Origin of the sequence: Variovorax sp. PDC80 (genome assembly GCF_900115375.1) — a bacterium.
Taxonomy (GTDB): Bacteria; Pseudomonadota; Gammaproteobacteria; order Burkholderiales; family Burkholderiaceae_C; genus Variovorax.
Genome location: NZ_FOWG01000021.1, coordinates 54,854 through 109,180 on the forward strand (window position 1 = coordinate 54,854; position 54,327 = coordinate 109,180).

A 54,327-nucleotide genomic window follows, 5' to 3' on the forward strand; every position below is an offset into this window, starting at 1 on the left:
CAATGCCGGGGCCGGCGCGAACTCAGGGGGTCACGACGATCTTGCCGAAGGCGCCGCGCGCGAGGTGGTCGAGCGCCTGCGGCAGCGCGTCGAAGCCGTAACTGGCGGCGATCGCGGGGCGCAGGCCGTTGGCGTCGACGGCGCGCACGAGCTCCTCGAGCGCGCGCCGGTGGCCCACGCCGATGCCCTGCACCGTGACGCGGCCGAGCACCAGGCCGTAGAAGGAGGCGTCGAGCGTCGTGCCCTCGAGCATGCCGATGACCGACACCCGCGCACCCTGCGCGCAGGCCTGCAGCGAGCGGTCGAGGTTGGGCCCGCTCGCGAGTTCGAGCACATGCTCGGCGCCGCGCCCGCCGGTCAGGCGCCGCACCTCGGCGGGCCAGTCGCTGTCGCGCGCCAGCACATGGCTGGCGCCGAGGGCGCGCGCGGCCTCGTGCTTGTCGGCGCTGCCCGAGACCACGATGGCCCGCGCCCCATGCAGCCGCGCGATCTGCAGCCCGAACAGCGCCACGCCGCCCGTGCCGTGGATCAGCACCGTCTGGCCCGCGCGCAGCGCGCCGAGCTCGGCCAGCGCGAACCAGGCCGTGAGGCCGGCGCAGGGCAGGGTGCTGGCCTCGGCCAGCGAGAGCGTGGCGGGCGCGGCCACGGCCGCCTCGGCGTCGATGAGCACGTGCGAGGCCAGCATGCCCGGGCCGGGGCCGCCCGCGGGCACGGCATGGGCGGGCCAGTGGTGGTCGATCCAGCCGTTCCAGAAGGTGTTGATCACGCGCTCGCCGGGCGCGAAGCGGCGCACGCCGTCGCCGACGGCCTCGACCGTGCCCGCCATGTCCGAGCCCGGCGTGAACGGCAGCACGAGCGGCATGCCCATGCCGTCCTCGGTCATCAGCAGGTCGCGGTAGTTGAGCGCGACCGCGCCGACGCGCACCAGGATCTGGCCGGGGCCCGGCGCGGGCAGCGCTGCCTGCACCTGTTCGAGATGGGCGCGGCCGTAGGCGGGAAGTTGCCAGCGGCGCAGGGTGGTTTCGGGCATCAAGGCCTCCGCGAAAAGAAGAAGGCCTCATGCTATTGGCGCTAGAAATGCGCCGGTGGTGGATAATTTTCCGATGTTTGTTGCCTGAAATTCGTCAATGAGCCAGCGCCTGCAAGGCATCGAGGAATTCGTCGCCGCGGTCGAGGCCGGCAGCTTCGCGCTCGCCGCGCAGCGCCTGCACGTCACGCGCTCGGCGGTCGCCAAGAGCATCGCGCGGCTCGAGGCGCGGCTGCACACGCGGCTGTTCCTGCGCACCACGCGCAGCCAGAGCCTCACGCAGGAGGGCCATGGCTACTACGAGCGCTGCCGCAACGCGCTGGCCGAGCTCGAGGCCGCCGAGGCGCTGGCCGATGCGGCGCGCAGCACGGCCTCGGGCGTGGTGCGGGTCAGCATGCCGGCCATGCTCGGGCGGCTCAAGATCGGGCCGCTGCTGCTGGCGCTGGCGCGCCGGCATCCGCAGCTCTCGCTCGAACTCGGTTTCAGCGACCGCCTCGTCGACCTCGCGGAGGAGGGGCTCGATCTCGCGATTCGCAGCGGCGATCTCGGCGACAGCACGGCGCTGATCGCGCGGCTCGTGGGCATGCAGTGGATGGTGCTGTGCGCCGCGCCGTCCTACCTGGCCGAGCGCGGCCGTCCCAAAGGCATCGAGGACCTGAAGCCGCCGCACGAGGCGGTGCTCTATGCGCGCGACGGCGCGGCCTCGGCCTGGCGCTTCCATGCCGGCGATCGCGTCGCCGAGGTGCTGCTGCCCGCGCGGCTGCGCTGCGACAGCGCCGAGGTGCTGCTCGAGGCCGCCATCGGCGGCATGGGGCTCGCGCGGCTGCCGGCCTGGCTCGCGGCCGAGGCGCTGGCGGCCGGCACCCTGGTGCGCGTGTTCGACGAGCCACGGCCCTTCGGCTTCGCGCTGCACGTGATCCGCGCGCGCAGCCGCTACCTGCCGCTGAAGACGCGCGTGGTGATCGACTGGCTGGCCGAGCATCTTCCGCCGCTGCTGGCAACCGACTGAACCCTGTCGGCGCCCGCGCGCGCCGACGCTATCCTGACCCCCAGGAGACCCACATGCACTTGCTCGCCTTCACCCGCACATGCGCCGCGCTCGGCGCGGCCGCCGCCCTGCTGGCCTTGGCGCCGCACGCGGCAGCGCAGGGCACGGTCAACGCGCTGTGCAGCACCGACGCCGGCTGGTGCGAGGCCGCGGCCGCCGCCTTCACGCGCGAGACCGGCATCAAGGTGCTGCAGGCCCACAAGGGCACGGGCGAGATCGGCGCCCAGCTGCGCGCCGAGGCCGCCAATCCCAAGACCGACCTCTGGTGGGGCGGCACCGGCGATCCCTTCCTGCAGGCGGCCGAGCAGGGCCTGCTCGAGCCCTACCGCCCGGCCTACATCAACGACCTGCACGACTGGGCCGTGCGCCAGTACGCGCTGTCGCAGAACATGGTCGGCGGCTTCTACACCAGCGCCATGGGCTTCGGCTTCAACACCGAGCTGCTGAAGAAAAAGAAGCTGCCCGAGCCGCAGTGCTGGGCCGACCTCGTGAAGCCCGGCTACAAGGGCGAGATCGAGATCTCGCACCCCGCCACCAGCGGCACGGCCTACACCATCATCGCGGGCCTGGTGCAGCAGATGGGGGAGGACGCGGCCTTCGACTACCTCAAGAAGCTGCACCGCAACGTCACCAGCTACACCCGCAGCGGCCAGGCCCAGGCGCCCAATGTCGCCAAGGGCGAGGTCGCGGTCGGCGTGAGCTTCATCTTCGGCTTCGAGCGCTGGCGCCACGACGGCTTTCCGGTCAAGACCGCCGCGCCCTGCGAGGGCACGGGCTACGAGATCGGCGGCATCGCGCTGGTGAAGGGCGCGCGCAACAAGGAGAACGCGAAGCGCTACTACGACTGGCTCATGAGCCCCGCGGGCCAGTCCATCGGCGCCAAGGCCGGCAGCCTGCAGTCGCCGGCCAACAAGACCTTCAAGCCCGATCCGCGCATTCCCTCGATGGACGGCGTGAAGCTCATCAAGTACGACTTCCAGAAGTACGGCCAGGCGGCCGAGCGCAAGCGCATCATCGACCGCTGGACGAAGGAAGTCGAATCCCTGCCGAGGTAGGCGATTCCCGGCTCCCTTCGCGAAACACCGAGGAACCGGCTTCGCCGGGCCTCAGGTGTTGCCCCCGGAAGGGGGTTGGCGTAGCGACACGAAGTGCGCGAAGCCTGGGGGAGAGCCTATCCACAGGCCTTGTTGTGCGAGGCGTGCATGCCCTTGGCCTTCGCATCGGCCTCGCTCAGGTACTCGCCCTTCTTGGTCTTGCCGTAGTAGCGGTCGCCCGGGCAGTGGTAGACCTTGGTCGTGTCGTTGGCCCACACCATGCCGGGGCCTCCGCCGGGTGCGGCGGCCATCTTCGTGACGTCGGGCGAGCCGGGCGTCTTGGTCGCGGTGCCCGTGCTCGGGGCCACGCCGGTCTTGTCGACGCTGGCCGATTGGGTTTCGACGGCGGGTGCGGCGGCAGCAGCGGCTGCTGGTGCCGCCTTCGCATCGGCGGCCTTGCCGAACCAGGTCTTGATGCCCTTGTGGCCACGGCAGGCGCCGGACTTGGTGTCGGGCGAGGCATAGCTGCCGTCCTTGCATTGCACGGTGGTGCCGGCTGGCGCGTCGGTCGGCACTTGCGCCTGGGCGGCAAAGGCGGCCAGCCCGAGGCAGGCGGCGATCCACAGCATCTTCCTGGGGTTCTTGTTCATGCAAAGCTCCTGAGGTGTTGAAAGGCAGATGCGCAGCTTTGGAGGGCAATCCCAGCGGAAGCTGACTTGCGCGAGATTCAGGGCGGGCCGGCGGCAAAAGTCACCGCCCCTGGCGGGTGCCGGCGGGATTGCGGAGGCGGCCCGTGACGCGTTCGTGCGTGGCACGCCGCGCACGCGCTCAGGGCGTGCTGGCCGTGAACCGGAGCACGCCGGTGTAGCTGCCCGCGCTGCGGCTGGCGCTGTTGGCATAGCCGAAGGTCCAGCTGGCTTTCTGCAGCGTCACGAGGCTCGAGAAGCCCGTGCCCGCGACGAGCGCGGCGCCGCCGATGCCGCTGGCGGGCACCGGCGGTGCGGGCAGGCCGGGGTTGCTCGAGGCGATGGTGATCTCCGACATCGGGATGGTGTGGCTGCCGTTGGACAGCGGCGTGCTCGCCTCGGCGCGGATGGCGATCGGGCCGGCATTGCTGCGCACCTCGACGGGCAGCACGTGGTCCGAGGCCGTGACCGCGAAGACCGGCGCGCCGCCGGGCCAGTCCAGCGGCTGGCGGCTGCCGGCCACGGGCGCGATGCCGGCCGGCGGAATCGACGGCGAGAGCACGAAGCGCACGGTGCCCACGGCATTGCTCTGCGCCGGCCAGGGACTGGCGCCGACGCCGAAGAACAGGAACTTCTGGATCGAGAGGCTGAAGTCCAGCCTGGCCGTCGCGCTGCGCGGCACGTTGAAGCCGGACGCCGAGGTGGCCGTCTCGGCCCGCGCGGCCGCCATGAGCGCGAGGCTGGCCGCCGCGACCGTGCCGCGCAAGGCGAGGCGCGCCGTCACTCGAGCGTCGCCTCCACCTTGAAGCTGCCCTGCGCCCAGTCCAGCGTGCCCTCGACCTTCACCGGATAGGCGGGCTGCGGCGCGGCGCGGCCGTCTTCGGCCTGGGGCATCAGCGCCAGCGTGCGGGTCTGGCCCGGCAGGATCGGCGTGCCCTCGGGCACCAGCGCGAAGGCGCGGCCCTGGCTGTCGACGGCGTCCAGGCTGCCTTCGAGGCGGCCGTGCGCATCGCCGGTGTTGGCCACGGTCACGGCGATGCGGCGCTGGCCGCCGCTGTCGCTGCTGGCGATCCGCTGCAGGTCGAGCCGGGGCTCGGCGCCGTCGAGCGCGAGGTACACGGCCACCGCGATGCGCCCCGTCACCGGCAGGCTCAGGCTGGCGCCGCCGCCCTGGATCAGCGCCTGCTGCGCGGGCTCGCTGCCTTCGATCGCGATCATGAAGCGGCACTCGCCGCGCGGCGAACCCGCCGGCGGCTCGATCTGGAAGCGGTAGGCCCGGCTGCCGCGCGCGGGCAGCTGCACGCTGCGCCGCTCGAGCGCCACCCAGGGCCGGCAGCTGCCGGGCTGCAGGTCGTCGTGGTAGCTGATCTGGCCCTCGGCCGAGTAGTGCCAGTCGATGGTGCGCACCGTCACCTCGGTCGCGACCGGCGCGAGGTTGTGGATCTCCAGCGACTGGCCCAGGCGCGTGCCGCCGCGGCCCGACAGCTCGAAGCGCGAGGGCGAGACCGCGATCTCGAACGGCGCGGCCAGCGCGCCACCGGCGCCGGCCAGCAGCAGGACGAAGGTGGCGGCGCGCCGCGGCAGCGCGCGGGTGGGGGAAGGCGGGGTCATGGCAGGGTCTCGATTTCGAAGATCGATTCGAAGCGCAGCGAAGCCCCCGGCGGCAGCCGCAGTTCGCGCGGATCGAGGCGCAGCGTGAGCTCGAAGCTCTCGGTCATCCAGGCGGTGGCGACGGTGCCGATCCAGACCGGCACGCGGTCGCCCGGTCGGCCGCTGGCACTCGCGAAGGCGCCGTGGCTGCGCCATTGCAGCTGCATGCCCGCGGGGGAGCGCAGGCCGGGGATGGCGGCCGGGATCACGTAGAAGATGCGCGCGCGCCGGCCGATGTAGGGCGCGGTCGCGAGCCGGTAGTCGATGCGTCCGAACGGCAGGTCGAAGCGGATGCCGTCGACCGGTTGCGCGCGGCGGAAGTCGGTGCCGACCTGGGCGCGCGGCGAGCTCGAGTCGTCCAGCCGCGCAACGCCCGCGCCGGCCGGCAGCGCCAGCCACAGCAGCAGCGCGACACACGGGACGGCCGGTGCGGGCACGCGTTTCACTCCATCGACGCCGTGAAGCGCACCGTGCCCCGGTAGTTGCCCGCGGGATAGACGACGTCGTTGTCGTAGCTGAACTGCATCCGCGTCGCGCCGATCGCGTTCGAGCGGTAGGTGTAGCCCAGGCACAGCAGCAGCACCGGGGCCGAGCAGAAGGTCGCGTTGGCATTGAAGCTCGCGATCTGCTGGTTGGCGCTGCCGTCGAAGCGGCCGCTCTGGATGTCGCCCGTGGTGGCGGCGCCGTTGTTGCTGGCGGTCCAGCCGATCTGGCTGAACGGGATGAGGGTGGCGCCGCAGCCGCCCGATTGGCAGGCCAGGCCGGGCGTCGAGTCGACCCGCAGCGTCACCGGCCGCGCCGTGGACGACGAATTCGCGGGCCGGAACGGCGTGACCCACACCTCGATGACCGGCGAGCCCGCCACCGGCGCCGGTGCCAGGCCGACGTTGTCGCCGGCGACGCTGAAGGCCACCGTGTCGACGCCGCTGACCGCGCCCACGCGCACCGAGATGGCATAGACCAGGCCGACGTCCGTCACCGTCATGACGACGGCCTCCGCGGGCAGGACGAGGCCCGCGGCCAGCAGCGCGGCGGCGAGCGGAGCCGGGGCCGGGCGGGGCCGCATCAGATGCCTTGCGCGGTGTAGGTGATGGTGTTGGTGTACGTGTTGGCGCGCCAGCCGGCCGGCGTGCCGCCGAGCGCATAGGTCCAGGTGCCCGTGGCCACCGTGTTGGACGGGAACGCGGTCGAGGCGCAGGCGCCCAGGTTCGCGCCCGGGTGCGGCAACGTGCCCTCGGCGGTCACGGTGAAGTCGGCGTCGGCCGGGCCGCCTGTGGCGTTCCAGGCGCCGAGCGCGCAGTGGATGGTGCCGGTGCCGGCATTGGTCCAGGCGTAGACGGTGAGCGTGTCGGCGCCGGCCGCGGCGGCAACGGTCGCGGCCGGTGCCGCGCCGTTCCAGTCCACGCCGGTGTTGGCGGCGGCGGCCAGGGCCGGCGTGGGAACGGCGGGGATCTCCAGCGCCGAGCTCCATCGCAGCGTGTCGACGGCGGTGTTGGCCGCGCCCACGCGCAGCAGGATGAGCTTGGGCACCGTCACGCTGAGGTTGACCTTGGCCTGGGCCGTGATGGTGCCGGTGCCCGCGCCGTACTGGCTCTCGGCAATGGCCTCGCCACCGGCGGCGAGGCAGAGGGCCGCCACGGAAAGGGCGAGCATGCGGTGGGGGAGGGCGCTGGGGTTCATGAGAGGGCCTCGATGGATGAAGAAAGAAGAGCAGCAGCGGGCAGGAGAAGACCGCAGGGGCGCGCTGCTCATTCGCCCACCTTGGTCAGGGGAATCTCGGCAACGGCCCGGCCGCGCAGCGGAACGCCGAGCGTCACGCCGCCGTCGCCGGCCGCGCCCCAGGGCAGCGGCACGCTGTCGAGCGTCAGGCTCAGCCGGTGGCGGCCGGTCGTCACGAGCGGAAATTCGAAGCGGCCGTCGCGGTCGGTGGTGGTGCGGTAGCGGCCGTCGAGCTGGACCTCCACGTGGGCGGCCCCGTCTTCGTCGGGCTGCCGCGCGCCGTCGCGGTTGGCGTCGAAGAACACCTGCCCGGCCACGCTGCCTGCACCGGCGCCCGCATCGCCGTCGCGCACGCCGGCGGTCTGGAAGGCCGTGCCCGCGCTGCCCTCCCAGCGCAGGTAGACGTAGGCGCTGCGGTCGTTGCTGCGGTAGAGCTGCGGGCCCAGGCTCGTGGTGGGCGCCACGGCGGCGCGCGCCTGGTTGAAGTAAGCCGCGAAGCCGATGCGCCAGCCCCGGGCGAGCGCCTTCTCGGCCGTGAGCGAGCCCGACAGCCCGCGGCTGGTGTGCAGGCCGCCGCTTTGCGAGGTGTAGCGCAGGTTGCCCCCGAGGTGGAAGCCGCTGTCGAGCCAGCACAGGAACTGCACGCCGGCCGTGGGGTAGTTGCGTGGCACGCCGCCGCTGCGGTCGCGCGCATAGCCGAGCGTGGTCGTGAGCTCGGGGCGCAGCGTCTCGCGGCCCGCGCCGATCCAGTCCTGCTCCCACTGCCATTCGTGGCCGGTGGCGGCCTGGTCGCCGAGCACGATCAGCTCGTTGCGCCGCACGGTCAGGCTGAAGCGGCTGCGCAGGCCACCGAAGAAGCGTGCCTGGTGGAAGACGCTGGCGTAGAGGCTGCGCGAGTCGCTGCCGGCGGCGGTGTTCGCGCTGCTGTCGTAGCGCGTGCGCTGCAGGCTCAGGCTGCCGCCGACCGAGGCATGCCGGTCGAACTGGTACAGGAAGCTGCCGTTCGCGCCGCTGCGGCTGGAACCCGCGAACCCGAAGGCGGCGTCGCCCTGCGTGCGCTCGTGCTCGAGTCCGCCGCCCCAGTGCAGGCGGCTGCCGCCGCGGTCCACGCGCCAGTAGGCGCCGCGCGTGCCGTCGGCCACGAGATGGTCGCCGAAGAAGAGATTCGGCCGGGTCGTGTAGGCACCGAATTCGTGGCGGTAGGGCCCCAGGCGTGCGCTCGCCTCGACGAACAGCCCGCGCGAATCGCCGACGGCGACGCCCGGCGTCGGCGAGCGCGTGCGGCTGCCGATCAGCGTGGCGCGGACCTTGAAGTCGCCGTCGCGCTCCACCTCGCGGCCCCAGCCCAGCGCGCCGGCCCAGCTCTCGACATGGCGCGATCCGAGACCCTGGCCCGTGAACGGGTCGAGGGTCCAGGCCGGAAGGTCGCGCGCCCGGTTCAGCTGCGCGGCGACGAAGCCGTTCCCACCCACGCGCTGCGTCAGGCCGAGCCAGCCGAGCGTGCCCTGGCTCTGCTCGAATCCCGGATACGGGCCGCCCCGGAGGCTGCCGCGCATGCCGAAGCCCGCGCGCCAGTCGCTGCCGGCGTCGAACACGCGCAACGAGGCGCCGCGCACCGTGGTGCTGCCGAGCGAGAGCCGGTAATGGCGCGCCAGGCCCTCGGTGAGTTCGCTGTGGATGTCGCCCAGCGCGCTGTCGGCGAAGGTCCGGGGCGTCAGCGGAAAGGCGAGGTTGCGCAGCGTGAGGCGGCCGCTGCCCGCGTCCTCGGCGTAGCCCAGCACGCCGATGCCGCCCTGGGCCTGGCGGTCGCCGTTCCAGCGGCGGCCGTCGGCCTGCAGCAGGAACTCGCCGTGGTTGAGCGTCTCGCGGCGGTACTCGATGCGCTGGCCGAACTCCACCGCGCGCCGCCGCCCGGCGCCGGAACTCGTCGCAGCGCCGAAGCCGATGCGACTCTCGGTCATCCAGGCGCGAAAGCCTTCGGGTTGCGCGGACGGCACGGCGCTGTCGTCGGCGGACGCGGCGCCGGCCTCGTCGGCGCTCATGAACCGGTCCTGGTAGGGCGCCGGCGCGGCTTCGACGAGGGCCTTCAGCCGCGCCTGCTGCGCCTGGGCCCGGTCCATCGGCTGGATGCGGGCTTCGGCGGCCGCGGCGGGTGGCGCGGTCTGCGCCTCCGCGGCGAGGTAGGCCAGCGCCGCCAGGCAGCCGACGCCCGGGCGGCCCCGCGGCGCCACGGCATTCCGGCCGAGCCAGCGGCAGGCCACGGCAACTCCCTCGTCATCCAACAACATCGCCGTCCCTTTGGGCCCCGAGGGCCCCGGTTGAGTTGAGTCACTGCGTGCGCAGCGGAGGCGATGATTGTGGTTTTTGGTAACTTTTGCTGACCAAAAACGAGGGCTTCAGGGGCGTTGCCGAATTTTTCGTAGTAAACCGTGATGGAGTGCTTGAAATCTCGGTAGCGAGCGTTGATTTTTAAAACCGTTTGCCCCAGGTAGAAAAGCTGCGTCCGGCCGAGCCCGGACCGCCGCGCCGCCTTAGAATTTTTTCGATCCGACCTTTCCTTTTCCAATGGCTGATTCCTCCAACACCAAACTCCCGTTCCAGGCCGAAGTCGCGCAACTGCTGCACCTCGTCACGCATGCGCTGTACTCCAACAAGGAAATCTTCCTGCGCGAGCTGATCTCGAATGCATCGGACGCCTGCGACAAGCTGCGCTTCGAGGCCATCGACCGTCCCGAGCTCTACGAAGGCCAGTCCGAGCTCGACGTGCGCATCAGCTTCGACAAGGCCGCGCGCACGATCACCATCACCGACAAGGGCATCGGCCTGTCGCGCCAGGAGGCGATCGACAACCTCGGCACCATCGCCAAGAGCGGCACCAAGGACTTCGTGAGCAAGCTCAGCGGCGACCAGAAGGCCGACGCCCAGCTCATCGGCCAGTTCGGCGTGGGCTTCTACTCGGGCTTCATCGTGGCCGACCGCATCACCGTCGAGTCGCGCCGCGCGGGCCTGCCCGCCGAGCAGGGCGTGCGCTGGGCCAGCGGCGGCGCCGGCGACTTCGAGGTGGCCGACATCACGCGTGCCGAGCGCGGCACCAGCATCACGCTGCACCTGCGCGAAGATGCCGACGAATACCTCAACGCCTGGAAGATCAAGCAGATCGTCGGCAAGTACTCCGACCACATCTCGTTGCCGATCCTCATGGAGAAGGAGGAGTGGAAGGAAGGCGAGAACGACCAGCCCGGCGACATGGTGAAGACCGGCGAATGGGAAACGGTCAACAAGGCCAACGCGCTGTGGAGCCGTCCCAAGAAGGACATCAGCGCCGAGCAGTACGAGGAGTTCTACAAGAGCATCAGCCACGACTTCGAGGCGCCGCTGGCCTGGAGCCACAACCGCGTCGAAGGCAGCACCGAGTACACGCAGCTGCTCTACATCCCCGCCAAGGCGCCGTTCGACCTCTGGAACCGCGAGAAGAGCGCGGGCGTCAAGCTCTACGTGAAGCGCGTCTTCATCATGGACGACGCCGAGGCGCTGATGCCCAGCTACCTGCGCTTCGTCAAGGGCGTGATCGACTCGGCCGACCTGCCGCTCAACGTGAGCCGCGAGCTGCTGCAGGAAAGCCGCGACGTGAAGGCGATCCGCGAAGGCAGCACCAAGCGCGTGCTCGGCATGCTCGAGGACCTGGCCAAGAAGCAGAAGACCGGCCCCGAAAGCGGCGAAGGCCGCATCGACGTGGGCTCGGGCGAATCGGTGCCCACGCCCGAGCCGACCGAGGCCGTGACGGACGTGGTCGACAAGAACGCCCCCACCGCGGCCGAGACCGCCGCCGCGGCGGCCGACGACGCGGGCAAGTACGCCAAGTTCTATGCCGAGTTCGGCGCCGTGCTCAAGGAAGGCCTGGGCGAGGACTTCGGCAACCGCGACCGCATCGCCAAGCTGCTGCGCTACGCCTCGACCACCACCGATGCCGTGAGCGTGAGCTTCGCCGACTACAAGGCGCGCATGAAGGACGGCCAGGACGCGATCTACTACATCACGGCCGACACGCTGGCCGCCGCCAAGAACAGCCCGCAGCTCGAGGTCTTCAAGAAGAAGGGCATCGAGGTGCTGCTGATGACCGACCGCGTCGACGAGTGGGCGCTCAACTACCTCAACGAGTTCGACGGCACGCCGCTGCAGAGCGTGGCCAAGGGCGCGGTCGACCTCGGCAAGCTGCAGGACGAGGACGAGAAGAAGGCCGCCGAGGAGGCCGCCGAATCGTTCAAGCCGCTGCTCGAGAAGCTCAAGGAAGCGCTCAAGGACAAGGCCGAGGACGTGCGCGTGACCACGCGCCTGGTCGACTCGCCGGCCTGCCTCGTGGTGCAGGACGGCGGCATGAGCACGCAGCTCGCGCGCATGCTCAAGCAGGCCGGCCAGCCCGCGCCCGAGCTCAAGCCGGTGCTCGAGGTCAATGCCGAGCACGCGCTGGTCAAGAAGCTCGAGGGCTCGGCCCACTTCGACGACCTCGCGAACATCCTGTTCGACCAGGCGCTGCTCGCCGAGGGCGGCCTGCCGGCCGATCCCGCGGCCTACGTGCGGCGCGTGAACGCGCTCCTGGTGTGAACACGCGGCCGCGCACCCGCATCGCGGCCGCCGGCCTTCCGGTCGGCGTGCTGCTCGCGTTGCTGGTGAGCGGCTGCTCCCACTACCAGATCGGCATTCCGATCGTGCCGGGCCTCTCGCTGGGGCTCGGCGCCACCAAGGACGGCAACTTCTCGGTCGGCCTCAACACCGGCTTCGGCCCGCTCGGCGCGGGCGTGGCGGTCAGCAACAGCGGCGCGGTCGCGGGCTCGGTCGGCATGGGCCTGGGCGTCGGCCCGGTCGGTGCCGGCGTGGGCCAGAGCGTGGTGCTGCACGATCCCAACGCGGGCAAGCCCAATGCGATGCAGCCGGGTCCGGTGACCAGCGTCGGCGCCGGTGTCGGCGGCAGCGCGGGGGGCTTCGGCGTCGCGGCCGATTTGCCGCCCACGGGCGGCGCGCAACCCGCGCCAACACCTGCCGCATTGCCCGTCGCGGCGCCCGCCGCCACGCCGGTGTCGGCCGCGCCGCGCGTCAACAAGGCCCGCGCGCCGGGCGTGCTGGTGCGCAGGAACGATTCCGCGCGCGAGGCCGTGCCGGTCGCCGCCCCGACGCCCGTGCAGGTCACCTACCGCGCGCCCGAGGCCGCGGCGCCCGCACGCGTCGGCATCAACGCGCTCGGCTCGCCGGGCAATCCGATCGCGCCCTGAGCCGATGGCGACGGCACGCGTGGCAACGGTGGCATCGGCGCAGGCGGATCCATCGGCCGCGCCGGCCACCGCCTCGCGCGATCGCCGCGCCTGGCTCGCGGGTGCCGCCGGCCTGGCCGGCGCGCTGCTGCTCGGCGCTCCACCCGCGCGGGCCCAGCGCGAATTTCCCAACCGACCGATCCGCTGGATCGTGCCCTACCCAGCGGGCGGCGGCTCCGACTTCCTCACGCGCATCGTCGGCAACCAGCTCGCGATCGACACCGGCCAGCCCGTGGTGGTCGAGAACCGCACCGGCGGCAACACCTCGCTCGGCGCCGCCGAGGTCCTGCGCGCGCCGGCCGACGGCTACAGCGTGCTGTCGGCCGACAACGGCACGCTGGTGTTCAACCCCGTGCTCTACCGCAACCTCGGCTACAACCCGCAGCGCGACTTCGCGCCGGTCACGCTGATGGGCCGCTTCCCGCTGGTGCTGCTGGTCGGGCCGGCCAGCGGCGTGCGCGACGCGCGCGCCTTCCTCGAGGACGCGCGCGCCTATCCCGGCAAGATCAGCTACGCCTCGGCCGGCACCGGCAGCCCGCACCACCTCGCGATGGAGCTGCTGCAGCGCCAGGCCCGGCTGCGCATGCTGCACGTGCCCTACCGCGGCGCCGCCAACGCGGTGGCCGACGTGGCCGGCGGCCAGCTGCAGGCCATGATGTGCGACCTCGCCGCGTGCCTGGGCTTCATCCGCAGCGGCCGCGTGCGCGCACTCGCGATCGCCGATCGCGTGCGGCTGTCGCAATTGCCCGAGGTGCCGACCTTCGCCGAGCTCGGCATCGACGGCGTCGAGGCGGCCGCGCTGGTGGGCGTGGTGGCGCCGGCACGCACGCCGCCCGAGATCGTGGCGCGGCTGCAGCAGGCGATCGCGAGCGCCATCCACAACCCCGCGGTGCACCGCAAGCTCGCGGCCTATGGCGTCGAACCGGTGGGCGGCACGCCCGCGCAGTTCGCCACGCTGTTGCATCAGGAGTCCGAGCGCTGGGACGGCCTGATCCGCGGGCTCAACCTGACGCTGGACTGAGTGCCGCCTTCCGGCGCCGGCACTTTGCCTGCCGTTCACACACGGCACGCGCTTCACCTCTGCTTTGCATGAACTTTGCGCGCGCTTGGCGCGGGGCTCACCGAACGCTAAGAGTGCACTTCTAGATTGGCGGCTCCCCCTCAGCCACCGGCCGGCGAGGCGGCCCGCAGGGCCTCCGGCACCGACCGCCCATCGCCATGCCAGCACGCCGGTTCCACCAGGTCCTCTTCGTCGACGACTTCTTCCGTTCGCCCGACAACGGGCTGCACTACTTCCCCGCCAACCGGCGCTTCCTGCAGGGCTTCTTCGGCTCGGCGCTGGGCCGGCTCGGCCTGCCGATGCGCGAGATCGCGCCGCGCTCGCATGGCGGCACGATCGACGTGGCGCGCGCGATGGCGCTGCTGGGCCTGCCGGCCACGCCGGCCGGCTGGGCCCGCGCCTGCGTCGCCGACCTCGCGCCGCTGCGCGGGCTTGAGGGCCTGCCGGCCTTCGGCCCGGGCTGCCTGGTGATCGGCTGGGGCCTGACGCCGGCGCTGCAGCACTGCATCGACCGCAGCGGCGCGAGCTACCTCGACATCGAGATCGATCCGCGCCGCTTCACCGAGCACCTGCACTTCTGCGCGCGCACCAACGACGCGCGCATCCGCGCCGCGCTCGAGGCGCGCGCCATCGACGAGGAGCTGTTCTGGAACCACGCGGCCGCCATCCGCGGCTGCTTCGCGCGCCGCGGCGCGGGCGCGCTGTTCGATCCGCGGCTGCGCGTGGGCCTGTTCTTCGGCCAGAGCCTGGTCGACCTCTCGCTGGTGAGCGGCGGGCGCAGCCAGCATCCGTCCGCCGTGATCGGCGCGCTGCGCACGCTGGCGCAGGAGGTCGACCTGCTGGTCGTGAAGCCGCATCCCTACGAGCCCGCGCTGCACGACCTCGCGCCGATCGCGCGCGCCATTCCCAACGTCGCCTGGACGCGCGAGAACACCTACGCGCTGCTGTCGGCCGAGAACCTGCGCTTCGTCGCGGGACTGTCGTCGAGCGTGCTGACCGAGGCGCGCTACTTCCTGCAGCCCGTGCGCGCGCTGATTCGCGCCGACCGCAACGCGCCCGAGTGCCTGCCCGCGGCCTGCTCGCCCTGGCTGCCGGTGGGGCCCGAGCTCGGCGCGCTGGACTTCATGCTCGACGCCTGCCGCGCGCCCGGCGAGGCGGCCGCGGCCGCGCCGGCCGGTGCGGGCGCCTGGCCCGCGGATGCGATCGAGCGGGCCTTCTCCACGCGCTGGGGCCTCGACGACCGCGACCCGGGCCTGCAGGCGCTGCCCGAGCTTGTGCTCGGCCGCGACTACGCCTTTCGCACCGGCAATCCGGCCACGGCCTGGCTGGCCCATGGCTGGTCGGCGCCCGACGACGTCGACACCTGGAGCGAGGGCTCGCTGGCCTGCCTGGTGATCCCGCTGCCGCCCGCGGCCGTGTTCGCGCATCCGCTGCAGGCCCCGGGCCACGCGCCGGCGCAGCGGCTGCGCGTGCGCATCGACTACCGCTGCGAGGCGCAGAGCACGCGCGTGGTCGCGCTGCTCGACGGCGCCATGCTGCCGGGCCAGCGCACCTCGGGTGCGTGGCGGCGCAGCCTGGTGTTCGAGCTCGTGCCCTCGCCGCAGCGCAAGTGCCTGGTGCTGCAGTTCTTCGTGGGCGAGGCGGCCGATGCGGAGGCCGCCGAGGGCGCGGACGAGCCGGTCGTGCGCTCGGGCTTCACCCTGCGCAAGCTGCGCGTGTCGATGAGCCCGGCGGGCACGGGCGATGTCGCGGCGCTGCCGCAGCCCGACGCCACGGCGGCAGCGCCCGAGCGCGCGCTCGACCGGATGCTGCGCGTGGTGCTTCAGTCCAGGCGCGCGGCCGGATAGGCCGCGTCGGCACCGGCCGCGGCCGGTTGCGTCGCGAGGCGCAGCAGCAGCTGGCTCCAGGGCTGCAGCCGTTCGAGCGCCGCCTCGCGGCCCTGCGCGGCCGTGGCCTCGGTGCTCGCGCCGAGCTCGCGCGTCGCGGCCGCCACGTCGCTCGCGAACGCGGCCGCGTCGCCGCGCCACACCACCACGCGATGCCGCAGCCCGAGCTGCGCGGCGCGCTCGGCATTGCTCGCCTGCTCGGGCTGGTCGGTCTGCAGCAGCAGGATCGGCTTGCGGTAGACCTGGGCCACCGACAGCGCCGCCATGCCCGGGGCCGAGACGATGAAGGCGCTGCGCGCCGCGGTGTCGATCCAGTGCGCGTCCTGCGGCTGCCAGCCGGCGCGCCCGGCATAGCCTTCGCCCACGCAATGCGCGCCCAGGCCCGCGGCGGCCAGGCCGTGCTCGAGGCCGTCGGCCAGCGCCGTGTCCTTGAAGTGCGGGTTGAGGTAGACCGCGGCCCGCGGGGCTACGGCCGCAACGTCGTCGTTCGAGGCCACGGCCACCGGCGTCGCGAGCCGGTAGGTGCCGTGGCCATCGTGCGCCGGCGCCTGCTGCGCGAAATCGTGCGCGATGCGCGCGCGGCTGCGCCCGATCTGCCAGGCCACGATGCGGCCGAAGGCGCGCGCCGTCCAGCCCGGCAACCGGCCGCTGAAATTGCCTTCGAGCGCGCGCCGCAGGCTCGCGCCGTACACGTGCACCACCTTGTGCCGCCACGGCGGCAGCGCGCCCATGAACAGCAGCGCGGGATGGAAGGAGTCGTTGACCACCAGGTCGGCCTCGCGCAGCCGGCCGTGCAGCCGCACGATGTCGCGCAGCATGCGGCCGGGCCGGAACACGTAGTGCGCCACGTTGCGGTCGGTCTCGCGCCGCAGCATGTTCTGCCGCGCGTCGAACTGCACCGCGTAGTGGCGCGAGAGCACGGGCGCGTCGATGCCGAAGCCCGCGAGGAAGAGCGCGCCCTCGTCGGAGGTGGTCAGCACCTGCACCTGCGCGCCGGCCGCGCGCAGCGCGTGCGTGAGCAACTGCGATCGCATCAGGTGGCCGCGCGCGTCGGCGGTCGCGAGGTAGAGGATGCGCGGCATGCTCAGCCCGCCCGCGGCACCAGCCGCAGTGCCGCGCCCGCGCACCACATGCCGAGCGCGCCCGTGATGCCGAAGCCGCGCTCGATGGCGCGCACCTCGTCCATCAACTGCGCGAGCCGCGCGCGCTCGTGCGGCGCCACGCAGCGCTGCAGCGTGTGGCTGCACAGCCGCACATGGCGCTGCTCGTCGGCCCACACGCGCGCGAGCAGCGGATGCAGCGCATGCGCGGGCCCGATCAGCGCGCAGTGGCGTTCGAGGATGCGCGAGGCCATCTGCTCGGCCGCGAGGCCGATCGCATAGGCCGGCACCAGGCCGCCGTGCGCGAAGTGCGGTGCATGGCGGCGGATCAGCGCCTGCCAGCGCGCGAGCTTGCGCCGGCTGAACCAGTCGGGCCGCGGCTGCTCGCCATCGACGGCGCCGGCCCGTGCGCGTCCGCCGCGTTCGGCGATGGCCTCGGCGAACAGCCGCGCATGCAATTGCTCGTCGGCCAGGTGCTGGTCGAGCTGGCGCTCGAGCCAGTCGGGCGCGGCGGCGCGCAGTTCGCACTGCAGCGCCTGTTCCGACGATTCCTCGCCCACGAGGTAGAGGCGCAGCAGCAGCGCCTCGCCCGCGCGGCTGGCATGCAGCTGGCGCAGCGCGGCGCGCTTCACGCGGTGCACCAGCGCGGCCTGCAGCGCGGGCCAGCCGTGCAGCAACGGCGGCGCGAGGCTCTCGAAGCCCGGAGCTTCGGCGTCGGCCTCGGCCCGCGCGTACAGCTCAGCGGCCATTCGACCCGGCCTTCGCATCGAGCGCCACGGGCTGCAACTGCTGTTGCTGCCAGCCGAGCACCAGCCCCAGGAAGCTGCCCTGCAGGAAGCCGCGCGCCGTGGCGTCGGCGCCCGCGAACTCGCGCTGCTGCCCGTCGTAGCGCACGAAGCCCTTGCCGCCGGTGGCGCCGATCGTGAGCTTCTCGTTCTTGCGGAAGCCGCGCTGCAGCAGCGGCTGCAGCAGGGCCTGCGATTCGAGTCCGTAGAGGAACAGGTCGCGCTGCACCACCTGGCGCGGAATCCGGCCGCTCAGGGCCTGCAGCTCTAGCGACCAGGTGCCCTCGCGCATCGCCTCGGCCAGCGGCCGGTTGCGCGTCGTGACGAAGCGCGTGCGCGCCACCCACTTGACGGCCTTCGACACGCCGAGCCCGACCGTGATGTCGGCGTCGCGCGCGGCGTTCTCGCGGTTGTCGCGCACCTGCACCAGTTCGTCGGCCAGGCGCGCCGTCAGCGAGGGCTTGGCGAGCGCCTCCACGACCTGCGCGTTGCTGAACAGCACGCGCTCGCCGCCGGCCTCGCCGACCACGAGCTGCCAGGGATCGATGCGGATCTCGGAGAACTCGCCGCGCACCGGCGCATGCGCATGGCTGCTGAACGACCAGTCGTTGCCCGAGCGGCTCAGCAGCGCATGGAAGCTCAGCGGCACGCGCTGGCCGTCGGCCGTGCGGCCCGAGCCCTGCAGCACCACGTCGCCCACGATGCGCTTGCCGTCGTAGCTGCGGCCATTGGCGAAGCGCAGCGTGTGCGTGGCCTCGTCGAGCGTGGCGCGGGTGTCTTCGTCGTCGAGCGCGAGCCGGTTGCAGTTCTCGCTGGTGCCGGCGGCGATGGGGCAGCCGCTGCCCGAGGCGAAGGCGAAGACGCCGCGGCCCGAGAACTCGGCCGAGGCCGCGAGTCCGGGAGTGAGCAGCGCGAGGGCGGCGAGAACGAGCGGGCGTGCCATGGTCGCGGGCCTCAGGGGCGGTGGTAGGAGAGCGCCTGCGCATCGGCCTGCGCGCGGCCCGTGGTGTGCAGGCCGATGCCGCGCGCGAAGGCGCCGAGCATGTCGACGGCCGAGAAGCCCAGGATCAGCAGCACGCCGAGCGCCCAGCGCGCGCCGCGCAGCGGCGGCAGGTCCTGCCGGTTGAGCGCGCGCAGGCTGAAGCCCAGCCGCGTGACGAGCACGCACAGCGGGCCGATCGGGCCGCTCTTCGCGAGCCAGTGCCAGCGCGGCGACACGTAGCTGCGCAGCAGGTGCGGCGTGAGCGAATACGTGTCCTGCCCGCGCATCCAGCGCAGCTTGAGCGCTTCGCGCCGCGTGTCGGGCAGGCGGTGCTCGGTGTGGGCGCGCGCCGCGTAGTGCAGCGGGATGCCGGCCGCGCGCAGCCGCATGCCGAGCACCTGGCAGTGGGCGCGGTACACGCCGTCGAGCGCCTGGTAGCTGTGGGTGTCGAAGACCTCGCGCCGGAACGCCACGTTGTTCGCGTAGAAGTTGCTCGTCGCGCCCGCGTGCTCGTTCGGGAAGTACATGAAGTCGATGGTGGTGAGCGCTGTGCCCACCACGTTGGCCGCGTAGCTGGTGCGGCCCGCCACCACGGCCGGCGCGTCGGCGCGCGCGAAGGGCGCGAGCAGCTCGCGCAGCCAGTCCTCGTCGGGCAGGCAGTCGGCATCGGCGAACACCACCCAGTCGCAGCGCGCCGCGTCGGTGGCCGCGAAGCCGGTGTTCTTGGCGTCGTAGTAGCCGGTGCTGGCGTCGATGCGCACGAAGTCGACGGGCCGCCCGGCCAGGCGTTGCACTTCCTCGCAGGTGGCGGCATCGAGGCCGTCGTGCGTGATGACCACCTGGGCCAGCGTGGACAGCGGCTGCTTCTGACGCGCGAGCAGCGCGATCAGCCGCCGCAGGCTGGCGGCGGCCTGGGCCTGCGCATCGGCACCGCCGCGCAGGTTGTTGGTCTCGAGGACCAGCGCGGTGCGCGCCGCCACTTGATCGGGCATCATCGATTTTTCCTGTCCGGACGTCGTTGGGAAGGCATGCATGCCGCTTTTATCGCACAACCCTCGCGGTTGCCAGTGCCATCGCTCACGGGCGCGGCCCGCCGCGGGGCCGCTGTCTTGAAGCTCGCGGTCTTCGGCGCGGGCTACGTGGGCCTGAGCTTCGCGGCCTGCATGGCCGAGGCCGGGCACGCGGTGCTGTGCGCCGACACCGACGCGCCGCGCATCGCGGGCCTGCGCGCGGGCCGCATGCCGCTGCACGAACCGGGGCTCGGCGCGCTGGTGGCGCAGGAGATGGCGGCCGGCCGGCTGCGCTTCACGGACGATGCCGGCGAGGCCGCGCGGCATGGCGACATCCTCTTCATCGTGGTCAATGCCCCGGCCGATGCGGAGGGCGTGGTCGACCTCGAGGCGGTGTTCGAGGTGGCGCGCGCCGTGGGGCACCACCGCGACCGCGACGGCCTGCTGGTCTGTAAGTCGACCTTGCCGGCGGGCACGGCCGACCGGGTCGAGGCGGTGGTGCGGGACGCGCTGGCGCGGCGCGGTGCCACGCATCGGATCGCGGTGGCGGTGAACCCCGAGTTCCTGCGTGAAGGCTCCGCGGTGCGCGACAGCCGCGCGCCCGACCGCATCGTGGTCGGATCCTCCGATGCCGGCGCGATCGCGCTGCTGGCCGAGCTCTATCGCCCGTTCCTGAGCGATCCCGAGCGCCAGTGGCTGGTGATGGACCGCCGCTCGGCCGAGCTCGCGAAGTACGCCGCCAACGCGATGCTCGCCACCCGCATCAGCTTCATGAACGAGATGGCGCGCGTGGCCGAGCAGGCGGGCGCCGACATCGAGAGCGTGCGCCGCGCGATCGGCGCCGATGCGCGCATCGGTCCGGCCTTCCTGCAGGCCGGCGCGGGCTATGGCGGCTCCTGCCTCGCGAAGGACCTGCGCGCGCTGCGACACATAGGCGAGGGCGCCGCGCTGCGGCTGCTGCCCGCGGTGGCGGCGGTGAACGAGGCGCAGAAGTCGCGGCTCTTCGAACGGGTGGCCGGCCATTTCGGCCCCACGCTCGCGGGGCGCACGCTGGCCGTGTGGGGCCTGGCCTTCAAGCCCGACACCGACGACATGCGCGATGCGCCGAGCCTGGTGCTGATCGAGCGGCTGCTGGCCGCCGGCGCGCGGCTGCGGCTGCACGACCCGGCCGCGATGCCGAATGCGCGTGCGCTGCTCGGCGGACGCGAAGGCATCGCCTGGTGCGATGCGCCCGAGGCCGCGCTCGATGGGGCCGATGCGCTCGTGCTCGTCACCGAATGGGCGGCCTACCGCCGGCCCGATTTCGCGCGCATGGCCGCGCGGCTGTCGGCGCGCGCCGTGTTCGATGGCCGCAATCTCTACGACCCGGCCGAGGTCGAGGCCTCCGGCATCGCCTGCTATGGCATCGGCCGTGGGCGTTCAGTGCGCCGCGGTTGAGGCCGCCTCGTCGTCCGCGCGCGGCAGGAAGGCATCGCCTGGCGTCAGCGGCGCATGCCGGTAGCTCGCGGGCGTGCGGCCCAGCTTCACGGGCGCGCCGATGCCGCGATAGCCACCCTCGAGTTCGACCACCATGCCGCGGTGCGCCGTGTGCGGATGTTCGAGCGCGGCGGCCACGGGCAGCACGGGCGCGGCCGGCACGCCCGCGGCCATGAGCTGCTCGACCAGCACGCGGCCGTCGAAGGCGGCCATGGCGGTCTCGAGCCGCTGCTTGAGCGCGTCGCGGTTCACCGAGCGCGCGCCCGCGGTGGCGAAGCGCGGATCGGTGGCCAGCGCGGGCAGACCGATGCAGCCGCACAGGCTCGCGAACTGGCGGTCGTTGCCGACGGCGACGAACACGGGGTCGGTGCCGGTGGCGAGGGCGTCGTAGGGATAGATGTTGGGATGGGCGTTGCCGGTGCGGCGCGGGGCGCTGCCGTCCATGAACCAGTTGGCGGCGTGCGGATGCAGCAGCGAGATGCCGCTGTCGTAGAGCGCGGCTTCGACGAACTGGCCGCGTCCGCTGCGCTGGCGTTCCTGCAGCGCGAGCAGCACGCCGATGACGGCGTTGAGGCCGGTCACCATGTCGACCACGGGCAGGCCCACGCGCAGCGGCCCGCCCTCGGCCTCGCCGTTGACGCTCATGATGCCGGTCATGGCCTGCACGGCGGCGTCGTAGCCGGGCAGCGCACCGAGCGGACCGTCGGCGCCGAAGCCCGAGACGCGGCACCAGACCAGGCGCGGAAAGCGCTGCGACAGGGTCTCGTAGCCGATGCCCCAGCGTTCCATGGTGCCGGTCTTGAAGTTCTCGATCAGCACGTCGGCCTCGGCCACCAGCGCGAGCAGGGCGGCGCGGCCTTCCTCGGTCGAGAAGTCGAGGTGCTGCACGCGCTTGTTGCGGTTGAGGCCGTGGTAGTAGGAAGCCACGCCATCCTTGAACGGCGGGCCCCAGGTGCGCGTGTCGTCGCCCTGCGGCGGCTCGATCTTGAGCACGTCGGCGCCATGGTCGCCGAGGATCTGACCGCAGTAGGGGCCGCCGAGGATGCGGGAGATGTCGAGCACGCGGATGCCCGCGAGTGCGCCTTGAGAGGATGTCATTGCAGTGCTGTTCCGATGCTTGTGTTCTGTTCGTTCGGGGCGCGTGCGAAGGACATCGGGTACTCCCCTCCGCGAATGTCCCCCGGCCTTCGGCCTCCTCCTTGATTTCGCTGCGGGGAGCACCCGATGCCCTCCGCACGAGAGGCGCTCTGGTCGTGCCGGCGGTTCAGGCGCGGCGCAAGGTACCCCGTCGGCGTGATCGCGCCCCGGATGCCTCAATCGAGCTGCGCCCCCGACTTCTTGACCACGTCCTTCCACTTTGCCGACTCGCTCGCGATGAACTGGCCGAGCTTCGGCGGCGAGGTGTCGGCGCTGGCCTCGAGGCCCTGGGCCGCGAACATCTGCTTGACCTTGGGCGAGTTCAACACCTCGGCGAAGGCATGGTTGAGCTTCGCCACGCGCTCGGCCGGCGTGCCCGCGGGTGCGACGATGCCGAAGAACACGCTCACGTCGTAGCCCTTGTAGCCCTGCTCCGAGATCGTGGGCACCTCGGGCAGCGCCTGCGAGCGCGCGAGGGTGGCCACGCCCAGCGCGCGCAGCTTGCCGGCCTTGACGTAGGGCAGCGCGGTGAGGATGTCGGTGAAGGTCATGCTGACCTGGCCGCCCAGCAGGTCGTTGAGCGCGGGGCCGGTGCCCTTGTAGGGGATGTGCTGGAAGTCGGTGCCGGCGATCGAATTGAACAGCACGCCCGCCAGGTGCGAGGAGGCGCCGTTGCCCGAGGAGGCATAGCTGAGCTTGCCGGGGTTGGCCTTGGCATAGGCGACGAGCTCGGGCACCGTCTTCACCGGCAGCGCGGGATTCACCACCAGGATGTTCGGCAGGTAGCCGACCTGGATCACGGGCGCGAAGCTCTTCACCGGGTCGTAATTGATCTTGCGGTAGAGGCTGGCGTTGATCGCGAGCGGGCCCGAGGTGCCGAACAGCAGCACATGGCCGTCGGCTTCGGCGCGCGCCACGTACTCGGCGCCGATGTTGCCGCCCGCGCCCGCGCGGTTCTCCACGATCATCGGCTGGCCCATGCGGTCCTTCATCTCGGCCGCGAGCGTGCGCGCCATCGCGTCGGTGGGACCGCCGGGCGGGAAGGGCACGACCAGCGTCATCGGCTTGGAAGGGAAGGCGGTGTCGGCCTGCGCGGCGGGGGCCGCGGCCAGCAGGCCGGCGCAGGCGGTGGCCAGCGCGAGGAGGGAAGCGAGGTGTTTCAAGAGGAGGTCTCCGTTCTTTGTTCGGGTGTCCGGGGGGAAGGGCTCAGGCCGCGGTCCAGTCCGCGGGCAGCGCATCGGGCGCGAGCGGATCGCGCGGCAGCACGCGGTGCAGCAGCGCGAGCTGCGACCAGCGCAGCCGCGCGGCCGAGCCGGTGCGCGCGGCTTCCCAGGCCATCGCGCTCGCGCTGGTGCAGTGGTAGAGCGCCGAGGCGGCCTGGCGCGCGAGCACGTCGCCGCCTTCGCGCGCGGCCGTCTCGGCCAGCGCGGCGGCGCGCGCCAGCGCATCGCGCAGCGCCTGGGCGAAGGCCGGGGCCGGTTCGGCTTCGGCGATCAGCTTTTCGCAATGGGCGCGCAGCACCGGCAGCGAGCCCTCGCGCTTGACGGCGCGGATCACGTCGAGCGCGACGATGTTGCTGGTGCCCTCCCAGATCGAGCCCAGGTGGGCATCGCGCACCAGCCGCGGATCGCTCCATTCCTCGATGTAGCCGCAACCGCCGCGCACCTCCATCGCATCGCCCGTGACCTTGCGCGCATCGCGGCAGGCGCGGAACTTGATGAGCGGCGTGAGGATGCGCAGCAGCGCGTAGGCATCGGCTTCGCCGGCATCGGAACGCGCCAGCGCCAGCGCGGTCTGGCAGACCATGGTGCGTGCCTGCTCGGCGGGCACGCGCAGCTTGTCGAGCTGGCGCTGCATCAGCGGCATCTGGTCGAGCGTGCGGCCGAAGGCCTGGCGCTCGGCCGCGATGTACTCGGCCTCGGCCACCGCGCGGCGCATCAGGCCGGCGGCACGCACGCCGTTCGACAGCCGCGAGTTGTTGACCATGTCGGCCATCTGCACGAAGCCGCGGCCCTCCTCGCCGACCAGGAAGGCGAGCGCGCCCTCGAGCCGGATCTCGCCGCTGGCCATCGAGCGCGTTCCGAGCTTGTCCTTGAGCCGGATGATCCGGTAGTGGTTGAGGCGGCCGTCGTCGAGCCGGCGCGGCAGCAGGAACAGCGACACGCCCTTCATGCCGGCCACGCCGTCCTCGGCGCGCGCGAGCACCATCGCGAAGTCGGCGTCGGGGTTCGAGCAGAACCACTTGTCGCCCGTGAGGCGCCAGCTGCCGTCGGCCTCGCGCCGCGCCAGCGTGGCGGTGGCGGCGATGTCGGAGCCCGCGGCCTGCTCGGTCATGAACATCGCGCCCTGCGCGAGTTCGTCGAAGTCGAGCGAGGTCAGGCGCGGCAGGTACTTCCGTACCAGCTCGGGCGCGCCGAATTTCTTGAGCGTGCGCGTGAGCGAATCGGTCATCGAGACCGGGCAGCACAGGCCGAACTCGGCCTGCACGAACAGGTAGGTCAGCGCGTATTTCACGAGCGGCGGCATGCGGCCTTTCCAGCCCAGTGTCTCGTCGCGGTGCGAGATCGCGGCCAGGCCGAATTCGCTGAGCGCGAGGCGCTCCATCTCGACGTAGGCCGGATGCTTGATCACCTGCTGCTCGTCGAGCCCGGTGCGCGTGCGCTGCTTCAGGGTGGGCGGGTTGCGGTCGGCGGTGGCGGCCAGTTCGTCGAGCGTGCCGCCCGCGAGGCCGCCGAGGCGCTCGAGCTGCGGCCGTAGATGGCGCAGCAGGTCCTCGGGCAGGTAGAGCGCGAGCAGCGATTGCAGCTCGGTGTCGACGCTGTAGAGGTTCTGGCCGTGGCGGTCGGGAATGGGGTGAACGGCGGGCGCGGCGGGCGTCTCGGGCATGGCTTGTCTCCTGGATTCGCGCCATTGTTCAAGCCGTGACGATCCGTGTCTAATATCGTTTGGGTCTTGCTCGATTCGATTTGCCTATTCATGGAACTGCGTCACCTGCGCTATTTCTCCGTGCTCGCCGAAGAGCTGCACTTCGGGCGCGCTGCGCGCCGGCTCTCGATCTCGCAGCCGCCGCTGTCGGTGGCGATCCGCCAGCTCGAGGACACGGTGGGCGCGCGCCTGTTCGAGCGCAACAGCAAGGAGGTGCGGCTCACGCCCGCGGGCGACGCGCTGCGCGTGTCGGCGCGCCGGCTGCTGCAGCAGGCCGAGGAGGCCGCGCTCGAGGCGCGCGACATCGCGCAAGGCTCGGCCGGGCGGCTGCGCATCGGTTTCGTCGGCGCGATGCTCTACCGCGGCCTGCCGCAGGCGCTGCGCGCGTTCCAGGCCAAGCATCCGGCGGTGCGCATCACGCTGGCCGAACTCAACTCGGGCGTGCAGATCACCGAGCTGATGCACGACCGGCTCGACCTCGGCTTCGTCCACACCGCGCGCATGCCGCCCGAGCTGCAGCACCGGCTGCTGCTGACCGAGCCCTTCGTCTGCTGCCTGCCCGCGGGCCACGCGCTGGCGCGGCGGCGCGCGCTCGCGCCGGCCGAGCTGCGCGGCGAGCCCTTCGTGCTGTTCTCGCGGGAGGCCTCGCCCGACTACCACGAGCGCATCCTCTCGATCTGCGCCGACGCGGGTTTCCATCCCGAGGTGCGGCACGAGGTGCGGCACTGGCTCGCGGTGGTCTCGCTGGTGTCGCAGGGCATGGGCGTGGCGCTGGTGCCGCAGGCGATGCGGCACTCGGCGCTCAGCGGCGCGGTGTTCCGCCCGCTCGACCGCGAGGTCACGCCGTCGGAGGCCTACGGCGTGTGGCGCGCGGGGCCGCCGAACATGCTGGTGCAGCGGCTGCTCGACGGGCTCGCGAAGAGCCTGCGCGAGAGCGCGAAGCGCTGAACGCGCACGCCGTTGTGCACCGTCTTCGTGGCAGGGCCGTGACCATGCGGGGCATCGACCCCGCACCGCGCCGGGCTACCGGAACCGGTGATGCCCAAGGCCTTGCGAAGGCTTTAGTATTCCCGTCAACCTCGCCGTGGCCCGGGCCTTCAAGAGCATGCAAAAGGGGTGTCGCCAGGGGGTTCAGATCAACGACACGGCCGTGTCGACGCCAGCATGCCCAAAGGTATCCCCAATTCCGCCGCCATGTACGGCATCTTCACCCGGCCCTGGGGCTACGAGGTCTCCGTCATGCGCAACGGAACCCGCCACTACCGGCAGTTCGGCCGGGCGAGCTACGGCGGCGCCGAACAGGCGCTGCTGCATGCGCAGGACTGGCGCGACGCCATCGTGCGGCAGCACCCGCCGATCGCGCGCCGCGCGCGCGCCGAGCAGCCGCGCGCCAACAACAGCACCGGTGCGCCCGGCGTCTACAGCCGCGTCGCGCCCGACGGCCGCGTGCGTGCCTGGCTCGCCAAGACCTACATCGCCGAGGACCAGATCCTGCAGACCTATTTCTCGGTCGACGGCGCCGACCGCGCGGCCCATGCGGCGGCGCTGGCCGAGCGCGCGCGCCAGCTCGCGCAGATGACCGGCCTGGCGCACGTGCACCCGGCCGAGGAGGCGATCCGCCGCGAGACCGATGCCGCGCCGCGCGCGCGCACGCCGCGGCTTTCGCGCGCGGAGATCGTGCGCCGCAACAACTCGAGCGGCACCAGCGGTGTGCAGTTCAAGTCGCCGCGGCCCGACCATCCGGGCTACTGGATGGCGATCACCTTCATCGCCGGGCGCGGCACCGTCAGCAAGGCCTTCTCGGTGAAGACCCATGGCGAGCAGGCGGCCAAGCGCCTCGCGATCGCCGAGCGCGAGACGCAGCTCGCGCTCAAGCGGCAGCTCGACGGCGCGGAGCTGGCGTCCTGATGGCGGCGCGCGCGTGCAAGGCCGGGCCCGCGGGCACGGCCGGGGCGGTGCTGCCATGAGCCTCAAGTCGCTGAACCGGCTGCTGCGCGTGGCCTCGCACCTGCTCGACCAGGCCGCGGCCGACGTGCGGGCCTGCGGCCTCGAGCCGGCCACCGAGCAGGTGCACCGCATCGGCCGCGCGATGGTCGAGCTGATCGAGGTGCAGCGCCGGATCTATGCCGAGCAGCCCGAGCTGCAGCCGCGCACGCTCGTGGCCTCGCGCCGCGAGGCCGACGCCAACCGGCTGTTCACCCAGCTGATGCTCGAGGCGCTGGACCTCGAGGACGCCGGCAACGTGGCGGCCGCACTCGAGAAGTACACGCAGTTCATCGGCCTCTCGCCCTCGCACCACCACCGCGAGATCGTGCGCGAGGAGATCCGCCGGCTGTCGGCGCCGGCCGTTCAGGCGTAGATCGGGTCCTCGGCCATCGCCTCGCACTGGTCCTGCAGCATCTGGAGCTGGCCCTTCCAGTAGTCGCTGCTGCCGAACCAGGGGAAGTTGATCGGGAAGATCGGGTCTTCCCAGCGCCGCGCGAGCCAGGCGCTGTAGTGGATCAGGCGCAGCGTGCGCAGCGGTTCGATCAGCGCGAGCTCGCGGCGGTCGAATTCGCGGAACTGCTCGTAGCCGTCGAGCAGGCCCGAGAGCTGCGCGGTGCGCTGGGCGCGCTCGCCCGACAGCAGCATCCACAGGTCCTGCACCGCGAAGCCGGTGCGCGCGTCGTCGAGGTCGACGAAGTGCGGGCCGCCGTGGGGGCGGTCGGTCGGGGTCCAGAGGATGTTGCCGGGGTGCACGTCGCCATGCAAGCGCAGCTTGCGCGGGCCGTCGCCGGTGGCCGCCGCGCTCGAAAGCGGGGTCGCGGCGATCATCGCCAGCGCCTCGTTGCAGGCCTTCTCCCAGTCGCGCTGCACGTCGAGCGGCAGCTTGTCGTTCGCCAGCAACCAGTCGCGCGAGGCGGTGCCGAAGTTCTGCAGGTCGAGCGCGGGCCGTGCCTCGAACGGGCGCGCGGCGCCCACGGTGTGGATGCGCGCGAGAAAGCGCCCGACCCATTCGAGCACCTCGAAGTCGTCGAGCTCGGGCGCGCGGCCGCCGCGGTAGGGGCTCACGCTGAAGGCGAAGCCGGCATGGCGGTGCAAGGTGGCGCCGCCGAAGGCCAGCGGCGGCACGGCCGGCACCTCGGCCGCGGCGAGTTCGAGCGAGAAGGCATGTTCCTCGAGGATCTCGGCCTCGCTCCAGCGGCCGGGCCGGTAGAACTTGACCACCACGGCCGGGTGCGGCTGCGGGTCCTCGAGGTGCACCTGGTAGACCCGGTTCTCGTAGGAGTTGAGCCCGGTGAGCCGGCCGTCGCCGTGCAGGCCAAGGCCCGCGAGCGCGTCGAGCACCACGTCGGGCGTGAGGCTCTCGTAGGGATGGGCAGGGTGGCCGGCGGGCGCCGCGGGGGAATCGGGAATCATGCGGCGATTGTCGTCGCCCGCACCCCGCGGGATTTTCAGAGGCCGCCGGGGTGCGCGTGCAGCGACAGGATGTGGCCGGTGCGCGGGTCGCCCTTGCCGGCCAGCACCTGGGCATAGGCGGCCTGCGCGGCCGCGCCGCCGCGGTGGTGCTCGGCGCGCAGCCAGGGGCTGGCGGCATCGGTCGCGCGCGCGGTGAAGGCCTGCCAGGCCGCCACCATGCGGCGGCTGAATTCCTCGGCACTCCATTCGGCGGTGCGCTTCTTGATCTGCGCGGGCGCGAAGAACAGCGTGGCGCGCGGGCCCGCGAGCTCGCGGGTGGCGCCCTTGGAGGCCAGTTCGTCGACGTGCGTGCCGCCGATCGCGCAGCTGTAGCGCAGGCCGGTGAAGCGCGCATGGATCGCCTCGCGCAGGGCGCCGTTGCCCGCGAAGTCGATGTAGACGCAAGGCGTGTCGGCCGGCAATTCGTCGAGCGCGTCGTAGCGCAGCACGCGGTGGTAGCAGCCCAGGCTCTCGCAGTAGCCGACGTTGCCGGCCGAGGTCAGGCCGACCACCTCGATCCCTTCGCGCTGGTGCAGCTGGAACGCGGTGCCGTAGGCCGTCTTGCTCGAGGCGCTCGACAGCAGCATGGTGCGCGCGCCGAAGAAGTCGTTGTCGGCCATGAAGTCGTCGATCAGCCAGGAGGTGATGAACAGCGGGCGCAGCAGCGCCTGCGTGTCCTCGCTGTCGGCGGTGTAGAGCGGATCGGCATTGCAGCGGAAGTACTGGTTGTAGACCACCGGCAGCTCGGCGCGGTGCGCGGCACCGTCGGCGAAGCGCTCGGGCGACAGCCGCGTCGGGCTCAGCACCGCGCTCGTGGCCATGGGCCAGTAGCCGTAGAGGCGCTCGCCCACGGCCACGCCCGGATGCAGCGACTGCACCACGCTCGCGAAGCCCCATACGGGGATGTTGCCCCAGGCCTCGTCGCCGGTGGGGAAGAAGCGCCAGTAGCTCATGGCCTCGCCGAAGGCGGCGTAGGTGATGTTGTTCGAGGTCAGCGCGAAGCTGTCGATGCGCACGCGCACCTGGCCGTCGGCCAGTGGCGTGTCGGTGCTGTCGTCGAGGCGGGTGTCGCCCAGTTGGCTCTTGCGGATCTGCAGGCTGAGGGTGGTGCTCATGGCGTGTCGAAGCTCCGTGGCTGCGCGGCGTTCCGGCCGCTGGGGTGGCAAGGGGTGCGTCCACGTGACATTAGCCAAGCTTCGTGAAAGGCGCCATCGCGCCGGTGCCGCGCGCGTCGCACGCGGGACAAGCGCGCACGCAAAAAAGCCCCGCGAGCGGGGCTTCGTCGTGGAGCGCGAGGGGCTCAGGCGATCGTCAGTTCGACGTCGATGTTGCCGCGCGTGGCGTTCGAGTACGGGCAGACCTGGTGGGCCGTGTCGACCAGCTTCTGCTTCTGTTCGGCGTCGAGGCCGGGCAGCGTGATCGCGAGCTTGACCGCGATGCCGTAGGCGGCGCCGCCATTCGTCGGGCCGAGGGAGACGCTGGAGTCGATCGCCACGTCGTCCGGCACCTTGACGCCGATCTTCGGGCCCACGGCCTTCATCGCGCCGATGAAGCAGGCGGCGTAGCCGACCGCGAACAGCTGTTCGGGGTTGGTGCCGGGCTTGCCCGAACCGGGCGAGCTCAGCTGGACGTCGATCGCGCCGTCGCTGGATTTGCCGGCGCCGTCGCGGCCGCCCGTGGTGTGGGCCTGGGCGGTGTAGAGCACTTTGTCGAGCTTGGTGGTCATGGTGATGTTTCCTTGGTCGAAGTGGAACGGTGGTTGAAGAAAGCCGTCGTGGTCCGGAATGGCACGCGGCGGGAGAAACCTGTTGTAGTGATTGAAATGGCTTGCTTGCTCAGGCGGCCTTGCGGATGCGGTCGCGCAGCGCTTGAATCTGGTGGGTGAGGTCCACGAGCTCGGGCACCGAGCATTCGGAGGCCGCGAGCAGGCATTCAGGCACGTGGCCCGCGCGCGCCTTGAGGCGGCGGCCCGCGGCCGTGAGCGTGATGTGCACGCGGCGCTCGTCGGCCACGTCGCGCACGCGGGCCACGAAGCCGTTGGCCTCGAGGCGCTTGAGCAGCGGGGTGAGCGTGCCGGAGTCGAGCGAGACGCGCTCGCCGAGTTCGGAGACCATGGGGCCGTCTTTTTCCCACAGGGCGAGCATCACCAGGTACTGCGGGTAGGTGAGACCGAGCTTGTCGAGCAGGGGCTTGTACAGGCGGGTCATGGCCAGCGAGGCGGAGTACATGGCGAAGCAGAGCTGGTTGTCCAGCTTCAGGAGTTCGTCTTGCGTGAGGGAGGGCATGGGGCAAATTATGGCACTCAATTAAATTGTGTGCAAAGTATTTCGTGCGACAGGGTTTTCGGGGCCCCGCTCCCGGCGGGAGAGGGCAGGAAAATTCAGGGGCGCTTCATCAGCGCATCGGCCACCGCGGCGAAGCCCGGCAGCGTCAGCGGATCGTTGCCCGCGTTCGCCGCCACCGGATGCGCCGCGTAGCGCACGATCACCATCTGCGCCGCCGGGTCCACGTAGATGCTCTGGCCATGGATGCCGCGCGCCATGTAGGCGCCGTGCGCGTTGTTCGACACCCACCACATGTTGCGGTACGACCAGCCCGGCAGCAGGCCGTAGCCGGCCTTCGCGAACTTGGCGGGGTCGCCGCCGCGGCGGATGTCGTCCACCACCGCCTTCGAGAACACCTGCTGCCCGTTGGGAGCGCGGCCGCCGTTGCGCAGGGTTTCGCCGAAGCGCGCGAGGTCGCTCAGCGTGGTGTTGAGGCCGCCGCCGCCCGACTCGGTGCCGATGCTGTCGACCATGAAGTAGGCGTCCTGCTCGGCGCCGATGCGGCGCCAGATCTTCTCGCTCAGCAGCTCGGCCAGCGACTGGTTGCTGGCGCGGCGCAGGATCCAGGCCAGCACCTCGGCATTGATGGTCTTGTAGCCGAAGGCCTCGTCGTGCGCGCCTTCCTTCTTCTGCAGCGCGAGGAACTCGTAGAAGGTCTTCGGGCCGCTGTAGCCGGGCGCGCGCGGAATGAAACCGCCGGCGCGCGAGTAGTCCCAGATCTCGGCCTTGGGATCGGCGTAGTTCTCGGAGTAGCGCACGCCGATGGTCATGTCCATCACCTGGCGCACGGTGGCGTCGCCGTAGGCGCTGTCCTTGAGCTCGGGCACGTACTTTGTGACGGGCGCCGCGGGGTCGAGCTTGCCCTCGTCGGCGAGGATGGCCGCGAGCGTGCCGACGAAGGACTTGGTGACCGACATCGCGAGATGCGGCCGCTCGGGCGTGAGCGCGCCGAAGTACTTCTCGTACACCACCTGGCCACGGTGCAGCACCAGGATGCCGTCGGTGTAGGTGTTGGCGATCATCTGGGCGACCGTGCTGTCCTCGCCCGACAGCGACTTGAAGCGGATGCCCTCGATCTGCTCGGGCGTCACGCCCGTGGCGGCCGGCAGCGGGCTCGCGGCGCCGCTGCCGCGCCACACGTTGGAGGTGGGCACGACCTCGCGCACGTGCGAGAAGGTCCAGCGGTTGCGCGGGAAGGCGTTGCCGGCGGGGTTCTCGAAGGTGATCTGCTTGTCGGGCGGCGGCGGAAAGCCGCGCATCCAGCCGAGCGCGTCGACGGAGGTGGCCGCGGGATCGGGCAGGGCCGCGGGCGCGGCCGGTGCCTGGGCGTGGAGGGAGGTGTTCACGGCGGAGAGGGTCAGCGCGGCCAGGGCCGCGCGCAGTCGCAGGGTCATGGTGAGGATGGAAGAAGAGGGGAGGGACGGGGCGTTCGTCAGCGCCCGCTGAAGCGCGCGGGCCGGCGCTCGATGAAGGAGCGCACGCCCTCGGCCGCGTCCTCGCTGTTCGACAGCCGCTTCTGCGTCTCGATGAACTCGCCGACCGCGGCCAGCGGGCCCTGCTCGATCGCCTTGAGCACGTTGAGGCGCGTGGCCACCACCGCCAGCGGCGCCTGCGCGGCGATGCGCTGCGCGATCGCGAGCGCCTCGTCGAGCTCCTGGCCCGCGGGCACCACCTTCTGCACGAAGTTCAGGCGATAGGCCTCGGCGCTGCCGAACTCGTCGGCCGTCAGCAGGTGCAGCATCGCGTTGCCGAGGCCGGCGCGCTCGGCCATGCGCAAGGTGGCGCCGCCCGTGGCCATGATGCCGCGCTGCACCTCCATCTGCGAGAAGCGGCAGTTGTCGGCCGCCACCACGATGTCGGCGCCGAGCATCAGCTCGATGCCCACCGTGAAGCAGATGCCCTTGACCGCCACCACCATCGGCTTGGTGCGCCGGCGGTAGCCCTCGAGGCCGAAGTCGTGCGGCTCCACCAGGCCCTGCGGGATCGCCTTCTCGCCGCGCTTCATGTAGTCGGCCACCGCGGGCAGGTCGAGGCCGGCCGTGAAGTGGTCGCCGAAGGCATGCAGCACGCCCACGCGCAGGTTCGGGTCGTCGTCCAGGCGCGTGTAGGCCTCGGCGAGCTGGCGGAACATCGGCGGCGTCCAGCCGTTGCGCTTGGCGGGCCGGTTGATGCCGATCAGCAGCACGTGGTCGAGCACCTGGGTGTCGATGCAGCCTTCGGTGGGCGGGGTGGTGGGCGTGGCGGTCATGGCGTTCCCTGTCTCCTCGTTCTTCGGCGCGTCAGTAGGTGTAGACGCCGCGGCCGGTCTTGCGGCCCAGTTGGCCGGCGGCCACCATTTCCTTCAGCAGCGGGCAGGGGCGGTACTTGGAGTCGCCGAACTGGTCGAGGTAGACCTCCATCACCGCGAGGCAGACGTCCAGGCCGATCATGTCGGCCAGCGCCAGCGGGCCGATCGGCTGGTTGCAGCCCAGCTTCATGCCGGCGTCGATGTCTTCGGCGGTCGCGATGCCCTCGGACAGCACGAAGAAGGCCTCGTTGATCATCGGCACCAGGATGCGGTTGACCACGAAGCCCGGCGCGTTCTTCACCGTGATCGGCGACTTGCCCAGGCGCTCGGCCAGTTCCTTCACCGTGTCGTGGGTGGCGTCGCTCGTGAGGTAGCCGCGGATCAGCTCGACCAGCGCCATCATCGGCACCGGGTTGAAGAAGTGCATGCCGATGAAGCGGTCGGCGCGCGAGGTGGCGGCGGCCAGCTGCGTGATCGAGATCGACGAGGTGTTCGAGGCGATGATGACCTCGGGCCCCACGAGCTCGTCGACCTGCTTCAAGATCTTGAGCTTGAGCGCGTGGTTCTCGGTCGCGGCCTCGATCACGAGCTGCGCGCCCTTGAGGTCGTCGTAATTGGTCGAGCCCTGGATCAGCGCCAGCGCGGCGGCCTTCTGCTCGGCCGTGAGCTTTTCCTTCTTGATCAGCCGGTCGAGGCTGCCCGAGACGGTGGCCAGGCCCTTGTCGACCGCCGCCTGCGCGACGTCGATCATCACCACCTTGACGCCCGCCACCGCACAGGCCTGCGCAATGCCGTTGCCCATCGTGCCGGCGCCGATGATGCCGACGGTCTGAATCGCCATGAGAAATGCTCCTTGAGAAAACGAAAGGGGAAGAAAAGAGAAGGCGGGCCAGCCGCCGTGCCGTCCATTGTGGATCAGCCCCGTGCCAGCGTCGTTGCCGCGGGCGACACGGGTGGCTTACAGTGCGCGCTCGCGCTTTTCCCCTCTTTTTCTTCCCTCCCGAACCGACAGAAGCCGCCATGACCACCCTCGGCACCCCCCTCTCCCCCTCGGCAACCCGCGTGATGCTCCTCGGCTCCGGCGAACTCGGCAAGGAGGTGCTGATCGCCCTGCAGCGCCTGGGCGTCGAGACCATCGCCGTCGACCGCTACGAGAACGCGCCCGGCCAGCAGGTGGCCCACCATGCGCGCACCATCGTCATGAGCGACCCCGCGCAGCTGCAGGCGCTGATCGAGGCCGAGAAGCCGCAGCTCGTGGTGCCCGAGATCGAGGCCATCGCCACGCCGATGCTGCAGCAGCTCGAGGACGCGGGCACGGTGCGCGTGATCCCCACGGCCCGCGCCGCCCGCCTCACGATGGACCGCGAAGGCATCCGCCGCCTGGCCGCCGAGACCCTGGGCGTGCCGACCAGCCCCTACAAGTTCTGCGATTCGCTCGCCGAGCTGCAGGCCGCGATCGATGGCGGCATCGGCTACCCCTGCATCGTGAAGCCCGTGATGAGCAGCTCGGGCAAGGGCCAGAGCAAGATCGACGGCCCGGCCGATGTGCAGAAGGCCTGGGACTACGCCATGGCCGGCGGCCGCGTGAGCCATGGCCGCGTGATCGTCGAGGGCTTCATCGACTTCGACTACGAGATCACGCTGCTGACCGTGCGCGCCAAGGATGCCGGCGGCGCCGTGCACACCCGGTTCTGCGAGCCCATCGGCCATGTGCAGGTCAGCGGCGACTACGTCGAGAGCTGGCAGCCGCACCCGATGGCACCGGCCGCGCTGCAGAAGGCGCAGCAGATCGCCGAGGCGGTCACGGCCGACCTCGGCGGCCAGGGCCTGTTCGGCGTCGAGCTGTTCGTCAAGGGCGACCAGGTCTGGTTCAGCGAGGTCAGCCCGCGCCCGCACGACACCGGCATGGTCACCATGGCCACGCAATGGCAGAACGAGTTCGAGCTGCATGCGCGCGCAATCCTCGGCCTGCCGGTGGACACCACGCTCAAGAGCCCGGGCGCCAGCGCCGTGATCTACGGCGGCGTCGATGCCCGGGGCATCGCCTTCGACGGCGTGGCCGAGGCGCTGCAGGTGCCGGGCGTGGACCTGCGCCTGTTCGGCAAGCCCGAGAGCTTCGTCAAGCGCCGCATGGGCGTGGCGCTGGCGCATGCCGCCGACGTGGAGACTGCGCGCACCAACGCCAAGGAAGCCGCCTCGCGCGTGAAGCCGCGCCAGGCCTGATCACTTCGGCCGACGGCGGTAGCCAGTTTTCGCAAGCCGCGCCGCGCAGGCGCAGGCAAGGTGCCGGGGCTGACGAAAGACGCCGGCCCGGGAGGGATGCGGGTGCATGCGGATTCCGTCCGCGCGCGCCGCGCTCCACACTGGGTCGATCGATCGATCCACCGGAGACACCATGCTGCATCCCCAGGCCCGCGCGCTGCTCGACTTCATCGAGGCGCGCGGCATCCCGCCGACCCACACGCTGTCGCCCGCCGACGCGCGCGCCTTCTACCGCGAGCGCCGCGCCGCCACCCAGCCGTTGCCGGCCGAAGTGGCCGAGGTGCGCGACCTCGCGGCCGACGGCCCGCACGGCCCGATCCCGGTGCGCGTCTACCGGCCGCTGGCCTCGGGCGCCGGCCCGCTGCCGGTGCTGGTGTACTACCACGGCGGCGGCTGGGTCATCGGTGACCTCGACACCCACGACGTGCTGTGCCGCGAGCTGGCCAACGGCGCCGGCTGCGCGGTGGTGGCGGTCGACTACCGCATGGCGCCCGAGCACCGCTTCCCGGCCGCGGTCGACGACGTGCTGGCCGCCACGCGCTGGGTGCGGCGCGAGGCCGCGGCGCTGGGCGTGGATGCGAGCCGCATGGCGGTGGGCGGCGACAGCGCCGGCGGCAACCTCGCGGCGGTGGTGGCGATCGCCGCGCGCGACAGCGCCGACCTGCCGCTCGTGTTCCAGCTGCTGATCTATCCGGCCACCGACATGCGCCGCGGCCATCCGTCGCACCAGGCCAACGGCCAGGGCTACCTGCTGACGCGCGACACGATGACCTACTTCCACGACCACTACATCACCGATGCGAAGCACGACCTCGACTGGCGCGCTTCGCCGCTGCTGCATGACGACCTCTCGCGCCTGCCGCCGGCGCTGGTGCTCACGGCCGGCTACGACCCGCTGCGCGACGAAGGACTGGCCTATGCCGAGGCGCTGACCGCGGCCGGCAACAGCGCGAACTACGTCTGCTTCGAGCGCCAGATCCATGGCTTCGTGACCATGGGCAAGGTGCTCGACGAGGCCAACACCGCGGTCGCGCTTTGCGCCACCGAGTTGCGTCGCGCGTTCGCGGCGCCACGGCCGCAGGCCTAGGGAAAGTCCCCGCGCAAATGGGCCCCGCGCCGCGCGCGTGCCCCGCTACGATCAGCCCCACAACGACGCCGACCCAGGGCCCGTGCCCTGGTCCAGGCCCCCGAATGCAGGAGACAGACACCATGCAGGGAACGAGGATGGCGCCGTCGACGCAAGGCGGTGCCCGCGAGGGTCGCGGCCAGGGCGAACGCCTGATGTGGCTCACCACGCAGCGCGTGTTCTACGCCGGCCTGCTGGGCCGTGCCGCCGAGCGCACCATGGGCGGCCATGGCGTCTATGTCTCGCCCGCGGGCGCGCCGCCCAATCGCCTGCGCGTGGGTGGCGGTGCCTGGCAGAGCGGCGAGCTGCTGGTGGTGCCGCCGCAGGTGCCGCACGAGATCGAGAGCGCGCATCCGCTGATCCTCAACCTGCTGATCGAATCCGAGTCGGTCGACCCCGCGGGCATGCCCGCGTGGCTGCAGCACTGCGGCCCGGTGCAGGCGCCGACCTTCGTGCAGCGCGTGCGCGAGAGCCATGCCCAGCTGCTCGCCGCCTCGGCGCGCGGCCAGCGCTTCGACGGCCTGGACTTCGACCGCCAGTTCTTCGGCGCGCCGCTCGCGCCGCGCGCGCTCGATGCGCGCATCCGCAAGGTCATCGACACGATCAACGCCGACCCTGCGGCCGCCACCTCGGCCGAGGAATGCGCGGCCTCGGTGCACCTCTCGTTCTCGCGCTTCCTGCACCTGTTCAAGCAGGAGACCGGCATGGCGTTTCGCGCCTTCCGCGCCTGGAAGCGCGCGCGCAGTCTGCTGCGCTACGTGCGCCAGACCGCCACCCTGACCGACATCGCGCTCGAGGCCGGCTATCCCGACTCCACCCATTTCAGCCATTCGATCCGCCAGGTCTACGGGCTGAAGCCCAGCGACATCCTGGCCGGCTCGCGGCGCCTCGCGCTGCACGACGCGGCCGGCGCGGCCTACCGCCCCTTCACGTCTCCCTTCCGTCACCTGCGCCAGTAAGGCCAAGGAGGTTCCCGTCGTGCAGATCCTCCAGCTCCTGCTGTCGGGCATCGCGCAAGGCTGCATCTACGGCCTGATTGCGCTCGGCTTCGTGCTGATCTACAAGGCCACCGAGACGGTGAGCTTCGCGCAGGGCGACCTGATGATGCTCGGCGCCTTCGCCGCGTTCGCGGGCATGTCGCTGTTCGGCATGCCGTTCTGGCTCGCGGCCGTGCTCGCCATCGCCGCCATGGCGGCCTTCGGCGTGCTGCTCGAGCTGGTGGTGATCCGCCCGATCCTCGGCCAGCCGCAGTTCTCGATCGTGATGCTCACCATCGGCATCGCCTACGTGGCGCGCGGCCTGGTCACCATGGTGCCGGGCATCGGCACCGAGACCCACGCGCTGGCCGTGCCCTACAAGGACCGGATCTGGAAGCTCGGCGAGCTGGTGGTGAACCTCGAGCAGCTCGTGATCATCGTCGCCACCGCGATCCTCTGCGGCCTGCTGTTCGCGATGTTCCGCTACAGCAAGCTCGGCATCGCGATGCAGGCCTCGTCGCAGAACCAGCTCGCGGCCTACTACATGGGCATTCCGGTCAAGCGGCTCAACGGGCTGGTGTGGGGGCTGGCGGCCGCGGTCGCGGCCATCGCGGGCATGCTGCTCGCGCCGATCACCTTCGTGCACGCCAACATGGGCTTCATCGGGCTCAAGGCCTTTCCGGCGGCGGTGGTCGGCGGCTTCGGCAGCCTGCCGGGCGCGATCGTCGGCGGACTGGTGATCGGCATCGTCGAGTCGTTCGCGGGCTTCTACCTGCCCGACGGCTTCAAGGACACGGCGCCGTACATCGTGGTGCTGCTGATGCTGATGATCAAGCCCAACGGCCTGTTCGGCGAGAAGCTGCGCAAGAAAGTCTGAACATGCGCTACATCTTCAAGACTTCCTACGACCAGGACATCCGACTCGCCAAGCATGGCGGCCAGGTCTTCTGGTATGGCCTCTTGTGCGTCTTCCTGCTGGCCGCGCCCTGGGTCATCGACGAGTACTGGCTCGCGCAGCTGACCTTCGTGCTGATCTACGGCATCGTCGGCCTGGGCCTGATGCTGCTCGCGGGCTTCACGGGCCAGTTCTCGATCGGCCACGCGGCCTTTCTCGGCACCGGTGCCTACACGCAGGGCGTGCTGACCAACCTCGGCGTGCCGTTCCCGCTCGCGCTGGTCGCGGCCGCGGCGCTGTCGGCCGGCGTGGGCGTGGTGGTGGCGTTGCCGGCGTTGCGCGTGAAGGGCATCTACCTGGGCATCGCGACGCTCTCGTTCGGCTTCATCGTCGAGGAGGTGTTCGCGCGCTGGGAGAGCGTGACCGGCGGCAACGCGGGCCTGCACGTGAAGTCGCCGCAACTCTTCGGCTGGTCGCTGGGCTCGGGCGACGGCTTCTACTTCCTGTGCCTGGTGGTGGCGGTGCTCAGCACGCTGGGCATTCTGAACCTGCTGCGTTCGCCGACCGGCCGCGCCTTCGTGGCGATCCGCGATTCGGAGATCTCGGCGCAGAGCATGGGCATCCACCTCGCGCGCTACAAGACGATGTCCTTCGCGATCTCGGCCGCGCTCGCGGGGCTCGGCGGCGCGCTCTACGCGCACAAGCTGAGCTTCATCTCGCCCGACCAGTTCAACATCCTGCAGTCGATCGACCTGCTGCTGATGGTGGTGATCGGCGGGCTGGGTTCGGTGCATGGCGCCTTCCTCGGCGCGATCTTCCTGATCGCGATGCCGCAGCTGATCTCGATGGGCAAGGACTGGCTGCCCGCGGTGATCGGCCAGGCGCCGGGCCTGCAGGGCTTCGTCTACGGGGTGGTGCTGATCGTGTTCGTGCTGTTCGAGCCGCTGGGCCTGTACGGGCGCTGGCTCAAGGTGCGCACCTACCTGCAGCTGTTTCCGTTCTACCGCAAGGGCCTGTTCAAGCGGCAGAAGTCCTTCACCAAGTCGGATCGCCTGAGATGAGCGGCGGCGACATCCTTCTCTCGGCCCAGGACCTGAGCGTGCGCTTCGGCGGCGTGCTCGCGGTCAACAAGGTCAGCTTCGACGTGCGGCGCGGCGAGGTGTTCACGCTGATCGGTCCCAACGGCGCGGGCAAGACCACGGTGTTCAACCTGATCAGCCGCATCTACACGCCGACCTCGGGCCAGATCACCTGGCATGGCGAGGCCGGCGGCGCGGTGGCGCTGACCAGCCAGGCGCCGCACGCGATCGCGGCGCTCGGCATCGCGCGCACCTTCCAGAACATCGAGCTGTTCGAGCATGCGACGGTGCTGCACAACCTGCTGATCGGCCGTCACACGCACCGGCGCAGCGGCTTCTGGCGCGAGCTGTTCTTCACGCCGGCCACGCGGCGCGCCGAGATCGAGGCGCGCGAGAAGGTCGAGCAGGTGATCGAACTGCTCGACCTGCAGCACCACCGCGACGCGATGGTGGCGGGCCTGCCCTACGGCGTGCGCAAGGTGGTGGAGCTGGCGCGCGCGCTGTGCACCGAACCCAAGCTGCTGCTGCTCGACGAACCCTCGTCGGGCCTCAACGTCGAGGAGACGGCCGACATGGCGTTCTGGATCCAGGACATCCAGCACGAGCTCGGCGTGTCGGTGCTGATGGTCGAGCACGACATGTCGCTGGTGTCGAAGGTGTCGGATCGCGTGCTCGCGATGAACCAGGGCGAGGTGCTCGCCACGGGCTCGCCGCGCGAGGTGCAGGCCGATGCGCGCGTGGTGGAGGCCTACCTCGGCACGGTCGACGACGTGAGCAGCCTGCGGAGGGTTCGAGCATGAGCGACGTGGTTCTTCAGTTGCTCAACGTCGAGAGCGCCTACGGCCCGATCAAGGCCATCCGCGGCGTGAGCCTCCAGGTGCGGCAGGGCGAGATCGCGACCGTGCTGGGTTCCAACGGCGCCGGCAAGACCACCATCCTCAAGACCATCTCGGGGATCATCGATCCGCGCAAGGGCAGCATCGAGTTCCAGGGCCGCGACATCACGGCCAGGGACCCGGCCCACATCGTGCAGCAGGGCTTGAGCCACGTGCCCGAGGGCCGCGAGGTGTTCCCGCTGCTGTCGGTGCGCGACAACCTGCTGATGGGGGCCTACACGCGCCAGGACCGCGACGGCGTGGCGCGCGACATCGAGACCGTGTTCGGCTACTTCCCGATCCTGCGCGAGCGTGCCACGCAGGACGCCGGCCTGCTCTCGGGCGGCCAGCAGCAGATGCTGGCGATCTCGCGCGCCATCATGGCCGCGCCGCAGCTGATCCTGCTCGACGAGCCCAGCCTGGGCCTGAGCCCCAAGCTCACCAAGGAGATCTTCGAGATCGTGGTGCGCATCAACCGCGAGCGCGGCACCACCATCCTGCTGGTGGAGCAGAACGCCAACATGGCGCTCAACGCGGCCGACCACGGCTACGTGCTCGAGAACGGCCGCATCGTGATGGAGGACAGCTGCGAGCGGCTGCGCGAGAAGGAGGACATCAAGGAGTTCTACCTCGGCGTGAAGGACGAGGGCGTGCGCGGCGAGCGGCGCTGGAAGAAAAAGAAGACCTGGAGGTAGCACCGATGAGCAGCACCCTCGCACTGCGCGCGCCGGCCGGCCTCTGGGACCTGGCGCACCTGCAGCCCCGCACCGAGGTGGTGGTGCCGGGCGACACCATCCCGGCCGTGTTCTGGAAAGCGGTCGAGTTGCGCCGCGACAAGGTCTGGATGCGGCAGAAGGAATTCGGCATCTGGCGCAGCTGGACCTGGGGCCAGACCGCCGAGGCGGTGCGCGAGATCGCGGGCGGCCTGATGGCGCTGGGCTTCGCGGCCGGCGAGTGCGCCTCGGTGCTGTCGAACACCGTCATCGAATGGGTGCTGGCCGACGTGGCGGTGCTCAGCTGCGGCGGCGTCTCCAACGGCATCTACCCGACCGACGCGGCCTCGCAGGTGCGCTACCTGTGCGAGGACTCGCGCACCACGGTGCTGTTCGTCGAGGACGACGAGCAGCTCGACAAGGCGCTCGAGGTGCGCGCCGCGCTGCCGCTGTTGCGCAAGGTGGTGGTGTTCGACATGGAGGGCCTGCGCGAGCTCGACGATCCCGACGTGCTGAGCCTGGAGGCACTGCGTGCCCTGGGGCGCGCGCACCTGGCCGCGCATCCGCAGGCGCTCGAGCAGCGCGTGGCCGCCTGCCGCGCCGAGGACCTCGCGATCCTGGTCTACACCTCGGGCACCACCGGCAAGCCCAAGGGCGCGATGCACAGCCACGGCGGGCTGGTCTACACCATGCGCGGCTACAACACGCTACTGGCGCAGGACGAGAGCGACGAGCGCATGTGCTTCCTGCCGCTGTGCCACATCGCCGAGCGCATGGGCGGCGAGTACTTCGCGATGTACACCGGCTCGATCCTCAACTTCGTCGAGAACCCCGAGACCGTGCCCGAGAACGTGCGCGAGATCGCGCCCACGGTGTTCACGGCCGTGCCGCGCGTGTGGGAGAAGTTCTACTCGGGCGTGATGATCGCGCTCAAGGAGGCCAGCCGGCTGCAGCAGGCGGCCTACGGCTGGAGCATCGGCGTGGGCCAGCAGATCGCGCAGCGGGTGCTCGAAGGCCGGCCGGTGGGCGCGGGGCTGCGCCTGAAGTTCCGCCTGGCGCGCTGGCTCGCGCTCGACAACGTGCGCAAGCTGATCGGCATCCACCGCGCGCGCTTCCTCGTGACCGGCGCCGCGCCGATCTCGCCCGAGCTGGTGCGCTGGTACCTCGCGCTGGGCGTGCCGATGCTCGAGGTCTGGGGCATGACGGAGTCGTGCGGCGCCTCCACCGGCGTGCCGGTCACGCGCATCATGCCGGGCTCGATCGGCCCGGCGGCCGGCTACAACGAGGTGCGCCTCGATCCGCAGACCGGCGAGATCCTGGTGCGCGGCCCGAACGTCTTCATGGGCTACCTGAACCTGCCCGAGAAGACCGCCGAGACACTCGACGCCGAAGGCTGGCTGCACACCGGCGACGTCGGCACGGTCGACGCGGAAGGGTATTTCCGCATCACCGACCGCATGAAGGACATCATCATCACGGCAGGTGGCAAGAACATCACGCCGAGCGAACTCGAGAACGAACTCAAGTTCAGCCCCTACGTCACCGACGCGGTGGTGATCGGCGACAAGAGGCCCTACCTGACGGTGATCGTGATGATCGACCAGGAGAACGTCGAGAAATTCGCGCAGGACAACGACGTGCCGTTCAGCAACTACGAAAGCCTCACGCGCACGCAGGAGGTGCTCGACCTGATCCAGGGCGAGATCGACCGCGTCAATGCGAAGTTCGCGCGCGTGGAGCAGATCAAGAAGTTCTTCCTGCTCGAGACGCAACTGAGCGCCGAGGACGAGGAGCTGACGCCGACCATGAAGCTCAAGCGCAAGCTGGTGCAGACCAAGTACGCGCCGCGCATCGAGGCCATGTACCGCTGAGCGCATCGAAAGACGTCCCGATCGCCACCCGATTTTTTCGCCAACCCGAGGAGACAAGCGCATGAAGCTCAAGACACCGACGATGCTGGCCGTGCTGGGCCTGGCCGCGACGCTCGCGTCCGCGCAGCAGGGCGTGACCAAGGACGAGATCCGCATCGGCACGATCCAGGATCTCTCGGGGCCGCTCGCCGGCTTCGGCAAGCAGGCGCGCAACGGCATGCAGCTGCGCGTGGACGAGCTCAACGAGCAGGGCGACGTCAACGGCCGCAAGCTCAAGCTCTACGTCGAGGACTCGGGCTACGACCCGAAGAAGGCCGTGCTGGCGGCGCAGAAGCTGGTGAACCAGGAGAAGATCTTCATCATGGCCGGCCACATCGGCACGGCGCAGAACATGGCGGCGATGCCGGTGCAGTTCGACAAGAACGTCGTCAACTACATGCCGATCACCGCGGCGCGCGAGATGTACGAGCCGCTCAACCGCCTCAAGTACTCGTTCGCCGCCACCTACTACGACCAGATCCGCCTGGCGCTGCCGAAGATGGTGAAGGACAAGGGCGCGAAGAAGGTCTGCACCATCTACCAGGACGACGAGTTCGGCCTCGAGGTGCAGCGCGGCGCCGAGGCCGGCCTCAAGGCCGTGAACATGGAACTGGCCGAGAAGACCTCGTTCAAGCGCGGCGCCACCGACTTCAGCTCGCAGGTCGCGAAGATGAAGGCCGCCAACTGCGACCTGGTGGTGCTCGGCACCATCATCCGCGAGACCATCGGCACCGTGGGCGAGGCGCGCAAGACCGGCTTCAACCCGACCTTCCTGGGCTCGAGCGCGGCCTACACCGACCTGATCCACAAGCTCGGCGGCAAGGCCATGGACGGCATCTACGCGACCATGACGGTGCAGAACCCCTACACCGACGAGCAGTCGCAGCCGCTGCGCTTCTGGGCCAACAAGTACAAGACCAAGTTCAACGAGGACCCGACCGTGTTCTCGGTCTACGGCTACGTGATCGTCGACTCCTTCATCAAGGCGGCGCAGAAGGCCGGCCCAAACCTCACGACCGACAGCTTCATCAAGGCCATGGACAGCATCACCTTCGAGCCCGACATGTTCGGCAGCCCGAAGAGCACCTACACCGCCACCAAGCGCCTGGGCAACGACCAGTCGCGGCTGTCGCAGATCAAGGACGGCAAGTGGGTGGTGGTGTCGGACTACGTGGCGCCCTGAAGCCGGGCCCCGGTGCCGGGGGGCCGGGGTGGGCGGCTATATTGCGCGGCATCCCATCCTCGCGAGAACGCCATGCCCCAGTACTGGCTGATGAAATCCGAGCCCGACGAGGTCTCGATCGACGATGCGCTGGCCGCGCCCGACGCCACCGTGGCGTGGACCGGCGTGCGCAACTACCAGGCCCGCAACTTCATGCGCGACGGCATGAAGGTCGGCGATGGCGTTCTGTTCTATCACTCGAGCTGCCCCGAGCCCGGCATCGCCGGCCTCGCGCGCGTGGCCTCGGCGATCAAGCCCGACCCCACGCAGTTCGACCCGAAGTCGCCCTACTACGACGCGGCCTCGAAAAAGGACGATCCGCGCTGGCTGCTGGTGGACGTGCAGGCGCTGCGCAAGACGCGCCTGCTGGCGCTGCCCGAGCTGCGCGCGAAGCCCGAACTGGCCGAGCTCACGATCCTGCGCAAGGGCAACCGGCTGTCGATCACGCCGGTGGAGCCGGCGCACTGGAAGATCATCGAGAAGATGCTGGGCTGAGCCGGCCCGCACCCGGTCGCGCTACTTGGCGAGGATCGGGAACAGCTTGCCCAGGCCGTCGGTCATCACCTCGACCGCCAGCGCCGCGAGGATCAGGCCCATGAGCCGGGTCATGATGTTGATGCCGGTCTTGCCGAGCACGCGCGCGATCGGCTGCGCGAGCGAGAAGGCGATGGCCGTGGCCAGCGCCACCACCACGCCGTAGCCCACGAGCACCGCGAGCTCCCACAGGTGCTTGGCCTTGTCGGCGTAGATCACCACGGTGGAGATGGTGGCCGGGCCGGTGAGCAGCGGGATGGTCAGCGGCACCACCGCGATCGAGGCGCCCATCGAGGCCTTGACCTCGGTGGCGCGCAGCTCCTCGACGTTGGTCTTGCTCTCGGCCGGCTGCGCGTTGAGCATCGACAGCGAGCTCATCAGCAGCAGCAGGCCGCCGCCGACCTGGAAGCTCGCGATCGAGATGCCGAAGAAGGACAAGAGCTGCAGCCCGATCAGCGCGCTGACCGCGATCACCACGAAGGCGCTGAAGGCCGACATGCGCACCGTGCGGCGGCGCTGCGCGTCGGAATAACCCTGCGTGTAGTGGATGAAGAAGGGCACGATGGCCAGCGGGTTGACGATCGCCACCAGCGTGACCAGCGGCTTGATCAGGTCCATCGAGGTGCTCATCAGCGTCCTCCCGAGACGTCGAGCAGGGCCATGGTGGTGTAGCTGGCCTCGTCGGACAGCAGCCACACGATCGCGTTCGCCACCTCCTCGGCGCTGCCGGTGCGCTTCATCGGCACCGAGGGCGCGAGCTGCGCGGCGCGCTCGGGCATGCCGCCCGAGGCGTGGATGTCGGTGTCGATCAGGCCCGGGCGCACCGCGTTGACGCGGATGCCCTCGTCGGCCACTTCCTTTGCCAGGCCGAGCGTGAAGGTGTCGATCGCGCCCTTGCTCGCGGCGTAGTCCACGTACTGCTCGGGCGAGCCCAGCCGCGAGGCGGCGCTCGAGAGATTGACGATCACGCCGCCCGTGCCGCCGTGGCGCGTGCTCATGCGGCGCACCGCCTCGCGCGCGCAGACGAAGCTGCCGACCACGTTGATGCGGAACATGCGTTCCAGCCGCGCCGCGCTCATCTCGTCGACGCGCGCGCGCACGTCGACCACGCCGGCGCTGTTGACCAGCGCCGTGAGCCGGCCGAGCTTGGCATCGACCTGCTCGAACATGGCCACCACCTGCGCCTCGTCGCCGACGTCGGCCTGCACCGCGATCGCCTTGCCGCCCGCGGTGCGGATCGCGCGCACGACTTCGTCGGCCGCGAGCGAGTTGCTCGCGTAGTTGACCGCCACGGCATAGCCGCGCCGCGCCGCCAGCAAGGCGGTGGCGGCGCCGATGCCGCGTCCGCCCCCCGTGACCAAGAGCACCTGCTGGTTCAATTCCGATCTCCTGCACAAAAGCTGCGCGTCAGTTAAAACCGTCGGTCCGGATTACATCACCGAGGGTGGCTCGCAAGTTGCGGGCCTTACCCGCAGTACCGGGATGTTCCGGCGGCGCTTCGTGCGCGGAGGTGAATTCATGAGCAAGACCATCGACTACTACTTCCCCCCCCAAAGCCCCTGGACCTACCTGGGCCATGCCCGCTTCGCCGCGATCGCGGCGGCGGCCGGCGCCACGGTGCGCGTGCGTCCGGTGGACATGGGCAGCATCTTTCCGGTCTCGGGCGGGCTGCCGCTGGGCAAGCGCGCGCCGCAGCGGCAGGCCTACCGGCTGGTCGAGCTGGCGCGTTTCTCGAAGCACCTGGGCATTCCGCTGCATCCGAAGCCGAAGTTCTTCCCGGTCTCGGGCGACGACGCGGCGCGGCTGATCATCGCGGTCGACCTCAACGACGGCACCGAGGCCGCGATGCGCATGTGCGCGGCGGTGTTTGCCGCGCTGTGGGCACAGGAGCGCAACATCGGCGACCCCAAGGTGCTCGAGGCGCTGGTGGCCGAATGCGGCCTGCCGGCCAAGCGCGCCGACCAGGCGCAGAGCCAGGCGGTGCAGGAGCAGTACGAGGCCTACACGCAGGAAGCCATCGACATCCAGGTCTTCGGCGCGCCGAGCTACGTGATCGACGGCGAGATCTTCTGGGGCCAGGATCGGCTCGATTTCGTCGAACGCGCGCTGCGCGCGGGGCCGGCGGGCTGAACGCCGCCGACACGCACCGGACACGCATTCCCTCCATCCTTCCCATTGCCATCAAAGGAGCAACACATCATGGGTCAATTCATCGATCTCACCGCCAAGGACGGCTTCAGCTTTCCCGCCTACGTGGCCGAACCCGCCGGCACGCCGCGCGGCGCCGTCGTCGTGGTGCAGGAGATCTTCGGCGTCAACTCGCACATCCGCTCGGTGGCCGATGGCTACGCGGCCGCCGGTTACCTGGCCGTCGCACCCGCGACCTTCCACCGCGTGAAGCCCGGCGTCGAGCTCGGCTACAGCGAGGACGACATGAAGACGGGCTTCGGCCTGAAGACGGCCGTCGAGGCGCTGCCCGCGCCCGGCGTGCTGCAGGACATCGAGGCCGCCGTGGCCTATGCGGCCAAGGCCGGCAAGGTCGGCATCGTCGGCTACTGCTGGGGCGGCCTGCTGACCTGGCGCGCCGCCGCGCTGGTGCCCGGCCTCGCGGCCGCTGCGCCCTACTACGGTGGCGGCATGACCTCGCCCGAGGAAACCGCGCGCCAGCCCAAGGTGCCGGTGCAGGCCCACTTCGGCAACCAGGACCACTGGATTCCGCTCGACACCATCGAGAGCTTCAAGAAGGCCCATCCCGAGGTCGAGGTGCACGTGTACCCGGTGGGCCACGGCTTCAACTGCGACCAGCGCGGCTCGTACGACGCCGATGCGGCCAAGCTGGCGCGCGAGCGCGTGCTGGCCTTCTTCGCGCAGCACATCGGCTGAGCGCATCCGCTTCGCATGGGAGCCCGGCGCCGCCGGGCTTTTTCATTTCTTGAGGCCGGGCTTGTCGCCCACGCGGGTCTCGAGGAAGTCGAGCAGCGCGCGCAGCGCGGCGCTGTTGTGGCGCCGCTGCAGGTAGACGGCCGACAGCCACATGTCCTTGCGCGCATAGTCCTGCAGCACCGGCACCAGCTCGCCTTGGTCGATGTGCGACTGCACCAGGATCGAGGGCAGGTAGATCACGCCGAAGCCGCGCATCGCGATCCGGATCAGCGGCGCGCCCTCGGTGCAGTCCATGCGGCTCTTGACGTGCACATCGAGCGGCTCGCCGCCGTCGTCGAAGCGCCAGACCGGCTGGGCGCCGAGCAGCGAATGGGTGAGCGCCTCGTGGTCCGCCAGGTCGCGCGGATGCTCGGGCTTGCCGTGCTTCTTCCAGTAGACCGGCGAGGCGCAGACCACCATGTTCATGAGCCGCAGCTTGCGCATGATCAGGTTGGCGTCCTCCACCGGGCCGCTGCGGATGTCGACGTCGATGCCTTCCTCGGCGAGATCGACCGTGCGGTTGGTCAGCTGCAGGCTGATGCGCACGTCGGGGTAGTAGCGCATGAAGTCGGCCAGCAGGTTCGGGAACTCGCCGTTGCCCATGCCGTGCGGCGCCGAGATGCGCAGCCGGCCGCCGGGCTGGCTCGCGCGCTCCTGCAGCTCGGCCTGCGTGAGCTCGACCATCTCGAGCACCGGCGTGCTGCGCTCCAGCAGCAGCTGGCCGGCGTCGGTCAGGCTCACCGAGCGCGTGGAGCGGTTGAGCAGGCGCACGCCGAAGCGGGTTTCGAGTTCGGCGACATACTTGCTGACCGTGGCCTTGGACATGTCGAGCCGCTTGGCGGCCTGCGAGAAGCTGCCATGCGACGCGACTTCGCGAAAGGTTCTGATCAGGTCGAGGCTGTCCATGGAGGTCGTGCCGGTAGCGCTGGGCGATGGCGCGATTCTCAAGGGTTTTTCTTAGCAAGGCCGCGCGGCACTTTCGTGACGCAGCGCGACTCGCAAGCAGGCAGAGGATGCATTCGATGACACGCACTTTTCGACTACATGCGGTGCTCGCGCCGTGGACGCTGGCGCTGGCGGCCCTGTGGCTGCCGGCCGGCGCGGCGCTGGCCCAGGCCTTCGATCCCGTGCGGCCGATGGGTCCCGGCGCCGACCGCGCCGCGCTGGCCGCCGAAGCCGCCGCGGCCGCGCGCGCCGGCAATGTGTATGGCGACGTGGAGGCCGAGCCGCCGCTCGCCGCGCCGCGCACCGGCGGGCGCGACCGCGCGGCGGTGCGCGCCGAGGCGGTGGCGACCTCGCACGACCCGAGCCTGAACCTCGACCGCCGCGCCTTCGTCAACAGCGAGATCCCGCCGCAGATCAAGGCCGTGCCGGGCACGCCGCGCACCGCGCGCTGAGCCCCGGACGGCTGAATGCTTCGGTGTTCGCCGGGGCCGGAATGGCCCGCTGCGCACGCAGGTTAATGACTGAACGGTCGACCTGACATTGTTTCAATACCGGAAACACCGTGTCTCTGAACCGGGTGTTTTCCCGAGGGGTTTCGCCTTGAAACTCGCCGCACAGGCGAGCCGATCCGTGCGCGCCTGGTGGCTAAACCCTCCGACGTACCGTATCAAGGACAACCGAAATGAAGACCTCGCACATCATCGCCGCCGCCGCACTGACCCTGTTTGCCGCCGTTGGCGCCCAAGCCGAAACCTATGAAGGCGTGACCCAGGCCGTCTCGAGCAAGAGCCGCGACGAAGTCAACACCGAAGCCGTGCGCGCCGCCGCCGCACCGAACCAGAACGTGACCCGCGGCTCGCGCGGCCCGGAAACGGTCGCCGTGTCGAAGGACCGCGCCCTGGTCGAAGCCGAAGCGATCCGCACCGCTTCCGCTCCCGACCAGAACGTGACCTCGGGTTCGCGCGTGAACAGCAAGGTCATCTCGACCATGCAACACCCGCTCGACGCACGCGTCCAGGCCCAGCAAGGCTCCGGCGCCACCGCCAAGTAAGCTGTCGCACGGCACCGGGCGGCCTTCGGGCCGTTCGCACCCGGACGAAAAAAGCCGCGTGGAGCATTGCTCCACGCGGCTTTTTTTCATGCGCGCTCGTTCAGCGCGTGCGCGCGAGATAACGCTTGCGCCAGAAGATCAGCACCAGCAGCACCGCGATCGCGAGCATCGAGCCCATGGCGATCCAGAAGCCGTCGGCCTTGTGCACCAGCGGGATGAACTCGAAGTTCATGCCGAAGATGCCGGCGATCAGGTTCAGCGGCAGGAACACGGCGGTGAGCACGGTCAGCACCCGCATGATGTCGTTGGCCCGGTGGCCCTGCACGCTGAAATGCATCTGCACCGCGGTCTCGGCGTTCTGCTCGAGCCGGCGCACGTGGTGCACCACGCGCTCGATGTGCTCGAGCACGTCGCGGCTGCGGATCATCACCAGTTCGCGCTCGCGCCCCTCGGCCGCGTCCTTCGGCGGCGGCAGGGTCTCGAGGTTGTCGAGCCAGTCCTGCATGGCGGCGCGCTGGTCCTCGCAGATCTCGTCGAGGTGGTGCAGCGACTGGCGCGATTCCATCAGCGCGCCCCAGTTGGTGAAGCGGCTGCGCGGGTCGATGAGCTCGGCCTGCCAGTGGTCGAGCTGCTTCGTGAGCTCGCGCCGCAGGTCGAGGTAGCCGTCGACGATCTGGTTGATGACGCGCAGCATCAGATCGGCCGGGCTGGTGGGCACGCGGTTCGTGACCGCGCGCACGTCGAGCGCCGGCGTGCCGCGGTCGCCGGGCGCGGCGGCGGCCAGCAGGCGCGCGGCGAAGACGTCGCGCACCGCGCCGTCCTCGGGATGCACCGACAGCAGCACGCGGTCGAACACGGCGAAGCCGACCGGGCGGGTGTCGATGCGGCGCAGCACGGGCGGGCCGCCGCGCGGGCGCGGGGCGGGGGCCGCGGGCGTGGCCGCCGGTGGCGTGGCGGGCGCCGGCTGGCCATTGCCGCCGCTCGCGAGCCGGCGGAACACCAGCACGTCGTACTGCGAGGTGTAGTCGCTGTGCGAGGGCAGCTGGTCGTTCAGCAGGTCGGCCACGTGCAGGTCGACCAGTTGGGTCTGGCACAGCGTCTGCAGGATCTGCTGCACCTCGGGCAGCGAGGCGCGGAATTCGTCGCGCGTGAGCGAGATCCAGAGGTAGCTGGCGGCGCTGCAGGAGCCGGGCAGGGCCAGCGGCGCCAGCGCGGCATGCTCGCTGACCTGCGAGGTGTTGATTTCGAAGATTCGCATCGCGCGCCCCCGTGCTTGCTCAAGATGGCCCGGACCGAAGGCCGGGCGGACCCATTGTGCTACTTAGTTTGTAGCAGGCGGGCGGCGTCGAGCGCGAAGTAGGTGAGGATGCCGTCGGCGCCCGCGCGCTTGAAGGCGAGCAGGCTCTCGAGCACCACGGCGTCGTGGTCGAGCCAGCCGTTCTGGGCCGCGGCCTTGAGCATCGCGTACTCGCCGCTGACCTGGTAGGCGAAGGTCGGCACGCGGAACTCGTCCTTCACGCGGCGCACGATGTCCAGGTAGGGCATGCCGGGCTTCACCATCACCATGTCGGCGCCCTCGGCGATGTCGATCGCCACCTCGCGCAGCGCCTCGTCGCTGTTGCCCGGGTCCATCTGGTAGACCTTCTTGTTGCTCTTGCCGAGGTTGGCGGCCGAGCCGACCGCGTCGCGGAACGGGCCGTAGAAGGCGCTCGCGTACTTGGCGCTGTAGGCCATGATCCGCGTGTGCACGTCGCCGCGCGCCTCGAGCGCCTGGCGGATCGCGCCGATGCGCCCGTCCATCATGTCGCTGGGCGCCACGATGTCGACGCCGGCTTGCGACTGTATGAGCGCCTGCTTCACCAGCACCTCGACCGTGGGGTCGTTGAGGATGTAGCCGCTGTCGTCGAGCAGGCCGTCCTGGCCGTGGCTGGTGTAGGGGTCGAGCGCGACGTCGGTCATCACGCCCAGTTCGGGAAAGCGCGACTTGAGGGCCGCCACCACGCGCGGGATCAGGCCGTCGGGGTTGAAGGCCTCGTCGCCGGCCGGGGTCTTGAGGCTCGCATCGATCACCGGGAACAGCGCCATCACCGGGATGCCGGCCGCCACGCACTGCTCGGCCACGGGCAGCAGCAGGTCGAGGCTCAGGCGCTCCACGCCCGGCATCGAGGCCACCGCATCGCGCCGGCCGCTGCCTTCCTGCACGAACACCGGATAGATCAGGTCGTGCGGGGTCAGGGCGTTTTCCCGCACCAGGTTGCGCGTGAAGGCGTCGCGGCGAAGGCGGCGCGGGCGCCCGGCGGGGAAGGCGGCGAAGGAGGAAAGGGTGGAGCTCATGCGGAAAATTGTGCCCGAACTAAAGTTCCCGAACTTTTGCCATGGATGGGGGCAGTTGTCCGACAACTACGGAAATTAGTAGTACCAAAGTAATAAATTTTTACCCTAGATTGTTAATTAAAGCGCACCGGTCGCTTGAAACCTTGTTTCGTCTTTGTTAAATTCTGCCCCGGACGGCTTGCCGTCCCCCGCTTTTCCTCCCTGAGCGGGTGCCTTGATGTGTGACAGCAAAAGGGCTTCCCAGCCCGACGTGAAGACGTCGGGCTTTTTTTTGTCCGTCGCTTTCGTGGGGACCGATGAAACCGGGTGCGGCCAGCGGGGGCCGGCCACTAAACTGACCGCCATGCTCTGGGTCAAGTCCTTCCACATCGTCTTCATCGCCAGCTGGTTCGCCGGCCTGTTCTACCTCCCCCGGATCTTCGTCAACCTCGCGATGGTGCCGCCCGAGTCGCTCGCCGAGCGCGAGCGCCTGCTGCTGATGGCGCGCAAGCTGCTGCGCTTCACCACCTTCCTGGCCGTGCCGGCGCTGGGCTTCGGCCTCTGGCTGTGGCTGGGCTACGGCATCGGGCGCGGCCCGGGCAACGGCTGGATGCACGCCAAGCTGGCGCTGGTGCTGGTGGCGATCGGCTACCACCACGGCTGCGCGGTGCTGCTGCGCCGCTTCGCCGCCGGCGAGAACCGGCGCAACCACGGCTGGTACCGCTGGTTCAACGAGCTGCCGGTGCTGCTGCTGCTGGCGATCGTGATCCTGGTCGTGGTCAAGCCCTTCTGACGGCGGTGGCGACGCAGCACAAGTCCGCCGCGCTGCCCCTTGCGCTGGCCTATGCGGCGCTGATCGTCTATGCCAGTCTCTATCCCTTTTCCGACTGGCGCGACCAGGGCATCGCGCCCTGGGCCTACCTGTCGGCGCCCTGGCCCAAGTACTGGACCGGCTTCGACTTCGCGATCAACGTCGCGGGCTACGTGCCCTTCGGGTTCCTCTGCGCGCTGTCGGTGCTGCGCACCCGCAGCACCTCGAGCATCGGCCGCGCCGTGCTGCGCGCCACGCTGGCCGGCGTGGCCGTGTCCTTCGCGATGGAGACGCTGCAGAGCTACCTGCCGGCGCGCATTCCCTCGAACGTCGACCTGGGCCTGAACAGCGCCGGCGCGCTGCTGGGCGCGGTGCTGGCGGTGGCGCTCGAGCGCTTCGGCGCGGTCGCCCACTGGGGGCGGGTCCGGGCGCAATGGTTCGTCGACGAGGCCCGCGGTGCGCTGGTGCTGCTGGCGCTGTGGCCGTTCGCGCTGCTGTTCCCCGCGGCCGTGACCTTCGGGCTGGGCCAGGTGTTCGAGCGGCTCGAGGCGGCGATCTCCGAATGGCTGCTCGACACCCCGTTCATCGACTGGCTGCCGGTGCGCCAGTTCGAGCTCGAGCCGCTGGTGCCGGCGGTCGAGCTGCTGTGCGTGATGCTGGGCGCGCTGGTGCCCTGCCTGCTGGGCTATCTCGTGGCGCGCACCGTGGTGCAGCGCGCGGTGCTGCTGCCGTTGATCCTGCTGACGGGCGTGGCGGCCTCGGCGCTGTCGGCGGCGCTGAGCTACGGCCCCGACCATGCCTGGGCCTGGCTCGAGCTGCCGGCGCAGGTCGGCATGGCGGCGGCGCTGTTCGCGGGCGTGCTGCTGCTGTTCGCGCCGCGCCGGCTGTGCGGCGCGCTGCTGCTGGTGGCGCTGGTGCTGCAGCTGAGCCTGCTGAACCAGGCGCCCGAGAGCGCCTATTTCGCGCAGACGCTGGCGACCTGGGAGCAGGGGCGCTTCATCCGCTTCCACGGGCTGGCCCAGTGGCTGGGCTGGCTCTGGCCGTTCGGGGTGCTGGCCTACGTGATCTTCCTGCTGTCGCGGCGCAGCCGGCCGCCGGCCGCCTGAAGGGCCGGGTGCATGGGCGGCGGTCCTAGAATCCGCCGATGTCCACCCCCGCCAGCCACGCCGTGCCTTCGGGCTACTACGGCCGCCACATCTTCTTCTGCCTCAACGAACGCAAGAACGGCGAGGATTCCTGTGCCATGCACAACGCCCAGCAGGGCTTCGACCGCTGCAAGGCCAGGGTCAAAGAAGAGGGGCTCTCGGGGCCCGGCAAGGTGCGCGTCAACAAGGCCGGCTGCCTCGACCGCTGCGCGGGCGGACCGGTCGCCGTGGTCTATCCCGAGGCGGTCTGGTACACCTTCGTCGATGCCGACGACATCGACGAGATCGTCGACTCGCACCTGAAGAAGGGCGAGATCGTCGAGCGCCTGCTGCTGCCGCCCGACGTCGGGCGCTGAACTTTCAGCCGGGGCCTGCGCTCGTACCGTGCTCGCCGCAGGCAACCCCTCCACCGTCGGCCTGTCGGCCCGTTCCATTCCGAGCCTCATGAATTCCCAGACCGAAAAGATCAGCCTCCAGGGCGCCGCCGGCGTCATCGAGGTGCAGCGCGACCAGCCGGCCGAGGCCGCGCGCGGCATCGCCGTCATCGCGCATCCCCATCCGCTGTTCGGCGGCACCATGGACAACAAGGTGGTGCAGACCCTCGCGCGTGCCTTCATCGCCTGCGGCTGGACCGCGGTGCGCTTCAACTTCCGCGGCGTCGGCGCGA

The 54,327-nt window shown here is 70.7% G+C and carries 55 protein-coding genes (1 of these 55 running past the window's edge); 28 read left to right on the plus strand and 27 right to left on the minus strand.

Going from position 1 to position 54,327, the window contains the following annotated elements; genetic code table 11:
• Positions 1–22 precede the first annotated feature (22 nt).
• On the minus strand, positions 23–1,030 hold the full coding sequence (locus BM109_RS38485; RefSeq protein ID WP_093355217.1) for a zinc-dependent alcohol dehydrogenase family protein: 1,008 nt from the start codon (positions 1,028–1,030) through the stop codon (positions 23–25).
• 97 nt (positions 1,031–1,127) lie between these two features.
• Between BM109_RS38485 and BM109_RS38490 the strand changes: the two genes are divergently transcribed.
• Positions 1,128–2,036 carry a LysR family transcriptional regulator gene (locus BM109_RS38490; RefSeq protein WP_093355220.1) on the plus strand — a complete coding sequence of 303 codons (909 nt, stop codon included), beginning with the start codon at positions 1,128–1,130 and terminating at the stop codon, positions 2,034–2,036.
• 53 nt (positions 2,037–2,089) lie between these two features.
• A complete protein-coding gene (locus BM109_RS38495) occupies positions 2,090–3,130 on the plus strand; it encodes an ABC transporter substrate-binding protein (protein WP_093355221.1) in 1,041 nt (346 codons plus the stop codon).
• A gap of 116 nt (positions 3,131–3,246) precedes the next feature.
• Here BM109_RS38495 and BM109_RS38500 read toward each other — a convergent pair whose 3' ends face one another.
• The 7 genes from BM109_RS38500 to BM109_RS38530 form a co-directional block, all read right to left on the minus strand.
• Positions 3,247–3,759, minus strand: a complete 513-nt coding sequence (locus BM109_RS38500; RefSeq protein ID WP_093355224.1) for a DUF3761 domain-containing protein — start codon at positions 3,757–3,759, stop codon at positions 3,247–3,249.
• 178 nt (positions 3,760–3,937) lie between these two features.
• Complete coding sequence (locus tag BM109_RS38505; protein ID WP_218159454.1) at positions 3,938–4,579, minus strand: hypothetical protein; 642 nt, start codon at positions 4,577–4,579, stop codon at positions 3,938–3,940.
• Complete coding sequence (locus BM109_RS38510; protein WP_093355226.1) at positions 4,576–5,406, minus strand: COG1470 family protein; 831 nt, start codon at positions 5,404–5,406, stop codon at positions 4,576–4,578. The genes BM109_RS38505 and BM109_RS38510 overlap by 4 nt, the downstream gene beginning before the upstream one ends.
• Positions 5,403–5,882, minus strand: a complete 480-nt coding sequence (locus BM109_RS38515; RefSeq protein WP_093355343.1) for a hypothetical protein — start codon at positions 5,880–5,882, stop codon at positions 5,403–5,405. The genes BM109_RS38510 and BM109_RS38515 overlap by 4 nt, the downstream gene beginning before the upstream one ends.
• Positions 5,883–5,887: 5 nt before the next feature.
• Positions 5,888–6,511 (minus strand): hypothetical protein, encoded by a 624-nt coding sequence (locus tag BM109_RS38520; protein WP_093355229.1) that lies wholly within the window; start codon positions 6,509–6,511, stop codon positions 5,888–5,890.
• Positions 6,511–7,098, minus strand: coding sequence for a hypothetical protein (locus BM109_RS38525; protein WP_256223064.1), 588 nt, complete (start codon positions 7,096–7,098; stop codon positions 6,511–6,513). The genes BM109_RS38520 and BM109_RS38525 overlap by 1 nt, the downstream gene beginning before the upstream one ends.
• A gap of 95 nt (positions 7,099–7,193) precedes the next feature.
• Positions 7,194–9,452: a carboxypeptidase-like regulatory domain-containing protein gene (locus BM109_RS38530; protein WP_143129337.1), complete on the minus strand. Its 2,259-nt coding sequence runs from the start codon at positions 9,450–9,452 to the stop codon at positions 7,194–7,196.
• Between the two features lie 277 nt (positions 9,453–9,729).
• Between BM109_RS38530 and htpG the strand changes: the two genes are divergently transcribed.
• The 4 genes from htpG to BM109_RS38550 all read left to right on the plus strand — a co-directional run bounded on the left by htpG (position 9,730) and on the right by BM109_RS38550 (position 15,377).
• Positions 9,730–11,766, plus strand: coding sequence for a molecular chaperone HtpG (htpG, locus tag BM109_RS38535; protein WP_093355234.1), 2,037 nt, complete (start codon positions 9,730–9,732; stop codon positions 11,764–11,766).
• Positions 11,763–12,431 carry a hypothetical protein gene (locus BM109_RS38540; protein ID WP_093355236.1) on the plus strand — a complete coding sequence of 223 codons (669 nt, stop codon included), beginning with the start codon at positions 11,763–11,765 and terminating at the stop codon, positions 12,429–12,431. Before htpG ends, BM109_RS38540 begins: the two co-directional genes overlap by 4 nt.
• Before the next feature lie 4 nt (positions 12,432–12,435).
• Positions 12,436–13,491: a Bug family tripartite tricarboxylate transporter substrate binding protein gene (locus BM109_RS38545; RefSeq protein WP_093355239.1), complete on the plus strand. Its 1,056-nt coding sequence runs from the start codon at positions 12,436–12,438 to the stop codon at positions 13,489–13,491.
• Positions 13,492–13,688: 197 nt separating this feature from the next.
• A complete protein-coding gene (locus tag BM109_RS38550; RefSeq protein ID WP_093355241.1) occupies positions 13,689–15,377 on the plus strand; it encodes a hypothetical protein in 1,689 nt (562 codons plus the stop codon).
• On the opposite strand, the gene BM109_RS38555 is transcribed toward BM109_RS38550, so the two are convergent.
• The 4 genes from BM109_RS38555 to BM109_RS38570 are packed head-to-tail and all read right to left on the minus strand — an operon-like array spanning position 15,353 to position 19,278.
• On the minus strand, positions 15,353–16,498 hold the full coding sequence (locus BM109_RS38555) for a glycosyltransferase family protein (RefSeq protein ID WP_093355346.1): 1,146 nt from the start codon (positions 16,496–16,498) through the stop codon (positions 15,353–15,355). The genes BM109_RS38550 and BM109_RS38555 overlap by 25 nt on opposite strands.
• Before the next feature lie 2 nt (positions 16,499–16,500).
• Positions 16,501–17,265, minus strand: a complete 765-nt coding sequence (locus tag BM109_RS38560) for a hypothetical protein (protein WP_093355244.1) — start codon at positions 17,263–17,265, stop codon at positions 16,501–16,503.
• On the minus strand, positions 17,255–18,244 hold the full coding sequence (locus BM109_RS38565; RefSeq protein ID WP_093355246.1) for a hypothetical protein: 990 nt from the start codon (positions 18,242–18,244) through the stop codon (positions 17,255–17,257). The genes BM109_RS38560 and BM109_RS38565 overlap by 11 nt, the downstream gene beginning before the upstream one ends.
• 11 nt (positions 18,245–18,255) lie before the next feature.
• Positions 18,256–19,278: a glycosyltransferase family 2 protein gene (locus BM109_RS38570; RefSeq protein WP_093355249.1), complete on the minus strand. Its 1,023-nt coding sequence runs from the start codon at positions 19,276–19,278 to the stop codon at positions 18,256–18,258.
• A 114-nt stretch (positions 19,279–19,392) separates the two neighbouring features.
• Here BM109_RS38570 and BM109_RS38575 point away from each other — a divergent pair, with 114 nt between their 5' ends.
• Complete coding sequence (locus tag BM109_RS38575; RefSeq protein WP_093355251.1) at positions 19,393–20,730, plus strand: UDP-glucose dehydrogenase family protein; 1,338 nt, start codon at positions 19,393–19,395, stop codon at positions 20,728–20,730.
• Here the strand turns inward: BM109_RS38575 and BM109_RS38580 are convergent.
• The 3 genes from BM109_RS38580 to BM109_RS38590 form a co-directional block, all read right to left on the minus strand.
• Positions 20,713–21,867, minus strand: coding sequence for a CaiB/BaiF CoA transferase family protein (locus BM109_RS38580; RefSeq protein WP_093355254.1), 1,155 nt, complete (start codon positions 21,865–21,867; stop codon positions 20,713–20,715). The genes BM109_RS38575 and BM109_RS38580 overlap by 18 nt on opposite strands.
• A gap of 215 nt (positions 21,868–22,082) precedes the next feature.
• Complete coding sequence (locus tag BM109_RS38585; protein ID WP_093355257.1) at positions 22,083–23,069, minus strand: Bug family tripartite tricarboxylate transporter substrate binding protein; 987 nt, start codon at positions 23,067–23,069, stop codon at positions 22,083–22,085.
• Between the two features lie 43 nt (positions 23,070–23,112).
• Entirely contained in the window at positions 23,113–24,792 is a 1,680-nt protein-coding gene (locus BM109_RS38590) for an acyl-CoA dehydrogenase family protein (protein WP_093355261.1), read from the minus strand.
• 90 nt (positions 24,793–24,882) lie between these two features.
• Between BM109_RS38590 and BM109_RS38595 the strand changes: the two genes are divergently transcribed.
• The 3 genes from BM109_RS38595 (at position 24,883) to BM109_RS38605 (ending at position 27,190) form a co-directional block, all read left to right on the plus strand.
• Positions 24,883–25,779, plus strand: a complete 897-nt coding sequence (locus BM109_RS38595; RefSeq protein ID WP_093355264.1) for a LysR family transcriptional regulator — start codon at positions 24,883–24,885, stop codon at positions 25,777–25,779.
• Between the two features lie 216 nt (positions 25,780–25,995).
• Entirely contained in the window at positions 25,996–26,739 is a 744-nt protein-coding gene (locus tag BM109_RS38600; protein WP_256223065.1) for an AP2 domain-containing protein, read from the plus strand.
• A 55-nt stretch (positions 26,740–26,794) separates the two neighbouring features.
• A complete protein-coding gene (locus tag BM109_RS38605; protein WP_093355269.1) occupies positions 26,795–27,190 on the plus strand; it encodes a hypothetical protein in 396 nt (131 codons plus the stop codon).
• On the opposite strand, the gene BM109_RS38610 is transcribed toward BM109_RS38605, so the two are convergent.
• The 7 genes from BM109_RS38610 to BM109_RS38640 all read right to left on the minus strand — a co-directional run bounded on the left by BM109_RS38610 (position 27,181) and on the right by BM109_RS38640 (position 33,721).
• Positions 27,181–28,230, minus strand: coding sequence for a serine/threonine protein kinase (locus BM109_RS38610; protein WP_177239579.1), 1,050 nt, complete (start codon positions 28,228–28,230; stop codon positions 27,181–27,183). The two genes, BM109_RS38605 and BM109_RS38610, sit on opposite strands and share 10 nt — an antisense overlap.
• Positions 28,231–28,265: 35 nt before the next feature.
• Positions 28,266–29,384 (minus strand): DUF2855 family protein, encoded by a 1,119-nt coding sequence (locus tag BM109_RS38615; protein WP_093355271.1) that lies wholly within the window; start codon positions 29,382–29,384, stop codon positions 28,266–28,268.
• A 185-nt stretch (positions 29,385–29,569) separates the two neighbouring features.
• Positions 29,570–29,995, minus strand: coding sequence for an organic hydroperoxide resistance protein (locus BM109_RS38620; protein ID WP_057595126.1), 426 nt, complete (start codon positions 29,993–29,995; stop codon positions 29,570–29,572).
• Between the two features lie 109 nt (positions 29,996–30,104).
• Positions 30,105–30,554: a MarR family winged helix-turn-helix transcriptional regulator gene (locus BM109_RS38625; protein WP_057595125.1), complete on the minus strand. Its 450-nt coding sequence runs from the start codon at positions 30,552–30,554 to the stop codon at positions 30,105–30,107.
• A 95-nt stretch (positions 30,555–30,649) separates the two neighbouring features.
• Positions 30,650–31,987: a serine hydrolase domain-containing protein gene (locus tag BM109_RS38630; protein WP_093355274.1), complete on the minus strand. Its 1,338-nt coding sequence runs from the start codon at positions 31,985–31,987 to the stop codon at positions 30,650–30,652.
• 38 nt (positions 31,988–32,025) lie between these two features.
• On the minus strand, positions 32,026–32,841 hold the full coding sequence (locus BM109_RS38635) for a crotonase/enoyl-CoA hydratase family protein (RefSeq protein ID WP_093355276.1): 816 nt from the start codon (positions 32,839–32,841) through the stop codon (positions 32,026–32,028).
• Between the two features lie 31 nt (positions 32,842–32,872).
• Complete coding sequence (locus tag BM109_RS38640) at positions 32,873–33,721, minus strand: 3-hydroxybutyryl-CoA dehydrogenase (RefSeq protein WP_093355279.1); 849 nt, start codon at positions 33,719–33,721, stop codon at positions 32,873–32,875.
• Between the two features lie 179 nt (positions 33,722–33,900).
• On the opposite strand from BM109_RS38640, the gene purT reads away from it, so the two are divergent.
• From purT to BM109_RS38690, 10 genes are all read left to right on the plus strand, one after another.
• A complete protein-coding gene (purT, locus tag BM109_RS38645) occupies positions 33,901–35,103 on the plus strand; it encodes a formate-dependent phosphoribosylglycinamide formyltransferase (RefSeq protein ID WP_093355282.1) in 1,203 nt (400 codons plus the stop codon).
• 172 nt (positions 35,104–35,275) lie between these two features.
• Positions 35,276–36,229 carry an alpha/beta hydrolase gene (locus tag BM109_RS38650; RefSeq protein ID WP_093355284.1) on the plus strand — a complete coding sequence of 318 codons (954 nt, stop codon included), beginning with the start codon at positions 35,276–35,278 and terminating at the stop codon, positions 36,227–36,229.
• Positions 36,230–36,351: 122 nt separating this feature from the next.
• Positions 36,352–37,227, plus strand: coding sequence for a helix-turn-helix domain-containing protein (locus BM109_RS38655; protein WP_177239580.1), 876 nt, complete (start codon positions 36,352–36,354; stop codon positions 37,225–37,227).
• A 19-nt stretch (positions 37,228–37,246) separates the two neighbouring features.
• Entirely contained in the window at positions 37,247–38,122 is an 876-nt protein-coding gene (locus tag BM109_RS38660; RefSeq protein ID WP_057595118.1) for a branched-chain amino acid ABC transporter permease, read from the plus strand.
• Between the two features lie 2 nt (positions 38,123–38,124).
• Positions 38,125–39,201, plus strand: a complete 1,077-nt coding sequence (locus tag BM109_RS38665; protein ID WP_093355289.1) for a branched-chain amino acid ABC transporter permease — start codon at positions 38,125–38,127, stop codon at positions 39,199–39,201.
• Entirely contained in the window at positions 39,198–40,019 is an 822-nt protein-coding gene (locus tag BM109_RS38670; RefSeq protein ID WP_093355292.1) for an ABC transporter ATP-binding protein, read from the plus strand. The genes BM109_RS38665 and BM109_RS38670 overlap by 4 nt, the downstream gene beginning before the upstream one ends.
• On the plus strand, positions 40,016–40,789 hold the full coding sequence (locus BM109_RS38675) for an ABC transporter ATP-binding protein (protein ID WP_093355294.1): 774 nt from the start codon (positions 40,016–40,018) through the stop codon (positions 40,787–40,789). The genes BM109_RS38670 and BM109_RS38675 overlap by 4 nt, the downstream gene beginning before the upstream one ends.
• 5 nt (positions 40,790–40,794) lie before the next feature.
• Positions 40,795–42,678: an AMP-dependent synthetase/ligase gene (locus BM109_RS38680; RefSeq protein WP_093355297.1), complete on the plus strand. Its 1,884-nt coding sequence runs from the start codon at positions 40,795–40,797 to the stop codon at positions 42,676–42,678.
• A gap of 61 nt (positions 42,679–42,739) precedes the next feature.
• Positions 42,740–43,900, plus strand: a complete 1,161-nt coding sequence (locus BM109_RS38685; protein ID WP_093355299.1) for an ABC transporter substrate-binding protein — start codon at positions 42,740–42,742, stop codon at positions 43,898–43,900.
• A 72-nt stretch (positions 43,901–43,972) separates the two neighbouring features.
• Complete coding sequence (locus tag BM109_RS38690) at positions 43,973–44,434, plus strand: EVE domain-containing protein (RefSeq protein WP_093355302.1); 462 nt, start codon at positions 43,973–43,975, stop codon at positions 44,432–44,434.
• A 21-nt stretch (positions 44,435–44,455) separates the two neighbouring features.
• Here the strand turns inward: BM109_RS38690 and BM109_RS38695 are convergent, their stop codons facing one another.
• Both BM109_RS38695 and BM109_RS38700 read right to left on the minus strand, forming a co-directional pair.
• Positions 44,456–45,103: a MarC family protein gene (locus BM109_RS38695; RefSeq protein ID WP_093355304.1), complete on the minus strand. Its 648-nt coding sequence runs from the start codon at positions 45,101–45,103 to the stop codon at positions 44,456–44,458.
• Positions 45,103–45,852, minus strand: coding sequence for an SDR family oxidoreductase (locus BM109_RS38700; protein ID WP_093355307.1), 750 nt, complete (start codon positions 45,850–45,852; stop codon positions 45,103–45,105). The genes BM109_RS38695 and BM109_RS38700 overlap by 1 nt, the downstream gene beginning before the upstream one ends.
• Before the next feature lie 139 nt (positions 45,853–45,991).
• On the opposite strand from BM109_RS38700, the gene BM109_RS38705 reads away from it, so the two are divergent.
• Positions 45,992–46,603: a 2-hydroxychromene-2-carboxylate isomerase gene (locus tag BM109_RS38705; protein ID WP_093355309.1), complete on the plus strand. Its 612-nt coding sequence runs from the start codon at positions 45,992–45,994 to the stop codon at positions 46,601–46,603.
• Positions 46,604–46,672: 69 nt separating this feature from the next.
• Positions 46,673–47,356 carry a dienelactone hydrolase family protein gene (locus BM109_RS38710; protein ID WP_093355312.1) on the plus strand — a complete coding sequence of 228 codons (684 nt, stop codon included), beginning with the start codon at positions 46,673–46,675 and terminating at the stop codon, positions 47,354–47,356.
• Between the two features lie 42 nt (positions 47,357–47,398).
• Here BM109_RS38710 and BM109_RS38715 read toward each other — a convergent pair whose 3' ends face one another.
• Positions 47,399–48,301 (minus strand): LysR family transcriptional regulator, encoded by a 903-nt coding sequence (locus tag BM109_RS38715; RefSeq protein WP_093355315.1) that lies wholly within the window; start codon positions 48,299–48,301, stop codon positions 47,399–47,401.
• Between the two features lie 116 nt (positions 48,302–48,417).
• Between BM109_RS38715 and BM109_RS38720 the strand changes: the two genes are divergently transcribed.
• Together BM109_RS38720 and BM109_RS38725 are read left to right on the plus strand one after the other, a co-directional pair.
• Positions 48,418–48,792 (plus strand): hypothetical protein, encoded by a 375-nt coding sequence (locus tag BM109_RS38720; protein WP_093355351.1) that lies wholly within the window; start codon positions 48,418–48,420, stop codon positions 48,790–48,792.
• A gap of 230 nt (positions 48,793–49,022) precedes the next feature.
• Positions 49,023–49,391: a DUF4148 domain-containing protein gene (locus BM109_RS38725; protein WP_093355317.1), complete on the plus strand. Its 369-nt coding sequence runs from the start codon at positions 49,023–49,025 to the stop codon at positions 49,389–49,391.
• 100 nt (positions 49,392–49,491) lie between these two features.
• Here BM109_RS38725 and BM109_RS38730 read toward each other — a convergent pair whose 3' ends face one another.
• Positions 49,492–50,649: a magnesium transporter CorA family protein gene (locus tag BM109_RS38730; protein WP_093355320.1), complete on the minus strand. Its 1,158-nt coding sequence runs from the start codon at positions 50,647–50,649 to the stop codon at positions 49,492–49,494.
• 59 nt (positions 50,650–50,708) lie between these two features.
• Positions 50,709–51,725: a porphobilinogen synthase gene (hemB, locus tag BM109_RS38735; RefSeq protein WP_093355322.1), complete on the minus strand. Its 1,017-nt coding sequence runs from the start codon at positions 51,723–51,725 to the stop codon at positions 50,709–50,711.
• A gap of 343 nt (positions 51,726–52,068) precedes the next feature.
• Between hemB and BM109_RS38740 the strand changes: the two genes are divergently transcribed.
• From BM109_RS38740 to BM109_RS38755, 4 genes are all read left to right on the plus strand, one after another.
• Complete coding sequence (locus BM109_RS38740; RefSeq protein ID WP_093355324.1) at positions 52,069–52,497, plus strand: CopD family protein; 429 nt, start codon at positions 52,069–52,071, stop codon at positions 52,495–52,497.
• A 5-nt stretch (positions 52,498–52,502) separates the two neighbouring features.
• Positions 52,503–53,621 carry a VanZ family protein gene (locus BM109_RS38745; protein ID WP_093355326.1) on the plus strand — a complete coding sequence of 373 codons (1,119 nt, stop codon included), beginning with the start codon at positions 52,503–52,505 and terminating at the stop codon, positions 53,619–53,621.
• Positions 53,622–53,659: 38 nt separating this feature from the next.
• Complete coding sequence (locus BM109_RS38750; protein WP_093355329.1) at positions 53,660–54,016, plus strand: (2Fe-2S) ferredoxin domain-containing protein; 357 nt, start codon at positions 53,660–53,662, stop codon at positions 54,014–54,016.
• An 88-nt stretch (positions 54,017–54,104) separates the two neighbouring features.
• Positions 54,105–54,327: the 5' end (the start) of an alpha/beta hydrolase gene (locus BM109_RS38755; protein WP_093355331.1), read on the plus strand. 416 nt of this gene lie beyond the right edge of the window; only the first 223 of its 639 coding nucleotides appear in the window; it begins with the start codon at positions 54,105–54,107; its stop codon lies off the right edge, out of view.

What these genes read in the sequence shown, in the direction of transcription:
- BM109_RS38720 (WP_093355351.1), top strand. Translation starts at nt 48,418, where the DNA reads ATGACACGCACTTTTCGACTACATGCGGTGCTCGCGCCGTGGACGCTG.
- BM109_RS38665 (WP_093355289.1), top strand. Translation starts at nt 38,125, where the DNA reads ATGCGCTACATCTTCAAGACTTCCTACGACCAGGACATCCGACTCGCC.
- htpG (WP_093355234.1), top strand. Translation starts at nt 9,730, where the DNA reads ATGGCTGATTCCTCCAACACCAAACTCCCGTTCCAGGCCGAAGTCGCG.
- BM109_RS38555 (WP_093355346.1), bottom strand. Translation starts at nt 16,498, where the DNA reads ATGCCGCGCATCCTCTACCTCGCGACCGCCGACGCGCGCGGCCACCTG.
- hemB (WP_093355322.1), bottom strand. Translation starts at nt 51,725, where the DNA reads ATGAGCTCCACCCTTTCCTCCTTCGCCGCCTTCCCCGCCGGGCGCCCG.
- BM109_RS38730 (WP_093355320.1), bottom strand. Translation starts at nt 50,649, where the DNA reads ATGCGAATCTTCGAAATCAACACCTCGCAGGTCAGCGAGCATGCCGCG.
- BM109_RS38690 (WP_093355302.1), top strand. Translation starts at nt 43,973, where the DNA reads ATGCCCCAGTACTGGCTGATGAAATCCGAGCCCGACGAGGTCTCGATC.
- BM109_RS38495 (WP_093355221.1), top strand. Translation starts at nt 2,090, where the DNA reads ATGCACTTGCTCGCCTTCACCCGCACATGCGCCGCGCTCGGCGCGGCC.
- BM109_RS38595 (WP_093355264.1), top strand. Translation starts at nt 24,883, where the DNA reads ATGGAACTGCGTCACCTGCGCTATTTCTCCGTGCTCGCCGAAGAGCTG.
- BM109_RS38630 (WP_093355274.1), bottom strand. Translation starts at nt 31,987, where the DNA reads ATGACCCTGCGACTGCGCGCGGCCCTGGCCGCGCTGACCCTCTCCGCC.
- BM109_RS38710 (WP_093355312.1), top strand. Translation starts at nt 46,673, where the DNA reads ATGGGTCAATTCATCGATCTCACCGCCAAGGACGGCTTCAGCTTTCCC.
- BM109_RS38570 (WP_093355249.1), bottom strand. Translation starts at nt 19,278, where the DNA reads ATGATGCCCGATCAAGTGGCGGCGCGCACCGCGCTGGTCCTCGAGACC.
- BM109_RS38550 (WP_093355241.1), top strand. Translation starts at nt 13,689, where the DNA reads ATGCCAGCACGCCGGTTCCACCAGGTCCTCTTCGTCGACGACTTCTTC.
- BM109_RS38485 (WP_093355217.1), bottom strand. Translation starts at nt 1,030, where the DNA reads ATGCCCGAAACCACCCTGCGCCGCTGGCAACTTCCCGCCTACGGCCGC.
- BM109_RS38510 (WP_093355226.1), bottom strand. Translation starts at nt 5,406, where the DNA reads ATGACCCCGCCTTCCCCCACCCGCGCGCTGCCGCGGCGCGCCGCCACC.
- BM109_RS38545 (WP_093355239.1), top strand. Translation starts at nt 12,436, where the DNA reads ATGGCGACGGCACGCGTGGCAACGGTGGCATCGGCGCAGGCGGATCCA.
- BM109_RS38675 (WP_093355294.1), top strand. Translation starts at nt 40,016, where the DNA reads ATGAGCGACGTGGTTCTTCAGTTGCTCAACGTCGAGAGCGCCTACGGC.
- BM109_RS38635 (WP_093355276.1), bottom strand. Translation starts at nt 32,841, where the DNA reads ATGACCGCCACGCCCACCACCCCGCCCACCGAAGGCTGCATCGACACC.
- BM109_RS38500 (WP_093355224.1), bottom strand. Translation starts at nt 3,759, where the DNA reads ATGAACAAGAACCCCAGGAAGATGCTGTGGATCGCCGCCTGCCTCGGG.
- BM109_RS38640 (WP_093355279.1), bottom strand. Translation starts at nt 33,721, where the DNA reads ATGGCGATTCAGACCGTCGGCATCATCGGCGCCGGCACGATGGGCAAC.
- BM109_RS38580 (WP_093355254.1), bottom strand. Translation starts at nt 21,867, where the DNA reads ATGACATCCTCTCAAGGCGCACTCGCGGGCATCCGCGTGCTCGACATC.
- BM109_RS38620 (WP_057595126.1), bottom strand. Translation starts at nt 29,995, where the DNA reads ATGACCACCAAGCTCGACAAAGTGCTCTACACCGCCCAGGCCCACACC.
- BM109_RS38715 (WP_093355315.1), bottom strand. Translation starts at nt 48,301, where the DNA reads ATGGACAGCCTCGACCTGATCAGAACCTTTCGCGAAGTCGCGTCGCAT.
- BM109_RS38650 (WP_093355284.1), top strand. Translation starts at nt 35,276, where the DNA reads ATGCTGCATCCCCAGGCCCGCGCGCTGCTCGACTTCATCGAGGCGCGC.
- BM109_RS38615 (WP_093355271.1), bottom strand. Translation starts at nt 29,384, where the DNA reads ATGAGCACCACCCTCAGCCTGCAGATCCGCAAGAGCCAACTGGGCGAC.
- BM109_RS38670 (WP_093355292.1), top strand. Translation starts at nt 39,198, where the DNA reads ATGAGCGGCGGCGACATCCTTCTCTCGGCCCAGGACCTGAGCGTGCGC.
- BM109_RS38685 (WP_093355299.1), top strand. Translation starts at nt 42,740, where the DNA reads ATGAAGCTCAAGACACCGACGATGCTGGCCGTGCTGGGCCTGGCCGCG.
- BM109_RS38610 (WP_177239579.1), bottom strand. Translation starts at nt 28,230, where the DNA reads ATGATTCCCGATTCCCCCGCGGCGCCCGCCGGCCACCCTGCCCATCCC.
- BM109_RS38695 (WP_093355304.1), bottom strand. Translation starts at nt 45,103, where the DNA reads ATGAGCACCTCGATGGACCTGATCAAGCCGCTGGTCACGCTGGTGGCG.
- BM109_RS38740 (WP_093355324.1), top strand. Translation starts at nt 52,069, where the DNA reads ATGCTCTGGGTCAAGTCCTTCCACATCGTCTTCATCGCCAGCTGGTTC.
- BM109_RS38590 (WP_093355261.1), bottom strand. Translation starts at nt 24,792, where the DNA reads ATGCCCGAGACGCCCGCCGCGCCCGCCGTTCACCCCATTCCCGACCGC.
- BM109_RS38565 (WP_093355246.1), bottom strand. Translation starts at nt 18,244, where the DNA reads ATGGCACGCCCGCTCGTTCTCGCCGCCCTCGCGCTGCTCACTCCCGGA.
- BM109_RS38705 (WP_093355309.1), top strand. Translation starts at nt 45,992, where the DNA reads ATGAGCAAGACCATCGACTACTACTTCCCCCCCCAAAGCCCCTGGACC.
- BM109_RS38655 (WP_177239580.1), top strand. Translation starts at nt 36,352, where the DNA reads ATGCAGGGAACGAGGATGGCGCCGTCGACGCAAGGCGGTGCCCGCGAG.
- BM109_RS38525 (WP_256223064.1), bottom strand. Translation starts at nt 7,098, where the DNA reads ATGCTCGCCCTTTCCGTGGCGGCCCTCTGCCTCGCCGCCGGTGGCGAG.
- BM109_RS38490 (WP_093355220.1), top strand. Translation starts at nt 1,128, where the DNA reads ATGAGCCAGCGCCTGCAAGGCATCGAGGAATTCGTCGCCGCGGTCGAG.
- purT (WP_093355282.1), top strand. Translation starts at nt 33,901, where the DNA reads ATGACCACCCTCGGCACCCCCCTCTCCCCCTCGGCAACCCGCGTGATG.
- BM109_RS38750 (WP_093355329.1), top strand. Translation starts at nt 53,660, where the DNA reads ATGTCCACCCCCGCCAGCCACGCCGTGCCTTCGGGCTACTACGGCCGC.
- BM109_RS38680 (WP_093355297.1), top strand. Translation starts at nt 40,795, where the DNA reads ATGAGCAGCACCCTCGCACTGCGCGCGCCGGCCGGCCTCTGGGACCTG.
- BM109_RS38530 (WP_143129337.1), bottom strand. Translation starts at nt 9,452, where the DNA reads ATGTTGTTGGATGACGAGGGAGTTGCCGTGGCCTGCCGCTGGCTCGGC.
- BM109_RS38725 (WP_093355317.1), top strand. Translation starts at nt 49,023, where the DNA reads ATGAAGACCTCGCACATCATCGCCGCCGCCGCACTGACCCTGTTTGCC.
- BM109_RS38605 (WP_093355269.1), top strand. Translation starts at nt 26,795, where the DNA reads ATGAGCCTCAAGTCGCTGAACCGGCTGCTGCGCGTGGCCTCGCACCTG.
- BM109_RS38625 (WP_057595125.1), bottom strand. Translation starts at nt 30,554, where the DNA reads ATGCCCTCCCTCACGCAAGACGAACTCCTGAAGCTGGACAACCAGCTC.
- BM109_RS38520 (WP_093355229.1), bottom strand. Translation starts at nt 6,511, where the DNA reads ATGCGGCCCCGCCCGGCCCCGGCTCCGCTCGCCGCCGCGCTGCTGGCC.
- BM109_RS38560 (WP_093355244.1), bottom strand. Translation starts at nt 17,265, where the DNA reads ATGGCCGCTGAGCTGTACGCGCGGGCCGAGGCCGACGCCGAAGCTCCG.
- BM109_RS38600 (WP_256223065.1), top strand. Translation starts at nt 25,996, where the DNA reads ATGCCCAAAGGTATCCCCAATTCCGCCGCCATGTACGGCATCTTCACC.